This window comes from Kushneria indalinina DSM 14324, assembly GCF_003385845.1.
Lineage (GTDB): Bacteria > Pseudomonadota > Gammaproteobacteria > Pseudomonadales > Halomonadaceae > Kushneria > Kushneria indalinina.
Map to the genome: position 1 here is coordinate 571951 of NZ_QRDJ01000006.1, position 57671 is coordinate 629621.

At 59.3% G+C, this 57671-nt stretch carries 52 protein-coding genes and 1 tRNA gene (2 of these 53 only partly in view); 23 read left to right on the forward strand and 30 right to left on the reverse strand.

All coding sequences use genetic code 11. From position 1 onward, the window contains the following. The 7 genes from C8D72_RS02640 to C8D72_RS02670 all read right to left on the reverse strand — a co-directional run. On the reverse strand, positions 1-574 hold the beginning of the coding sequence (locus tag C8D72_RS02640) for a Gfo/Idh/MocA family protein (protein WP_115852843.1). The gene continues 581 nt to the left of window position 1, outside the view; 574 of the gene's 1155 nt are visible here — the first part of the coding sequence; its start codon is at positions 572-574; its stop codon lies off the left edge, out of view. A gap of 40 nt (positions 575-614) precedes the next feature. Then, positions 615-1697, reverse strand: coding sequence for an ABC transporter ATP-binding protein (locus C8D72_RS02645; protein ID WP_115852844.1), 1083 nt, complete (start codon positions 1695-1697; stop codon positions 615-617). Further along, on the reverse strand, positions 1694-2512 hold the full coding sequence (locus tag C8D72_RS02650; protein ID WP_115852845.1) for a carbohydrate ABC transporter permease: 819 nt from the start codon (positions 2510-2512) through the stop codon (positions 1694-1696). Before C8D72_RS02650 ends, C8D72_RS02645 begins: the two co-directional genes overlap by 4 nt. 10 nt (positions 2513-2522) lie before the next feature. Beyond that, positions 2523-3437 carry a carbohydrate ABC transporter permease gene (locus C8D72_RS02655; RefSeq protein WP_115852846.1) on the reverse strand — a complete coding sequence of 305 codons (915 nt, stop codon included), beginning with the start codon at positions 3435-3437 and terminating at the stop codon, positions 2523-2525. A gap of 64 nt (positions 3438-3501) precedes the next feature. After that, on the reverse strand, positions 3502-4713 hold the full coding sequence (locus C8D72_RS02660) for an ABC transporter substrate-binding protein (RefSeq protein WP_211308749.1): 1212 nt from the start codon (positions 4711-4713) through the stop codon (positions 3502-3504). A 36-nt stretch (positions 4714-4749) separates the two neighbouring features. Continuing rightward, entirely contained in the window at positions 4750-5682 is a 933-nt protein-coding gene (locus C8D72_RS02665) for a sugar phosphate isomerase/epimerase family protein (RefSeq protein ID WP_115852847.1), read from the reverse strand. After that, on the reverse strand, positions 5679-6722 hold the full coding sequence (locus tag C8D72_RS02670) for a Gfo/Idh/MocA family protein (protein ID WP_115852848.1): 1044 nt from the start codon (positions 6720-6722) through the stop codon (positions 5679-5681). Before C8D72_RS02670 ends, C8D72_RS02665 begins: the two co-directional genes overlap by 4 nt. A gap of 124 nt (positions 6723-6846) precedes the next feature. Here C8D72_RS02670 and C8D72_RS02675 point away from each other — a divergent pair, with 124 nt between their 5' ends. Next, the gene (locus C8D72_RS02675; protein ID WP_115852849.1) at positions 6847-7866 is read left to right on the forward strand and encodes a substrate-binding domain-containing protein; all 1020 of its coding nucleotides are present in this window, start codon (positions 6847-6849) and stop codon (positions 7864-7866) included. Between the two features lie 37 nt (positions 7867-7903). Here the strand turns inward: C8D72_RS02675 and C8D72_RS02680 are convergent, their stop codons facing one another. Further along, positions 7904-8992 (reverse strand): YcjF family protein, encoded by a 1089-nt coding sequence (locus C8D72_RS02680; RefSeq protein WP_115852850.1) that lies wholly within the window; start codon positions 8990-8992, stop codon positions 7904-7906. Beyond that, entirely contained in the window at positions 8989-10389 is a 1401-nt protein-coding gene (locus C8D72_RS02685; RefSeq protein WP_115852851.1) for a YcjX family GTP-binding protein, read from the reverse strand. Before C8D72_RS02685 ends, C8D72_RS02680 begins: the two co-directional genes overlap by 4 nt. Positions 10390-10586: 197 nt before the next feature. On the opposite strand from C8D72_RS02685, the gene C8D72_RS02690 reads away from it, so the two are divergent. The 8 genes from C8D72_RS02690 (at position 10587) to C8D72_RS02725 (ending at position 21490) form a co-directional block, all read left to right on the forward strand. Next, positions 10587-10847 (forward strand): GlsB/YeaQ/YmgE family stress response membrane protein, encoded by a 261-nt coding sequence (locus C8D72_RS02690; protein ID WP_115852852.1) that lies wholly within the window; start codon positions 10587-10589, stop codon positions 10845-10847. A gap of 249 nt (positions 10848-11096) precedes the next feature. Further along, positions 11097-12572 (forward strand): catalase, encoded by a 1476-nt coding sequence (locus tag C8D72_RS02695; protein WP_115852853.1) that lies wholly within the window; start codon positions 11097-11099, stop codon positions 12570-12572. Positions 12573-12903: 331 nt separating this feature from the next. Continuing rightward, positions 12904-15048, forward strand: a complete 2145-nt coding sequence (katE, locus tag C8D72_RS02700) for a catalase HPII (protein ID WP_115852854.1) — start codon at positions 12904-12906, stop codon at positions 15046-15048. 212 nt (positions 15049-15260) lie between these two features. Further along, complete coding sequence (locus C8D72_RS02705) at positions 15261-16553, forward strand: acyltransferase family protein (protein WP_115853586.1); 1293 nt, start codon at positions 15261-15263, stop codon at positions 16551-16553. Positions 16554-16637: 84 nt separating this feature from the next. Next, positions 16638-18908, forward strand: a complete 2271-nt coding sequence (locus tag C8D72_RS02710) for a DUF1266 domain-containing protein (RefSeq protein ID WP_170140478.1) — start codon at positions 16638-16640, stop codon at positions 18906-18908. A gap of 317 nt (positions 18909-19225) precedes the next feature. Beyond that, positions 19226-19726, forward strand: a complete 501-nt coding sequence (locus tag C8D72_RS02715) for an NlpC/P60 family protein (RefSeq protein WP_115853587.1) — start codon at positions 19226-19228, stop codon at positions 19724-19726. A 429-nt stretch (positions 19727-20155) separates the two neighbouring features. Then, a complete protein-coding gene (locus tag C8D72_RS02720) occupies positions 20156-20734 on the forward strand; it encodes a class I SAM-dependent methyltransferase (protein WP_170140480.1) in 579 nt (192 codons plus the stop codon). A gap of 93 nt (positions 20735-20827) precedes the next feature. Then, complete coding sequence (locus C8D72_RS02725; protein ID WP_115852857.1) at positions 20828-21490, forward strand: hypothetical protein; 663 nt, start codon at positions 20828-20830, stop codon at positions 21488-21490. A 65-nt stretch (positions 21491-21555) separates the two neighbouring features. On the opposite strand, the gene C8D72_RS02730 is transcribed toward C8D72_RS02725, so the two are convergent. After that, positions 21556-22038, reverse strand: coding sequence for an FKBP-type peptidyl-prolyl cis-trans isomerase (locus tag C8D72_RS02730; protein ID WP_115852858.1), 483 nt, complete (start codon positions 22036-22038; stop codon positions 21556-21558). A 272-nt stretch (positions 22039-22310) separates the two neighbouring features. On the opposite strand from C8D72_RS02730, the gene C8D72_RS02735 reads away from it, so the two are divergent. After that, on the forward strand, positions 22311-22595 hold the full coding sequence (locus C8D72_RS02735) for a hypothetical protein (protein ID WP_115852859.1): 285 nt from the start codon (positions 22311-22313) through the stop codon (positions 22593-22595). Between the two features lie 129 nt (positions 22596-22724). Here C8D72_RS02735 and putP read toward each other — a convergent pair whose 3' ends face one another. The 5 genes from putP to C8D72_RS02760 form a co-directional block, all read right to left on the reverse strand. After that, complete coding sequence (putP, locus tag C8D72_RS02740; RefSeq protein ID WP_115852860.1) at positions 22725-24215, reverse strand: sodium/proline symporter PutP; 1491 nt, start codon at positions 24213-24215, stop codon at positions 22725-22727. Between the two features lie 144 nt (positions 24216-24359). Next, on the reverse strand, positions 24360-27551 hold the full coding sequence (gene putA, locus C8D72_RS02745) for a bifunctional proline dehydrogenase/L-glutamate gamma-semialdehyde dehydrogenase PutA (RefSeq protein WP_115852861.1): 3192 nt from the start codon (positions 27549-27551) through the stop codon (positions 24360-24362). Positions 27552-27814: 263 nt separating this feature from the next. Next, on the reverse strand, positions 27815-28588 hold the full coding sequence (locus tag C8D72_RS02750; RefSeq protein ID WP_115852862.1) for an AraC family transcriptional regulator: 774 nt from the start codon (positions 28586-28588) through the stop codon (positions 27815-27817). A gap of 40 nt (positions 28589-28628) precedes the next feature. Continuing rightward, complete coding sequence (locus C8D72_RS02755) at positions 28629-28997, reverse strand: hypothetical protein (RefSeq protein ID WP_115852863.1); 369 nt, start codon at positions 28995-28997, stop codon at positions 28629-28631. A 63-nt stretch (positions 28998-29060) separates the two neighbouring features. Continuing rightward, positions 29061-30113, reverse strand: a complete 1053-nt coding sequence (locus tag C8D72_RS02760; RefSeq protein ID WP_115852864.1) for a CNNM domain-containing protein — start codon at positions 30111-30113, stop codon at positions 29061-29063. Between the two features lie 336 nt (positions 30114-30449). On the opposite strand from C8D72_RS02760, the gene C8D72_RS17305 reads away from it, so the two are divergent. Next, on the forward strand, positions 30450-30725 hold the full coding sequence (locus C8D72_RS17305) for a hypothetical protein (RefSeq protein WP_147301490.1): 276 nt from the start codon (positions 30450-30452) through the stop codon (positions 30723-30725). Between the two features lie 267 nt (positions 30726-30992). Continuing rightward, a tRNA-Gly gene (locus C8D72_RS02770) sits at positions 30993-31068 on the forward strand. A 191-nt stretch (positions 31069-31259) separates the two neighbouring features. On the opposite strand, the gene C8D72_RS02775 is transcribed toward C8D72_RS02770, so the two are convergent. From C8D72_RS02775 to C8D72_RS02790, 4 genes are all read right to left on the reverse strand, one after another. Continuing rightward, positions 31260-31532 (reverse strand): hypothetical protein, encoded by a 273-nt coding sequence (locus C8D72_RS02775; protein ID WP_115852866.1) that lies wholly within the window; start codon positions 31530-31532, stop codon positions 31260-31262. 145 nt (positions 31533-31677) lie between these two features. After that, positions 31678-33138 carry a dihydrolipoyl dehydrogenase gene (locus tag C8D72_RS02780; RefSeq protein ID WP_115852867.1) on the reverse strand — a complete coding sequence of 487 codons (1461 nt, stop codon included), beginning with the start codon at positions 33136-33138 and terminating at the stop codon, positions 31678-31680. Positions 33139-33234: 96 nt separating this feature from the next. After that, positions 33235-33984 carry a glutathione peroxidase gene (locus C8D72_RS02785; protein ID WP_115852868.1) on the reverse strand — a complete coding sequence of 250 codons (750 nt, stop codon included), beginning with the start codon at positions 33982-33984 and terminating at the stop codon, positions 33235-33237. A 172-nt stretch (positions 33985-34156) separates the two neighbouring features. After that, positions 34157-34552 (reverse strand): DUF6314 family protein, encoded by a 396-nt coding sequence (locus C8D72_RS02790; RefSeq protein ID WP_115852869.1) that lies wholly within the window; start codon positions 34550-34552, stop codon positions 34157-34159. Positions 34553-34639: 87 nt separating this feature from the next. Between C8D72_RS02790 and C8D72_RS02795 the strand changes: the two genes are divergently transcribed. From C8D72_RS02795 to C8D72_RS02820, 6 genes are all read left to right on the forward strand, one after another. Next, complete coding sequence (locus C8D72_RS02795) at positions 34640-35527, forward strand: carboxylate/amino acid/amine transporter (protein WP_115852870.1); 888 nt, start codon at positions 34640-34642, stop codon at positions 35525-35527. Between the two features lie 68 nt (positions 35528-35595). Next, positions 35596-36477 carry an NAD(+) kinase gene (locus C8D72_RS02800; RefSeq protein ID WP_115852871.1) on the forward strand — a complete coding sequence of 294 codons (882 nt, stop codon included), beginning with the start codon at positions 35596-35598 and terminating at the stop codon, positions 36475-36477. Next, complete coding sequence (locus tag C8D72_RS02805) at positions 36467-37450, forward strand: metallophosphoesterase (protein WP_342768055.1); 984 nt, start codon at positions 36467-36469, stop codon at positions 37448-37450. The genes C8D72_RS02800 and C8D72_RS02805 overlap by 11 nt, the downstream gene beginning before the upstream one ends. A gap of 214 nt (positions 37451-37664) precedes the next feature. Next, the gene (locus tag C8D72_RS02810; protein ID WP_115852873.1) at positions 37665-38549 is read left to right on the forward strand and encodes a rhomboid family intramembrane serine protease; all 885 of its coding nucleotides are present in this window, start codon (positions 37665-37667) and stop codon (positions 38547-38549) included. 3 nt (positions 38550-38552) lie between these two features. Continuing rightward, entirely contained in the window at positions 38553-38819 is a 267-nt protein-coding gene (locus C8D72_RS02815; RefSeq protein ID WP_115852874.1) for a YeaC family protein, read from the forward strand. Then, a complete protein-coding gene (locus C8D72_RS02820; RefSeq protein WP_245955120.1) occupies positions 38807-39703 on the forward strand; it encodes a DUF2797 domain-containing protein in 897 nt (298 codons plus the stop codon). Before C8D72_RS02815 ends, C8D72_RS02820 begins: the two co-directional genes overlap by 13 nt. Here C8D72_RS02820 and C8D72_RS02825 read toward each other — a convergent pair. Together C8D72_RS02825 and C8D72_RS02830 are read right to left on the reverse strand one after the other, a co-directional pair. After that, positions 39698-41209: a RimK family protein gene (locus tag C8D72_RS02825; protein ID WP_115852876.1), complete on the reverse strand. Its 1512-nt coding sequence runs from the start codon at positions 41207-41209 to the stop codon at positions 39698-39700. The genes C8D72_RS02820 and C8D72_RS02825 overlap by 6 nt on opposite strands. 73 nt (positions 41210-41282) lie before the next feature. Then, positions 41283-42590 (reverse strand): cation:proton antiporter domain-containing protein, encoded by a 1308-nt coding sequence (locus tag C8D72_RS02830; RefSeq protein ID WP_115852877.1) that lies wholly within the window; start codon positions 42588-42590, stop codon positions 41283-41285. Positions 42591-42685: 95 nt separating this feature from the next. Between C8D72_RS02830 and C8D72_RS02835 the strand changes: the two genes are divergently transcribed. The 4 genes from C8D72_RS02835 to pepN all read left to right on the forward strand — a co-directional run bounded on the left by C8D72_RS02835 (position 42686) and on the right by pepN (position 46891). After that, positions 42686-43165: a GNAT family N-acetyltransferase gene (locus tag C8D72_RS02835; protein WP_115852878.1), complete on the forward strand. Its 480-nt coding sequence runs from the start codon at positions 42686-42688 to the stop codon at positions 43163-43165. A 92-nt stretch (positions 43166-43257) separates the two neighbouring features. Further along, positions 43258-43692: a YbaN family protein gene (locus C8D72_RS02840; RefSeq protein WP_115852879.1), complete on the forward strand. Its 435-nt coding sequence runs from the start codon at positions 43258-43260 to the stop codon at positions 43690-43692. A 108-nt stretch (positions 43693-43800) separates the two neighbouring features. Then, positions 43801-44172 carry a YbaN family protein gene (locus C8D72_RS02845; RefSeq protein ID WP_115852880.1) on the forward strand — a complete coding sequence of 124 codons (372 nt, stop codon included), beginning with the start codon at positions 43801-43803 and terminating at the stop codon, positions 44170-44172. An 88-nt stretch (positions 44173-44260) separates the two neighbouring features. After that, the gene (gene pepN, locus C8D72_RS02850; protein ID WP_115852881.1) at positions 44261-46891 is read left to right on the forward strand and encodes an aminopeptidase N; all 2631 of its coding nucleotides are present in this window, start codon (positions 44261-44263) and stop codon (positions 46889-46891) included. Positions 46892-46980: 89 nt separating this feature from the next. On the opposite strand, the gene C8D72_RS02855 is transcribed toward pepN, so the two are convergent. From C8D72_RS02855 to C8D72_RS02870, 4 genes are all read right to left on the reverse strand, one after another. Further along, on the reverse strand, positions 46981-47511 hold the full coding sequence (locus tag C8D72_RS02855) for an invasion associated locus B family protein (RefSeq protein ID WP_211308750.1): 531 nt from the start codon (positions 47509-47511) through the stop codon (positions 46981-46983). A gap of 310 nt (positions 47512-47821) precedes the next feature. Next, positions 47822-48304: a helical membrane plugin domain-containing protein gene (locus C8D72_RS02860; RefSeq protein WP_115852883.1), complete on the reverse strand. Its 483-nt coding sequence runs from the start codon at positions 48302-48304 to the stop codon at positions 47822-47824. Continuing rightward, complete coding sequence (gene fdhF / locus C8D72_RS02865) at positions 48304-51282, reverse strand: formate dehydrogenase subunit alpha (RefSeq protein WP_115852884.1); 2979 nt, start codon at positions 51280-51282, stop codon at positions 48304-48306. Before fdhF ends, C8D72_RS02860 begins: the two co-directional genes overlap by 1 nt. A 241-nt stretch (positions 51283-51523) precedes the next feature. Beyond that, positions 51524-52015, reverse strand: a complete 492-nt coding sequence (locus C8D72_RS02870; RefSeq protein WP_115852885.1) for an Lrp/AsnC family transcriptional regulator — start codon at positions 52013-52015, stop codon at positions 51524-51526. A 227-nt stretch (positions 52016-52242) separates the two neighbouring features. On the opposite strand from C8D72_RS02870, the gene C8D72_RS02875 reads away from it, so the two are divergent. After that, positions 52243-53940 carry a 2-isopropylmalate synthase gene (locus C8D72_RS02875; protein ID WP_115852886.1) on the forward strand — a complete coding sequence of 566 codons (1698 nt, stop codon included), beginning with the start codon at positions 52243-52245 and terminating at the stop codon, positions 53938-53940. A 74-nt stretch (positions 53941-54014) separates the two neighbouring features. On the opposite strand, the gene C8D72_RS02880 is transcribed toward C8D72_RS02875, so the two are convergent. The 5 genes from C8D72_RS02880 to C8D72_RS02900 form a co-directional block, all read right to left on the reverse strand. Next, positions 54015-54569: a FlgO family outer membrane protein gene (locus tag C8D72_RS02880; protein ID WP_115852887.1), complete on the reverse strand. Its 555-nt coding sequence runs from the start codon at positions 54567-54569 to the stop codon at positions 54015-54017. Next, positions 54563-55219 (reverse strand): hypothetical protein, encoded by a 657-nt coding sequence (locus C8D72_RS02885; protein ID WP_115853588.1) that lies wholly within the window; start codon positions 55217-55219, stop codon positions 54563-54565. The genes C8D72_RS02880 and C8D72_RS02885 overlap by 7 nt, the downstream gene beginning before the upstream one ends. Positions 55220-55401: 182 nt before the next feature. Further along, positions 55402-55695, reverse strand: a complete 294-nt coding sequence (locus tag C8D72_RS02890) for a hypothetical protein (RefSeq protein WP_115852888.1) — start codon at positions 55693-55695, stop codon at positions 55402-55404. A gap of 29 nt (positions 55696-55724) precedes the next feature. After that, positions 55725-56570, reverse strand: coding sequence for a deoxyribonuclease IV (gene nfo, locus C8D72_RS02895; protein ID WP_115852889.1), 846 nt, complete (start codon positions 56568-56570; stop codon positions 55725-55727). Between the two features lie 160 nt (positions 56571-56730). Next, on the reverse strand, positions 56731-57671 hold the 3' portion of the coding sequence (locus C8D72_RS02900; protein ID WP_115852890.1) for a formate/nitrite transporter family protein. It continues 40 nt past the right edge of the window; the window shows 941 of its 981 coding nt (coding positions 41-981); its start codon lies off the right edge, out of view; it ends in the stop codon at positions 56731-56733.

Below are 57671 nucleotides of genomic sequence, written 5' to 3' on the forward strand. Positions count from 1 at the left end.
CTACGCAGCCTGCTGCGCCTGATTTTGCAGGGTCAGTACGCCAGTCGGCCTGCTTGTTGGAGACTTCAGATGCCAGCCAGTCCTGCGCATATTCTACCTGCGCCACCCGGATCCGGCCCAGCTGGCCATCGGCGACCATGGCACGTGCCGAGCGGATCAGCGGGTAGGCGGTATAGTTGTAGGTCTGAAAGAACATCGCTGTGCTGTCGCCTGCCGCTGCGGCAATCTCATGCGCCTGCTCAGGTGTGGCAGCAAGCGGCTTATCGCAGATCACGTGTATGCCGGCGCGTAGAAAAGCCACCACAGGGCCTGCATGCATGTGATTAGGGGTGACAATTGCCACCGCATCAATGCCATCAGGATGCCTGGCCTCGGCACGCGCCATTTCCGAGTAGTCGGTGTAGCTACGGGCAAGGCCCAGTTCTCCGGCCGACTCAGTAGCGCGTTCGGGATCGGAGCTCAGCGCACCCGCCACAAGATGCCAATGCCCGTCGATGCGGGCTGCGATGCGATGAACGCCGCCGATAAAGGCGCCTTGTCCGCCACCGACCATTCCGAGTTTGAGTGGTACCATGAAATGCTCCTTTTTGAATGCTGTTTGCAGAGGGTACGTTTCAGGCGGCATTCAACAGTGCTGTTCCAGAGGCGTCACGCGAGAAGAGATGAACGTGTTCGGGAGCAATTGTAACGCCAATCTGCTTGATATCTTCTTCCACACGACTGGGTACGGCGACAACGATCTCGGGATCTGTGTTGGTCATGACATAACAGGCTGAACCGGTACGCTCGACCAGATTAACCGGAAGACTCAGCCTGTTTTCGTCGATGCCTTCTTCCGGCATGAGATGCTCAGGTCGAAGTCCCAGCATAACGGCCTCTCCGGCCGGGCGCCGGCCAATGAACTGCAGCACCGGAGCGCCGGGCAGTTCAAGGCGCACGGAAACGCCATCCTCGGCTACAGTGGCAGGCAAAAAATTCATGGCCGGCGAGCCTATAAAACCTGCCACGAAGCGATTAGTCGGGCGGTCGTATAGAGTAAGCGGTGCGCCCTGTTGCTCAATTCGGCCGTTACGCATGACCACTACATGATCGGCCATAGTCATTGCCTCGATCTGATCATGCGTGACATAGACTGAAGTGGCGCCAAGGCGTTGATGCAGTTTGCGTATTTCGGCACGCATATGTACGCGAAGCGCCGCATCGAGGTTTGACAGAGGTTCATCAAACAAGAATGCGCTAGGGTTCCGGATAATCGCACGTCCCATTGCTACCCGCTGTCGCTGTCCACCGGACAGCTCGCGCGGGAAACGATCAAGCAGCTCTTCAAGGCCGGTTATCTGAGAAATTTCCTTGACCGCATGGTCGATCACTTCTTTAGGCTGGCGCTTGAGTCGCAGCGCATAGGTGAGATTTTTGCGCACCGTCATGTGTGGATAGAGCGCGTAGGACTGGAAAACCATCGCAAGATCTCGTTCTCGCGGCGCCTTGCCGGTCACTTCCGCGCCTTCAATAAAAATTTTTCCGGCGCCTGCTGTCTCAAGCCCTGCAATGGTTCGCAGCAAGGTGGACTTGCCGCAGCCCGAAGGTCCAACGAGAGCTACAAACTGGCCCTTGGGAATCTGCATGCAGATGTCGCGCAGAACGTGGTTGGTGCTGTAGTACTTGTTTAGCTGATCGATTTCGATCTGGAAGGTCATTTGAGGGCTCCCGAGGTCAGGCCGCTAACGATCTGGCGTTGTAGAAGGACGAACACGATGAGGATCGGGGTGACATAAATTGCGGCATAGGTCATTACCCCGGACCAGTCCGAGGAGTTGGGGCCCATAAAGGACTGAAGCCCTACCGTGGCTGGTTGCAATGCCCGTTCCGAAATGAGCGAGCGAGAGTAGACATATTCACCAAATGACTGCAAAAAGATCAGGACGCTGCTGACCAGTATGCCGTTGCGTGCTAGTGGCACCATGATCCGCAAAAAGGCACCGAGGCGAGAGTTACCATCGATCAGCGCCGCCTGCTCCAGCTCTCGCGGTACCTGCAAAAAGGTAGCGCGTACCAATACGATGAACAGCGGCAGCATTTTGGCCGCCTGCGCCAGAATCACCGCTGTCCGCGGATAGTCCGTCAGTCCGACCTGCTCGAAAGATACAAAAAGCGGCGTAATCATCAATGAGGAGGGGAGCACCTGCATCATCAAGACGGCGAACAGCACTACATCCATCCAGCGGTTGCGAAGGCGCGATAGCACATAGGCGCAACCGCTGCCCATTACCGTAACGATCAGCGTAGTGCCACCTGCGATCAGCAGGGAGTTGAACAGATAGCGCCCCATGTCATGGCGTTGCCACACCTCGATTATCGCCAGCTGAGGATGTTCGGGCCAGAAGCTGGGCGGGTAGGCGAAGATCCCGGTACTCCCTTTCATGGCGGTGATGTACATCCAGTAAAGCGGGAAAAGGTAGATACTGACGAAGACGAGAGCGAGAGCTAGAAGAATGATGCGTTTAATGCTCATGATGGCTTCCTCAGCTTGCTTGTTCGTGACGAGTGGAGCGGACGTAGACGACGGCCACCAGAATCACAAACAGGATCATCAGCATCGATATTACCGAGCCCTGGCCGATTTCATAGTTTTCAAACGAAAGTTGCCACGACCAGTACTGGAATACGTTGGAAGCGTTAGCTGGTCCTCCCTGTGTCAGCGCGGCAAATAGATCGAACTGCTGTAGTGTGAAAATGGTTCCAAGCGAGATAACGGCCCCAAGCTGGGCTCGCATCATTGGCAGGGTGATGGTCGTAAAGCGCTGCAGGCAGGTAGCGCCGTCCATTTTGGCGGCTTCATAAAGATCGTCGGGAATGCCGGCAAGGCCCACTGACAATAGAATCATGTTGAATGGGATGCCCAGCCAGACGTTGGCAATGATGACGGCGTAGAGGGTCCAGGCCGGATCTGAAAGCCAGAAGATCTTGTCACGCACCAGCCCCAGCGACTGAAGGCCGTAGTTCAATACACCGTAGTCGCCGGCCAGCACCCAGCTCCAGACTGCCCCTACCACCAGCGCCGGCATAATCCAGCCCGCAAGGAAAAGGCCGCGCAGGAAGGTGGCACCGGGAAACGACTGTTGAAAAAAAAGCGCCAGTGCGAAACCGACAGAAACCTGAGCCAACAAGGAAATACCAACGAATTTGACCGTATTGAGAAAGATCGGCCAACTTTCGGGTCGAGTCAGCACGTCCCGGTAGTTATCCCACCCTACGAAGGGGCGCACAAGCTGTGCCAGCGAGAATAGATCAACCTGCTGGAATGACATGATCAGGTTAAAAATCAAGGGAAAGGCCGAGAAAACCAACAGATAGCCGAGTGAGAGCAGCACAAGAGTCGTGTCGAACCCTTTTCCATCTATCAGCCCGTTCATCAGGCCGGTTTTGAATCTGGGCATTGTTGTTCCCCATGTATGCTGGACATGAATACGAGGGCGGCATCTACCGCCTTCGTCTGTAACCTCAGTCGAGGATACGGTCGATCTTCAACTGAGCGTTTTCCAGTGCTACAGCCGGTTCAACTTGTCCTGTCAGCGCTGACTGAACAGCCTGCTGAATCGTTTGGGAAATTTTTTGCCATTCTGGGGTGGGGCCACGGGTGCGGGCATACTTCATGCTCTCATCAAACACTGCGTAGGCCTGTGGAAAGTTCGGATCTTTTACTTCGACTCTAGAGGCCGGCAGCATGCCGAACTCATTCCAGACCCTGTCCATATTGGCGTGCATGAATTCGAGAAACTCGAAAGCTTCTTTTGGATATCTGGTGTTGGCCAGGATTGTATTAACGCCTTCTCCCAGCGCCGAGGCTCGCTTGGCCTTCTTTTCCGGCACCGGTAGCATGGCGACACGATAGTTGAAATCGGCTTCCTCGCTCATTCTTGGCAGTTCCCATGGGCCGGAGATGGCCATGGCGGCGTTGCCCGCATTAAAGGTGCCGGTACTTTCGTACTGGCTTCGAATCAATGTATCGCGCGAGGCTAGCCCCTCTTCAATGAGTCGGGTCCAGAGAGTCAAAGCCCGCTTGGCACCCGGTGTGGCGATATTGTTGTAGTCGCCGCCGCCCATTTGCACCCATGGCAGAAACTGGAATGTACCCTCTTCGCTGTTGATGGCCGAAAAAGCAAGGCCATAAACGTTTTCCGACGAATCAGTAAGCGCTTTCGCGTACTGGTAAAGCTGTTCCCAGGTCGTGGGCGGCTGATCGGGATCCAAGCCTGCCGCCTCGAACATGTCGGCGTTATAGTAGAGTGCAAGCGTATTTGACCCCCGCGGTAGACCGTAAAGGCTGTCGTCAAACCTGACCGAGGCTAGTGGTCCGGGAAAGATCCTGTCGATGTCAACGATATCGGATTTTCGGACATAAGGAGCAAGATCCAGCAGCAAATGGCGCGGGGCAAACAATGCCATATCCGGATTGTCGATATAGGTGACATCCGGTCCATTGCCGGTTGCCACTGCGCGTGCGAGGTCGTTGACTACGTCGCGAAACTGTACCGTGCGTACATTGATGGTGATATCGGCATGCTGTTGGTCGAATTCCCGAGCCATGACATAGTGATATTCACCCGGTTGATCAATTGTCCAAAGGTCAAGTTCAACAGGCGCCGAATGGGCCATGGTCCAGCTGCCGGACAGTCCGAGAGCGGAGAGAAACATTATTTTCAGCGGATTCATGGGAACTTCTCCCTGATTCAGGTTTCTGCATCGTTCTCAGAGCAGTGATGGATCGCCGCCCTCATACCGACCGGTTCCGGGCACAAAGTCGCCGCCGCGGCAGGTCTTGAGATAGTTGAGCGCCTGTACCTGACCTGTCATCTCCAGATCGTCGCGATAGACAGGGTCATGCCATCCTTCGATGTCGATAGCGCCTTCGTAGCCTGCGAGCCTCAACTCGGTGATGATGTCACTCCAGTTGCTGTCACCGAATCCGGGCGTTCGCATAAAGACATGCGGCAGTCTGCCGAAAATGCCGTGCTCGCGAATGACATCCCAGCGTATGGTGGCGTCCTTGCCATGGACGTGAAAAATCCTGTCGCCCCACTTGCGAATCTGAGGCAGTGGATCGATGAGATAAACCTGTTGGTGACATGGTTCCCATTCCAGGCCGATGTTGTCGTCGGGTGTTTCGTTGAACATCATTTCCCACGCGTCGGGCGTATGAGCGATGTTCCAGTCGCCTGACTGCCAGTTGCCATCCATGGCGCAGTTTTCAAAGGCGATGCGTACGCCTTTGTCGGCGGCACGTTTGGCAAGATCCGACCATATCTCCCGATATCGCGGCAGACTGTCGGGAATCGATCTGCCGCGCAGGCGACCCGTAAAGCCTGCTACACAGGTGGCGCCAAAATGGTGGGCATTGTCGATGCAGTCCTTCCAGCCCTGCAGGGTGTCGCGGTCGAGCGGCTTGTCTTCCAACGGGTTGCCGAACATGCCAAGAGTCGACAGGGTAATGTCGCGATCGCCAATGGCATCGCGGCAGCGTCTTCCCAGTTCGGCCAGATCCTGACCATTGGTTGTTTGCCAGAAAAATGGCTCAAAGCTTTCAAAACCCAGATCGGCGATCTCGTCGATACGAGTGGCCGCTTCACCGCCCGAGGCGGCAATCATGGTGCCGATGCGAATACGCTTGGCAGGGTTGCTCATGGTGTGTCTCCCTGAATGCTGATTGGAATGATCCGGCCGGTTTCGGCGCTTTCGATGGCAGCGACGGTCATGGCCAGGCTGTGAATGTTGTCGGATGCGCAGGTGAGCGGTGCTCGTCCCTCAAGGCGTGCGGCAAGGAAGTCGGCGATGACTCCGGCATGGCCTTCAGGCACATTCGCTCTAATAGAGGGTGGTACGGTTACCTCGCGCATCGGGCGCAGTAGTCCCTCGCCCTGTTCTGGTATCTCTGCCAGAAAACCGTGGTTACCATTCCATACAAGCGTGCCGCCGGTGCCCACAATGCGCCACTGCGCTTCCCAGCTGGTGGATGCGCCCTCGGCGCACCATGAGCCGCGGTAGGTAAAAATCACATTGTTTTCGCAGTCAAAAAGGGCGCTGGCACTGGCGCCATGGCGGTACCACGAGCCGGGTGGATTGGTTTCACGGCAAAAGACATTGCGCGGTATGATATTGGCGAGGTAGCGAGCGGCGTCGAAAGTGTGAATCGCCATGTCATGCAGCAACACATGCGCCATCTCCTCACGGAACCCACCAAAATGCGGTGCGAGAAAGAAGTCCGCATGCACTTCAGTCACCTGGCCAATGGCGCCCGAGGCTAAAAAGTCGCGCGCACGCTGTATGCCCGGCAGGTAGCGGCGGTTCTGGATGACGGCATGTACCCGGCCGCTGCTTTCAGCTTCAGCGAGTAGTGCGCGAGCGTCGGTCAGGTCCCGGGCCAGCGGTTTTTCCGACAGCACGTCGCAACCATGAGCGAATGCAATCTCTACTACTTCTCGCCGGGCGTCAGGTATCACGATGTCAAACACCATATCGGGCTGCAGCTGGTCGAGCATTGCTGCCAGATCATCTCCATAGGCAGCCTGTGAGCCATAAACTGCTGCCTTGGCTGCAGCCAGTGTCGGATCAAGATCGACAAAACCGACAATTTGCAGCGATTCAGCGATCTCGGGAGTTTGACTTATAGTGTGCAGCCAGCCGTCGGCCATGGCGCCGCAACCCACCAGAACTGCCGTTTGCATGGCTGTTCTCCTTTGTGAAGCTTCTCGCACTTTTGCGATGCAGCGTGCCGTAAACGTTTACGGAAACAGTTATAACTTAAATAGAATGTAAGGGTAATAATCTAAAGGTATAACGGAGTAGGTAATGACCAGTATTCGTGAACTTGCCATGCACCTTCAGATTTCGATCGGAACTGTTTCGCGAGCGTTGAATGGCAAGCCGGATGTAAATCCTGTGACTCGTGAGCGTGTGATAGCAGCAGCACATGAGCTGGGCTATGCGCCAAACCAGACCGGTCGTGCCCTGCGCCGTGGTGCTACTCAGACCATCGGCATCATGATCGAGACCAGTAGTGCTGTTGAACGCAACGGTGACGACTTTTTCCTACCGGTCGTCGATGCAGCTCAGACTCAACTGGCACGTCACGCCTACGATCTAGTGATCTTGCCCTGTAGTTCGAGCGACGATGTCTGCAGCTTTCTATCACGTGTGGTAGGGCGTGGTATTGTGGATGCAATCATCCTTGCTGATATTCGTCGACAGGATCCACGTATCGAGCTGCTAAGCAAAAAGGGGATTCCTTTCTTGACGCTTGGAAGGTCCGGAGTCTCCAGTAACCATGCCTGGATCGATCTTGACTTCGAAGGTTTTGTCGAGCACTCGTTGGCGGAGCTGGTGGCCTTGGGGCATCGACGCATCGCCATTACCCTGCCGCAGAGTGATGTCAATCTCGGTGAGATGCTATATGCGACCTACCAATCGTTTTTAACGCGTCACCAGCTGAGCTATGACCCTGCCCTGGTCATGCGAGTGGAGCAAAACGAAAATGGTGGCAGCCAAGCGGTTGCTGCACTGATGGCGCTGGATGACCGGCCAACGGCGCTATTGCTGAGCTATGAAGCGATCGCCATGGGTGTTTATTCCGAATTGCGCGAGGCTGGGCTAGTCGTAGGGCAGGACTTATCAGTAATCGGGTTTCGTCACAATCCGCAGCTGCGCTTTCTGTCCCCCGGATTAACAGCCTATGAGATCCCTCTGGCAGCGCTCGGGCAGGCCCTGGCCGATGGCATACTGGCCGTGCTCAGAGGCGAGCCCGGTCCGACTCTGATCTGGCCCGGGACGCTGCATGCCACCGCCAGCATTGGCCCGCCGCCGAAGCCATGACGCAATAGGTCCCCATGACTGGTTTGGCATCTTTGTCCTACGACTTTTGCCTTTTGCCATCATCGACCCGTTTCATCTGCTGCCAGAGCTGGCGGCGCAGATCGGAAAGCTTCGGGGCGCGGTCATCCTCGAAGGGCAGCGGGCGCAGCATCCTGAGGGTGCGAATGCCCAGCCGTGCCGTCAGCAGTCCGCTGGCCATGCCCTGACCGGCGCGGCTGGAGAGTCGGCTGGCCAGATTCATCGACAGAAGATCCATGCTCACCTCGGTGGCCAGTTCACTGGCACCGGCAAATGCCATGTTGGCAAGCACGGCGCGAAACAGACGCAGGCGACTGGCATAGCCCAGCTCCAGACCATACAGCGCGGCCAGGCGATCGATCATGCGCAGGTTGCGCCAGGCCATCAGGCCCATGTCGATCAGCGTCACGGGGCTGATCGCCACCAGCAGGGCCGTTTCGCTCGACATGCGGGTAATCAGCTGGCGGGCGCTGGCATCCCGCGGCGCCAGCACGTAGTGGCTGAAAAGATCCCGGGTCTCGCGGGCATTGTGATGGTCCTGACGGGCCCGCTGAAAGTCCTGCCAGTGCGGGTCGCGATCGCTCAGGCCCATCTGGTGACGCAGGCGATTGCACATGTCCTGCATGCGATCACCGTCCATCTGCGTGTCCGTAATGTGGGCATCGATGTCCTCGCGCAGACGCGCGTGTCGGCGTAGCCGCTTGAGGCGCACAAGCTCCCGGGTCAGAGAGGTGCCGGCCAGCGTGACCACACCCAGCCCCAGCACGCTCCAGGCGCCGCTGACCCAGTCACCGCCAAACCAGGCATTCTGGAAGGTCTCGACGGCCTGAACGCCGCCCATGACCAGCGTGCCCGCCAGAACACTCAAAAGCCCCCAGCGACGCTTTCTGGGCCTGGCCAGCGCGTGGTCCAGGGCACTGTCGATCTGCTCGGGCGGGGCTTCCTCCTCGAGGGGATGATGCACGCTGTCGAGCTGATAGCGCGCGCCGGGCGCCGGGTCCACCGGGATAAAGTGCTGTTCGAAGGTGGGCGCTTCGGGCGAGGGCGCCGTTTTGGCGGTGGCCTCGTCCTTTACATCAAAGCGTCTGCCGGGGCGTGGATCGTTCATCGCAGCTTGTCTCCCAGTAGCCAGTCCAGCGCGCTGTCCATGCGAATGTGGGGCAGGGCTTCGCCCGAGCCCTGAGGCGCCGGCCTGAAGGCCGTAAATTCAAAGCCCTGACGTTGCCAGAACTCGGCATCCGGCAGGCGCGGGGGCACTTCGCCGGGAAACATCAGCACTTCTTCGCCCGATTCGGTCGTGCCCTTGAGGGCGGGGTGACGCTTGCCGTCCTGCTCCACCGTGCGGGCCTGAGTGGCACGTATGGCGGCCAGCGACAGGGACTTGACCGGGACATCCGCATAGCGCAGGTCCCGCAGCGGCTCGGACATCAGCGCCTGTACCAGCGACAGCAGGTTGTCGTGCTGCTCGGGCGTGACGTGATCGGCCTTGGTGGCGGCAATCGCCAGGCGGTCGATGCGCGGATTGAAAAGGCGCGACAGCAGGCTGCGGCTGCCGTAGTCAAAGCTCTGCATCAGTGTGGCGATGGCGTGGCGCAGATCGTCGAAGACATCGGGCCCGGCATTGAGCGCCGAGAGCACATCCACCAGCACGATCTGGCGATCAAAGCGGCGAAAGTGCTGGCGATAAAAGGGGCCGATCACGGTGCGCTTGTAGTGCTCAAAGCGTCGCGCCAGTGTCTGGTAGTTGCTGTCGGCCGGCAGCTCGGCAAGCCGCGCCGGGTCACCGAGCTGCTCCAGTGGCCACGGAAAGAACTGCAGCACCGGGGCGCCATCGAGTTCGCCGGGCAGCAGGAAGCGTCCCGGCTGCACCCAGGTATAGCCGCCTTCATTGCGCGCGCGGTTGAGCGAGCGGGCGTACTCGGCGCTGATATCGGCCAGCTCCTGTTCGTCGGCCGTGGCGGCCGGATCCAGCTCGCTGACCCGATTCAGAAAGCTTTCGGCGAAGCGGCGTCGGCGGCCCGTGAGTTGTGCTCCGAGGGCTTCGCACCACTGCTGATAGCTCTGGCGCAGCATGGGCAGATCCAGCAGCCACTCACCGGGGTAGTCGATCAGGTCCAGCGTCAGGGTGCGCTGCTCGCCCAGGAAATGACGGCTATTGGTGCGACTCTTGTAGCGGATGAGCAGACGAAGCTCGCTGATACCGCGGGTCGCCGGGGGCCATTCGGGCGGCGTTCCCTCGAGGGCGGCAAGCGCGCCATCATAGGGAAAGCGGGGCACGGACAGATCCGGCTGGGTCTGGCGCTGGGCGCCCAGCAGTCTGCCTTCGCGGGTACAGCTCATCATGTCCAGCCGGGCATCAAGGCCTGCATGGCGCAGCTGATTGACCAGCGAGGTCAGAAAGGCGGTCTTGCCGGCGCGTGACAGGCCCGTAACCGCCAGGCGCACCTGTCGGTCAAGGCTGCGTTCAAGCCAGTCACTGGCATAACCGGGCAGCGATAGCGGCATGGGCGTCCTTGTTGTCGGTCATTGCAGGTCGGTGGCCCCGATTGTAGCGAATTGCATGTCAGACCGCCTGAAAGCAATCGGATTGGTAACATGGCACACAACGTCTATAGTCTATGCAGCGCTGTACATTGCATACAGGCTCCCCGGCCGGGGCAAGGGCAAAACATTCAAGCAGGGTGGTTATCAGGGAGAAGACCATGGGCAGCGTAATTTTTTGGCTGATTATTGGCGGTGTGGCTGGCTGGATTGCCGGCAAGATCATGCGTGGCGGCGGCTTCGGCATCGTCGGCAACATCATTGTCGGTATTGTGGGGGCAGTACTGGGTGGCGCCATCTTCAGCATGTTGGGTGCTGGTTCTGGCGGCACTATATGGTCACTTATCGTAGCAACTATTGGCTCAGTGATTCTTTTGTGGCTGGTCTCTCTGATCAAGGGCAAGGGTAACGGCAAGGTCTGAACCTGCTCCGTTATTCTTCCTGACGACGCCCGGTACTGCCGGGCGTCGTTGCGTTTGGCCCGCTATCTGGTCCCTTTCCCTTATCTTCCATCTTTCAGGCGACGCCATTTTCCGCGTTGAATTACCCTTTTTTGTCATGGTCGTCCATACAGTGTTGGCAATCGTGCAAATTGGAAAAGCCCATTAACATCCCGTTACTTGATTGTGTAAATTTATCGCCTGTTAGAGACCCATACAGGAAAGCAATCAGTGACCGATTCAGCTCCCATCCGCTATACCACGGCCAACGGCGCGCCCGTACCCAATGATGACGTCAGCATCACCGCTGGCCGTAATGGGCCGCTGACCTTTGATAACTGGCGTCTGTTTGAAAAGCTCGCCCACTTTAATCGTGAACAGATTCCCGAGCGCGTCGTGCATGCGCGCGGCAGTGCGGCCTTTGGTACCTTTAGCCTTACGCGCGATCTCTCTGACCTGACCATCGCTGATTTCCTGCGTGGCGTGGATACGCAAACGCCGGTGGCGCTGCGTTTTTCAACCGTGGCCGGCGGCCAGGATTCGGCCGATAACATTCGCGACGTCCGCGGTTTCGCGGTCAAGTTCTATACCCGTGAAGGCAACCTTGATCTGGTCGGCAATAACACCCCGGTCTTTTTTATTCGCGAGCCGAGCAAGTTCCCCGATTTCATTCATACCCAGAAAAAGGACCCGCGCACCAATCTGCCCAGCCAGCAGAATCAGTGGGAATTCTGGGCCAATCATCCGCAGTCCTTCCATCAGGTCACGATCCTCAAGTCGGACCGCGGCATGCCCTACAGCTATCGCACCATGCACGGCTTTGGCTCGCATACGCTGAGCCTTTACAACGATGCCGGTCAGCGCGTCTGGGTGAAGTGGCACTTCAAGACCAACCAGGGCATTCGCAACATGACGCCCGAGGAAGCGCAGGCGCTGCCGGTCAATCATCATCAGGCGGATCTTTTCAGTCACATCGAGCAGGGCGATTTCCCCGGCTGGACGGTCAAGCTGCAGGTGATGACCGAGGAAGAGGCGCGCCACTATCACATCAATCCGTTCGATCTGACCAAGGTCTGGCCGCACACTGACTTCCCGCTGATGGAGATCGGACAGCTCGAGCTCAACCGCAACCCGGACAACTATTTTGCCGAGGTGGAACAGCTGGCATTCAGTCCGTCGAACTTCGTGCCGGGCGTGAGCGCCTCGCCCGATCGCGTACTGCAGTCGCGTCTGTGGTCGTATGCCGATGCGCACCGCTACCGCCTGACGGTCAACTATCAGCAGATTCCGGTGAACCAGCCGCGCTGCCCGGTCAACAACTACCAGCGCGATGGCTTCATGGCCGGCACCCTGCGAGATGATGGCCTGGGCGGACAGTACTCGACGACCAACTTCTATCCCAATAACCGCGTGGCCCAGGGCGCACCGGCACCGGATGCCCGCGTGGGCGAGCCTCCGATGCCGCTGGAAGCGGATGCGTGGGTGGGATATTACGACAACACCGATGAAGACAACTTCTCTCAGGCCGGCAACCTGTATCGCCTCTTTGATGAAGGAGAGCGCGATCGTCTGACCAGCACGATCGCTGCCGATCTGACCGAGGTCGATCAGAGTGTCCGTGATTGCATCGTTGCGCAGTGTCACGCCGCCGATCGCGACTACGGTGAGCGTGTCGAAGCTCGTCTCAAGGCATTGCTGGGAGGATAACTGCCATTCATCAGGGAAGATGACAAGGCTGTCGGACACTGTCCGGCAGCCTTTTTTGCTGTCAGGAACCGGCAGATGCAGGCGTTATATATCAGTAAGCCCTTTTTTATCAGTGGTTTGAGAGAAAATGGCTATCAGGGTGATCACGGATTCTCTTTTGGCATGGTGGCGCAAAGGCACCTACGCTGATTAGCTGCAAGGTGCCCTGTATTGATTGATCAGTGTCCTGACATGCTGAGCAAATGGTAATTCGAGCGCTTTTCTAAGGCGCCGCCGATGGATAGGCAGACCGGCAGTGGTTCATTGCCGAATTCGATGAGGAGACTATACCGTGGCAAATAATCCCTATAGCGCGTCCAACAATGACGGTCCGCATGACACTGATTTCAAGACCAGTGATCAGAGCAAGAATGAAAGCCTTGAGCAGTTTCGCAATGATGCTGAAGGCCACGACCTGCGTACCAACAACGGCGTACGCATTGCCGACAACCACAACTCCCTGAAGGCAGGTGAGCGTGGTCCAACGCTGATGGAGGACTTCATCTTCCGCGAGAAGATGAACCATTTCGATCACGAGCGTATCCCTGAGCGTATTGTGCACGCCCGCGGCGCCGCCGCGCACGGCGTGTTCGAGGCCTACCCGGAGGCCGAGCAGTATTCCAAGGCAGCGGTATTCAAGGCCGGCAAGCAGACACCGACCTTTGTACGCTTTTCCACCGTGCAGGGCTCGCGCGGCTCCAACGATACCGTGCGTGATGTGCGTGGCTTTGCGACCAAGTTTTATACCGAAGAGGGCAACTGGGATCTGGTTGGCAACGACATGCCGATCTTTTTCATCCAGGACGCCATCAAATTTCCCGACTTCGTGCACGCTGTAAAGCCCGAACCGCACAACGAGATTCCGCAGGGGCAGTCGGCGCACGATACCTTCTGGGATTTTGTCTCCCTGATGCCGGAGTCGGCGGCCATGGTGCTGTGGACCATGTCTGATCGCGCTTTTCCGCGCAGCTATCGTTCCATGGAAGGTTTCGGGATTCATACCTTCCGACTGGTCGACAAGCAGGGCAAGTCGCGCTTTGTGAAGTTTCACTGGAAGCCGCTGGCAGGCACCTGGTCATTTATCTGGGATGAGGCGCAGCTGCTGTGGGGTCGCGACCCGGATTTCAACCGTCGCGAGATGGCCACCGATATCAGCAACGGTGACTATCTTGAGTGGGAACTGTGCGCCCAGATCATCGAGGAAGAAGACGAGCACAAGTTCGACTTCGACATTCTGGATGCGACCAAACTGATTCCCGAAGAGATCGTGCCGGTTACACCGCTGGGCAAGCTGACGCTCAACCGTAACCCGGACAACTACTTCGCCGAGACCGAGCAGGTCGCGTTTAATCCGGGACACATCGTGCCGGGGATCGACTTCACCAACGATCCGCTGCTGCAGGGTCGTCTGTTCTCCTATCTCGATACCCAGATGCTGCGTCTGGGCGGGCCGAACTTCAAGGAGATCCCGATCAACCGTCCGGTCACGCCGGTGCATAACAATCAGCGTGACAGCTTCCATCGCATGACGATCAACAAGGGTCAGGCCTCCTACGAGCCCAACTCGATTGACGACGGCTGGCCGCGTGAAACGCCGCCGGCAGCGGAAAATGGCGGGTTTGAATCGGTCAACGAGCGCGTTGATGCGCACAAGGTTCGCGGTCGCAGTGCTTCCTTTGCCGATCACTACTCGCAGGCGACGCTGTTCTGGAACAGCCAGACAGACGTGGAAAAGGAGCACATCGTTCAGGCCTACGCGTTTGAGCTTTCCAAGGTCGAACGCCCGTGGATTCGTGAGCGCGTGATCCAGCAGATCCTGCCCAACATCGATCTGGACCTGGCGCGTCGTGTCGGTGAGATTCACGGCATCGAGGCACCGACAGAAAAGCCGGCCTCGGCAGAAGAGCTGGGCAAGAGCACGCTGACCGAGTCGCCCTCGCTGAGTCTGATGGCGCGTCTGCCCGGCAATATCAAATACCGCAAGGTGGCCATTCTGGTTGCCGACGGGGTTGATCTTGACCAGGTCACGGCGCTGCAGTCGAAGCTCAAGGCCGAAGGCGCGCAGGGCATGATCATTGCGCCGACCATGGCACCGGTCAAGGCAAGCAATGGCAACACCATCACGCCGGACGCCATGCTCAACGGTTTGCCGTCGGTCACCATGGATGCGGTACTGATCGCCGGTGGCGCGCAGAGCATCGAAACGCTCAAGGCCAGCGGTCAGGGACGCTACTATCCGCAGGAGGCCTGGAAGCATCTGAAGGTGATCGGCGCCGTAGGTGAGGGCAAGGATCTTCTTGAGGCGGCCAATATCAGGATGGATGAAGGTGTGCTGACGGGTGACACCGTTGATGCCATCTTTGATGATTTTAAAAAGCTGCTCGGCCAGCATCGCGTGTGGAGCCGCAATCCGGAGGCCAACACTCAGCCGGCCTGATTCCGCGGATCAAGCTCCGTTATCCGATGACTGATAACCCCGGCTTGGCCGGGGTTTTTAGTGTCCGCCTGTGGATTAACATATTATGACCATCCGGAGTGGACGTTCGCACAAGAGCTGCGTATGTTGCTTGCCAAACCGGCATCTGTCAGTCATCTGCCAAAAGGCATGGCGGATTTGCCCCGCTTACGTCAGTGCTTTGAGTGGATATCATGGCCTCTTCCAAAGAGCGATTTATTGGACTTGAGTGGCTGAGATTTTTTCTCGGTCTCTACATCGTCATCTTTCATACCCTGCATAACTACCCGTCCATCAGAAGCTGGTCGGGCTATGTCACGGATCTGGGATTTTTTTCGACCAGTACCTTTTTTATCCTGTCAGGTTTTTTGCTGGCTCATGTCTATCTCAATGATCAGCACGAGATGCGTGAGCCGGCCAAAAGCTTCATGACCAAGCGGTTTGCCAACCTGTATCCGATCCATATCGGCTCGTGTCTGCTGGCCATGGCGGTGTCCGCCGGGGTGGGATATCTGGCCCTGACGGCGCAGGATGCCGGCACCTCGCTGCGCTTTGTACTCTATGACGTCAACAACGACACCGGCATCGTCAACCCTGAGGCCCTGCGCCACACCATGGGTGATGTTGAGCTCTGGTTTAATGTCGTGCTCAACGTATTCATGCTGCACGCATGGAACCCCTATTATCTGACGTTCAATCCGCCGTCCTGGTCGATCTCGGCCCTGTTTTTCTTTTATCTGACCTTTCCCTTCATTGCGCCCCGGCTCATGAAGGTCAAAAGGACACGGCTGGCCATCCTGGTCACCAATCTGGTCTATCTGGTGCCGCCCTTGCTGGTGGTAGCCTTTACGCCCTATGACATGCCGGAAACAGGCATCCTGCATCGCAACCCCATCATTCGTTTGCCCGAGTTCATTGCCGGTATCCTGCTGTGCGCCTTTTACATGCAGCAGAAAAACGCCGGCAGTCTGCTCAAGGCACGCGGCAAACTGATGTTGACGCTGTATATCGTGGTGTGTTGTCTGGTGGCCACCTGGCTGCTTGAGCACGGGCGCGCCTGGTACTACCTGCTGCATAACGGCTTGTTGCTGACGGCTGAAATGGCACTGATCTATCTGTGCGTGCACATCCCCACGCCTGACAGCAAGCGGTTGACCAAGTTTGCCGGGCGTCTGGGTGGGGCATCGCTGCCCATGTTTGCCCTGCATGTGCCGCTTTATGTGATCTTTACTCGCAGTGAGCAGATTTTAAAGGGCGAGCCGTCCCTGTGTGCCGACAACCTGCGCCTGTGTCTGGCGGCGGCCGGTGATAGTTCCATATGGCTCTATCCGGTCTATCTGTTGATGACCGTGGTTCTTTGCGTTCTCTTTCAGGAGCAGTTTGTCGTACGTATTCGCCGCTGGATCCTGGGCTGGATGCTGCCCTCGGCCCCTGCGCGTAACAAGACACATGCCGAGCGCATGGCGGACCCGCGCGAACCCCGCTGAGACAAGGGGGCGGTTCAGGTTACAATAACGACAACGACCGCCCCCGCAATGGCGTGACCGAACATCTGTCCCATGAGGTATTTTTTGAAAGAGAGCCTGCAGACCTGGTGCGCCCAGCGTCTGGCCAGCCATGGCTGGCATCGTGAGGTGCCGCCCGAGCGTGCCATGAACGTTTCTCGTGCCCTTGCCCGTCTGCGCAGCATGGACATCGAGGAGCCTGGTGCTCTGGGGTGGCAGATGGTAGGGCGCCTTGATCAGGCGCAGCGTGATGAAGCCGTCACCATGCTGGTGCTGGCCTTCAATGCCCAGTGGCTGGATGAGCAGGCGCTCGCGCAGTGGCTGACCTGGCTTCAGGAGGAGACCACGCAGCCCCCGTGGCCCGATCAGGGCGACAGTGCGATATGGCGTGCCCGCGCCCCCTTTGCCCCCATCATGATCGACAGCATGGAAGCGGCCGGCCTTGAGCGCGAACGCACCGGGCATTTCCTGCGCGAGGTCTGGTCCATTCATGAACGTGATGAGCTGATACGCATGCTGCTCTGGTTGGCCGGGCAGGGGCATCGTCACGGCTGGGAGCTGGATCATCTGCGCTTTGAAGCCATGACCCGGCCGCAACGGTTGCAGTGGCACGCGCGCATGGCGCCCCAGGCGACCTATGCCGCCACGCTCGAGGCGCTGGTGGTACAGGGGCAGCCCCGAGATGTGGCCGCGTGGGACTGGTTGCGTCTGGTGGATCTGGCCTGGGCCGGCATGACCATGGGCTGGCTTGATCAGGACGAAGCCAGAGGCTTTGCCGCGCACGGGGTGGATCTTCTGACGCGTCGTTATGACAGCTGGCATGACGTGGCACTGGCCTGGCAGCGTGGCCGCAGTCTGCATGAAGGGCTCGATCTACTGGAGAACTTCACGGTGGAATGGCAGCTGCTGCTTGAAGCGCCCGATAGTCCCTGGCAACGGCCGCTCCATGAGCTGCTTGACGATGATCTTCGTGAACGTTCGCGAGCGATGATCCGCAGGCTGCGCAGCAGTGCGCGTCACTGGGCACTGGCAGTGGCCTCCATTAGGGAGTCGGATCTGCTGTATCGTCAGTACGCGGCGCCCGGTGTGAGCGATGATCAGCGCCGGCTGAGTCGGGAATACCTCAACGAGATTCTGGACTGGCGACCGGAAGAGGGCGTGGCAGGGCTGTCACGCTTCTGGATGCCGGGGCAGGTACACCATCTCAATCAGCTGGCCTCCGATGCCCTGCATGGCAGGCTGCCGGACACGGCAACCCCCTTTGGTACCCCATCACCCGAGCTTTTGGCCTACCGTCAGCAGTTGGCAGGCTGCGCGTCGGTCTCTGCCACGATCATCATGGCGGAAAAATATGCCTTTCATCTTCAGATGTTTGAAAGTGCCGACCATGGTGAAGCCGAGCTGCTGGAGCGCTATTACACCCGGCTTGCTGCCACGCTGAGCCGTCACTACCTCAGTGTGGATGCCATGCTGGAGGCCTGGGTGTGGTGGGAGCAGACCCTGCCTGAAGACAGCACGCAGGAGTCGCTGGTCGAGGATATTGAATGGCATCGCCATGACCCCGGCAGCCCCTTTCACTGGCTGACCGCGCCTGCCGGCTTTCATCAGGAGCCGGGTAAACGGCCGTCGTTGTCACGCTTCACGGCGCTCTCGCTCTCGGGGCCGCTCAATGCCGCGCTCTGGGGCGAGCCTGAAAGACAGTATGGTGTACAGGCCACCGAAATCCGTGAATGGCTGGACAGTCACTATGGCCTTGGGGGTACGGCGCAGCTGATTCGTTTTCTCGATTTTCTGGTCGAGGCGGGCGATCGTCAGGAGTATCTGATCAACTACGGTCCCTATACGCTCAATCAGCGACGCCTGCAGCAGGAAATTGCCGTGCTTGAGTCTGCCAATTGCAGTGAAGATGAAAGGGTGCATCTGGAAAGGTTGCGCCGCGTGCTGAAAAACGATCATCAATGCAACGATATCGATATGGCCGCATGGGACATCGCGCAGCTGGTGGATCTTGCTGCTGCCGGGCGGCAGCTGGGCTGGTTAAGTGCAGAAAGGCTTCACCACTATCTGGATCAGGCGCTGGCGCTGGCCTCCCGCCATTACAGTGACTGGTGGGCCTACGGCAAGGGGATGCTGGCAGGCTACAGCTTTTTCATGGTCGACACCCCCGAGCGTGAACACTTTCTGGCGGAATTCAATCAGGCCATGATGGCCTGGCAGACAGGGCTGCCGCCGCTGGCCGGCAGCTGGGCCAGCCTTGATTTTCCCGGTGCTCAGCCGCGACGCTGGCCACCATTGCACGCCGATACGCTACCGGGAGATGCGCGTGTTCTGCATTAACGCAGTCATGAGTAATCATTAATGTCCTTTTGTTACCTTTGACTGGCTTTCGATTAATGCTTTGGTCATAACAAGGGTGGTTTGATTAATTTTAAATACTCGCCACCCTTGATCAAATTCCTTACCATCCTGAAGGCGTCGTTTTTGACGCCTTATTTCCTCTCTGTACACGAGAATTTCAGGATGCTTCCAGTGCGCCATCAACAAAAAGGGCCGTATGAATGCGGCGAATAATCATGGGTAGTCTGGTGTGTCTTGCTTTAGGTGGGTGTGCTGCTTCTCAGCCCGGTTCTCAGGATGGTGCAAAGGATATGGCCATGCTTTCGCTTTCGACGGCCAAGGCGTCGAAAGCGAAAGCAGGAAAGAATGCCCGTCAGACGTCCCGGTATGACTATACCTCGCCTGAGGATGCCTATCCGGTCGATATAGAGGCCGCGTTGATGGCTGAATATGATACCTGGCAGGGCACACCCTACAAGTTCGGGGGCGAGAGCAGCAGCGGTATCGACTGTTCGGCACTGGTACAACAGGTCTTTCGTGACAGCTTCAACTTTGACCTGCCGCGAACTACCGCCGGACAGGTACTGACCGGTCGGCGCATTGAAAAAACGGCACTCAAGGCCGGTGACCTGGTCTTTTTCAGGCCATGGCGCGGTGACCGGCATGTCGGCATCTACGTCGGTGAGGGCCGCTTCATGCATGCTTCAAGCTCCAGAGGCGTCAAGATTTCCCGACTGGACAATCCCTACTGGAGCCGACATTACTGGCAGTCCCGCCGCACGCTGGATACCAATGCGCTTGCCATGCGCACTCCCTGAACACCTGAAGCATCAAAACGGGCCGATATTGTGAAATATCGGCCCGTTTTGTTTTCCCACCCTGTTGACCATCCGGATGTGACTGCGATGGCAGGCCACTATTCCTCCACAGCGTTTTTTATACCGTTACCTTCTGTCCCACCAGTTTGAAGCCACCTGATCCTGTTCTGCCTCGATACGCCATGACTTCTCATTTCTTGTACAAGATATATAAACATATTGTACAATCGCAAAGGCGTACGGCTGGCAGGATGCCGGCCTGAATATTGACTTCAGGACTTTTCAGGTATGGATACCCAACGCTCAAGCTCTTCGGCATGCCCCGCTGAAGCGATACCTCTCTCTTTGGCAGCCTCCTCACTCGACCGCGGATCGCCGTCTCGATCGGCATGCGAGCTGTTGAACGGTCATGGTATATCGCTGCTGAATATGGCCCCCCATCATCGTGTCCTGGACATGTACGGCTCGGGTCAGCAGCGCATGCATCTGATCTCCGGTGCGCTGGATGAACGAGGCGAGCTGGTCGCCAACATCATGGGGGCACTGTCACTGGAAAGCGTTGCGCTTCGCCAGACGCCCCATAATGTCACCATGACACGTCTTGATGATGATCGACTGTCTCCGGAGGACGTGGGCTCCTTTGATCGCGTGCTGCTCGATATTCCTGCACTGATCGGGCGGCATCTGTCGGCGCGGGAACGCTCCGAGCGGCTGGTGTCACTGCTTCTTCGCGCCATCAGGCTGTGCCGTGATGGCGGCCGCGTGGTGTATATGACGCATGGTCATCTGGTGCAGGACAACGAAATGGTGATCGATCAGGTGATTAATGATGCCCACAAGGGCATTGCCCTGGGCCGCATTGATCTACCCGGGGTTAGCGGTCGTCCCGGCAATACCTGCTGTGGGGGGCAACAGCTTGATCCCAGGATTGCCAGAGCCCTGCATGTGACGGACAGCACGGGCAGCGAGGACCGTTTTCTGGCCGTGTTCGAGTGTAGGCATTCGTAAACCGGACGCCATCCGAACAGGCCGGCATCGACGCCGGTACGGCCCATCTCTACAATGATGCCTCTTTTGCCTCCGGTACCGAGGATGTCTCACTTGACCCTTCGTCTGCGTCGTTCATGCCAGACCAGCATGGCATGGATGGCGCATCAGCTTGTCACCTGGCGTATCTCGCCGGCAGGACTCGCACTTACCGCCATCGTGCTTGCCGTTGCCACTGCGCCGTTGCTATATGCACAACAGTGTCTGATGGCGGCGCTGGCTGTACTGTTGTACCGCCTGATGAGCGTGCTGTCGGGCTGGGTATCAAGGGCCCTGGGCCACCTTGACGCCAGGCAGCGCTACCTGCGTCCCTTCATGGAAATCGTTCTGATCGTGTCGGTCATGGCTGGGCTTTCGCTCTACTCGCCCGAGCGGCTTTTCTGGCCTGCGCTGACCCTGGTCATTGTCCTGCTCGTCTTTGATCTGGAAAGACGGCTGGTGGTGCTGCTTCAGGAAGTGCAAAGCATTGTCACCCGGACAGGGGCGCCCGAGCGTATCATCAATATTGTCACGGGAAGTGTAGGGCGCACTCTGCTATTGATGGCCGCCTGCTACTGGCCACAGAGCTTTTTCTGGAGCGGGTTCGCCTTTGCTGGCCTTTGTCTGGGGATACTGGCCTGGCGGCTGGTGACCAACTATCGACAGCTGGGCATGGCCCCGGAAATGAGTGCGTCAGGGGCGCCTACCGAGCAAACCGACCCGGATAGCAGCATCTGACCTGCAGAAAAGACATAAAAAAAGGCAGCCTGCTGGCTGCCTTTTTAAACACTGACCATTGGTGATCAGTGCTCATGACCGCCTTCACCGTGTACATGGCCGTGCTCGAGTTCTTCGGCACTGGCTTCGCGTACGGATTCGACGCTGACGTCAAAGTTCAGGGTTTCGCCGGCCAGCGGATGGTTGCCGTCAACGGTAACCGTATCACCTTCGAGCTTGGTGACGGTGACCAGCAGCGGGCCGCCTTCGGTCTGCGCCTGAAACTGCATGCCGGGCTGGATGTCTTCTACGCCCTGGAAGGCATCGCGCGGTACTTCCTGCACCAGAGAGGGCTGGACTTCGCCGTAGCCTTCGCCGGGTTCAACGCGCGCCTGAAGGGTGTCACCTGTCGTCTTGCCTGACAGTTCCTTCTCCAGTCCGGGAATGATGTTGCCGGAACCGTGCAGATAGGAAAGCGGATCACGACCTTCAGAGCTGTCGAGTACTTCACCGGAATCGTTTTTCAGAGTGTAGTGAAACGATACGACTGTGTTCTCTGCGATCTGCATGATAAGGGTCCTTTGCGTCGGTACGTGTTGGTTGCTCTCAAACTGTCGGGGCATCGTCTCCATTAATGCGTGCCGACGTGCTGACTCATGAAGATGGCGACGGCCATATATTTTTCAACCCCGGCCAGGCCATCAATCGCGCTTTTTTTACGATATCATGCCAGCATGATGCTGACCCGTGTTCAGGCCGGTGTCATGAAGGCCCGGTAGCACAGGCGTTGTGCCCGAGGTCATACTGGATTATAGACACTTAAATTCGCGCAGGAGAGCTTATGACCATTGCTGTCATCTGGATTGTTATCTTTGCCATCGCAACGGCGCTGGCCTGGAAGAGCTGGGAAAGCGGCTTTGCTAAAATGATCAAGCGGTGGGTGCCGGCCATACTGCTGATTGACGATGATCAGGCCAATCGCATTACTTGGTGTGTTGTAGCGGGCGTACTGTTTGCAACACTGATGACCAATCCTGCTTCCATGTTGCTGACCCTGATAATGATTGCCCTGATCGCTCTGATTGCACGAGCGGTGATTCGCTTTGCGCTGAGCAAGGTGCACTGAAAGCGTTTGAGCCTTTGGGCGATCGTTCGAATCAATGAGGCGCTTTCAAATGAATGCCATCAAAAAGGGCTCTCGAGGGAGCCCTTTTTGACGTTCAATGCTCTGATTCCTGCATCGCCATAAAGACGCTCAGCGAGAGATCTGCTGGTACTCTCCGGCATCGCTGGTGGCACGGCTGACCAGAACAATGGCAATAAACGAGGCGATAAAGCCGGGAATGATTTCATAGATCCCGTCGCCGCCCAGAAACGCTGCGTTCCAGCCCAGTGCAATCCAGATCATGACGGTGACCGCGCCCACGACCATGCCGGCAATGGCGCCGGTACCGTTGGTGCGCGACCACATCAATGACAGCAGAATCACCGGACCGAATGCGGCACCAAAGCCTGCCCAGGCGTTGCTCACCAGACCCAGCACCTGAGAGTTCGGATCAGAGGCGATGATTGCGGCCACTATTCCTACCAGCAGGACACTGACGCGACCGACCGTGACGACTTCCTTCTCCGTGGCTTCCTTGCGCAGGAACAGGCGATAGAAGTCCTCGGTCAGCGAAGAAGACGCCACCAGCAGCTGGCTGGAAATGGTGCTCATGATCGCCGCCAGCAGTGCCGCATAAAGAAAGCCCGTGACCAGCGGATGGAACAAAAGGTTGGCCAGAATAATGAAGATCGTTTCAGGGTCCTGAATGTCCATGCCGTTGCGAACCGCGTAGGCGCGCCCGAACAGACCCAGCGAGACGGCCCCGATCATGGAGATCAGCATCCAGCTCATGCCGATATTGCGAGCGGTGGGCACATCCTTGAGCGAGCGTATGGCCATGAAGCGCACGATGATGTGCGGCTGTCCGAAATAGCCAAGCCCCCACGTGACCGCGGAAAGCCACCCGATAAACGTCAGTCCGTCCGTCCAGGACAGCAGGGTGGGATCGACCTCATTGAGCGTCTGCGAGGCCTGGGCAAAACCGCCACCGCCTTCGCCGAAGAGCACCACGGCCGGCATGATCACCAGCGCCAGCATCATGATGCAGCCCTGCACGAAGTCCGTCAGGCTCACCGCCAGAAAGCCCCCGACCACGGTATAGACCAGTACCACGCCCAGTGTAATGATCACACCCGAGGCGTAATCGCTCGCCCCGCCAATGCTGACCAGACCCGAAAAGGCGCTCTGGAACAGCTTGCCGCCGGCCACCAGCCCGGACGCCGTGTAGATGGCAAAAAAGACCACGATGACGATGGCGGAGACCACCCTCAGCGACATGGCGCGGGTCGGGAAGCGATTGGCCAGAAAGGCGGGGATGGTAATGGCGTTGCCATAGTGGACCGTTTGTTCACGAAGACGCGGTGCGACCAGAAGCCAGTTGAAAAAGGCCCCCAGCAGCAATCCAACGCCGATCCAGGCCGACCCCAGACCGGAGGCAAACATCGCCCCGGGCAGGCCCAGCAGCAGCCAGCCGCTCATGTCCGAGGCGCCGGCTGACAGCGCCGCCACCTTCGGGCTGAGCGTGCGACCGCCCAGCATGTAGTCCTCGGAGGTCGAGGTCGCGGTGCGCATGGCATACAGGCCGATACCGACCATGAGCGCGAAATAAGCAAAAAGGCTGATCCAGACACCGATAGCCATAAATTTCTCCTGTGTTCTGATTATTGGGTCGGAAGGTTTCCTGCAGCTGTCATGAGCAGGGCGCGAGCGAATGGGAAACCTTTTTTGACGTTGTTTTCAACCACAAATGGCCTCCCATTGCTCGTTGTCGTCATGATGTGTGGATCAACCGTCTCCCATGGCCAGCAGGGACGCATTGCCCCCCAGGGCGGCCGTGTTGATCGTGCGCGTTTTCTCGTTGGCAAAGCGCAGCAGATAGTGGGGGCCGCCGGCCTTGGGCCCGGTACCGGAAAAGCCCTGGCCGCCAAAGGGCTGTACGCCCACCACGGCCCCTATGATATTACGATTGACGTAGACATTGCCGACCCGGATGCGACGGGCCACCCGATTGGCAAAGGTCTCGTTGCGGCTGTGGACACCAAAGGTCAGCCCGTAGCCGCGCTCATTGATGGTGTCGATCACCGCATCGATGTCGGCCGCCCTGAAGGTTGCGACATGCAAAATGGGACCAAACTGCTCGGTCTCCAGCGCATCAATGCCATCGATCCGAAACGCCGTCGGGGCAATGAAGGTGCCATTGGCAGCAATGGCCGGATCAATCGCGGTCTCGGCGATCAGGCGGCCTTCACCCTTGAGTCGGTCGATATGGGCCTGGAGCCCCTGTCGAGCCTCATCATCGATGACCGGGCCGACATCGGTGGCCAGTTTTGTCGGGTCACCGATATTGAGCTCGGCCATTGCCCCCTTGAGGGTGTCGATGACGCGCTCGGCGATATCTTCCTGAACGTAGAGCACGCGCAGCGCCGAACAGCGCTGGCCGGCACTCTGATAGCTCGAGACCACCACATCCTTGACCACCTGCTCGGGCAGGGCAGTGGAGTCCACGATCATGGCGTTGAGCCCCCCGGTTTCGGCCACCAGCGTTGGCAGCGGCGCGTTGTCGCGTGCGGCCAGCGAGCGGTTGATCAGCTGCGCCGTCCCGGTCGAGCCGGTGAAGGCAATCCCGGTGATCCGGCGATCGCTCGAGAGCACGGCGCCGACCGTGGCGCCATCGCCAGGCAGCAGCTGTACCACCCCGCGCGGCATGCCGGCCTCATGCAGCAGTTCGACAACGCGATGCGCGACCAGCGAGGTTTGCTCTGCCGGCTTGGCCAGCACGGTGTTGCCGGTCACGGCCGCTGCCACGGTCTGGCCACAGAAGATGGCGATCGGGAAGTTCCACGGACTGATGGTGGCAAAAACGCCCTTGCCCTGCATGATGAGTTCGTTGGACTCGCCGGTCGGCCCAGGCAGTACCGTAGGCGCTTCAAAGATGTCCCGGGCGCGGGCGGCGTAGTAGCGACAGAAATCCACCGCTTCGCGCACTTCGGCCACGCCATCGGGCAGCAGCTTGCCCCCTTCCATGCAGCACAGGGCCATCAGTTCGGGCGTGTGCTTTTCCATCAGATCGGCAAAGCGCTCCAGAATGGCGGCGCGCTGCTCGACCGGCGTATCGTTCCAGTCGGGAAAGGCCTTCCAGGCCACATCGATGGCACGTGAGGTCTCATCAGCGCTGGTCCAGCGCACCTGGCCAACGGTGCGCTGATGATCCCACGGGCAGACGACGTCGCGAAGTTCGCCGTCATTGCGGTCCAGATCGTACCCGACCAGCGGCCCGGCGCGGTAATCACGCTCTAGAAAGGGCGTCATGGCATCGATCAACGGCCTGAACTGACTTTCGACGTTGAGGTTGATGCCCCGCGAGTTGCGCCGACCGTCGGGATAGATGTCGGCCGGCATGGGAATATTGGAATTAAAATACTGCCCCACACCGATCAGGTTCTCGACCGGGTGAACGCAAAGCGATTCCACTGGCACGCGCGGGTCGACCAGCTGATGGACAAACGAGGAGTTGGCACCGTTTTCCAGCAGGCGACGCACCAGGTAGGGCAGCAGGTCCTTGTGGGCGCCCACCGGGGCATAGATGCGACACCAGGTGCCCTTCGGGGCCTGCTTGAGGGCGGCCTCGTAAAGGGCCTCACCCATGCCGTGCAGACGCTGGAATTCGAAAGCGCGATCGCCCTGATGGGCCAGGTCGATAATGGTCGCGATGGTATGGGCATTGTGGGTGGCAAACTGCGGGAAGAGGCGGCCGCGCGTGTTGTCGGAGAGCAGATAGGTCGCGCAGGCCAGATAGGAGACATCCGTGCAGGCCTTGCGGGTAAAGACCGGGTAGCCGTCCACACCCAGCTGCTGCGACTCCTTGATCTCGCTGTCCCAGTAGGCGCCCTTGACCAGACGTACCGGGATTTCATCATTTTGATCATCGGCGATGCGCGTCAGCCACTGAAGCGCCGGCAGGGCACGCTTGGAGTAGGCCTGAATGACCAGGCCGAATCTGCCCCAGCCCTGACAGACATCGGCGTTGTACACCGCCTTGAAGACCTCGAGTGACAGCTCGAGTCGGTCGACTTCTTCGGCATCGATGGTCAGCGCGACATCCAGACCGCGCGCCAGCTCAACGAGCTGTTTGACGGTGGCGACCAGCTCTTCGAGAACCTGCTCGCGCCGCCCGGACTCATAGCGCGGGTGCAAAGCCGAGAGTTTGATGGAAATCGAGGGGGCCGGCGTACTGGATGCCAGCTTCTGGCTGGTTTTGCCCACGGCGCGAATGGCGCTGGTGTAGTCGTCAAAATAGCGCTCGGCATCGTTTCGGGTCAGCGCCGCTTCGCCCAGCATGTCGTAGGAATAGGTGTAGCCCTTGTCGAACAGCGGCCTTGAGCGCTTGAGCGCCTCATCGATATCGCGGCCCAGCACGAACTGGCGACCCATGACCTTCATCGCCTGACGCATCGCCTGGCGAATGACCGGCTCTCCCATGCGGTTGACCATGCGATTGATAAAGCCCGCCGGGCGGCCGTCCTGCGGCTGATCCAGCTTGATCACGCGCCCGGTGGTCAAAAGCCCCCAGGTCGAGGCGTTGACGAACCAGGACTCGCTCTGGCCGGCGTATTTCTCCCACTCCCCGACGCTCAGGCGGTCCTCGATCAGGGCATCGGTTGTGGCGCTGTCGGGCACACGCAGCAACGCCTCCGCCAGACACATCAGCATCAGACCTTCCTGGGTGCCCAGGCTGTACTGCTGCAAAAGCTCATCGATGGAATCCACCGCGGTATCCATGGCGCGCACTTCCCGCACCAGCGCTGCGGTCGTGTCGGCGATCCGCTTGAAATCCCCTTCATCGGTTTGCAAAAGCTCGATAAATTCCCGCATCAGATCGTTTTCATCGACGATGTAGTGATCGCTGAGGCGGGTGAAAAGGGTAGCGGGGGGCTGCTGCCAGGTGCCGGCATCCAGTATCTGTTGGCTGTTGAGCATAGTGAAGTTCCTTGCCGCAAAGGACGGCCAGCGCAGGATCAAACCGCGTGGACAAATGAGGCGTCGATGGCTGGCGGTGACAAAAAAGGATAGTGGCTTTTTTGACTTTAGGCTGTGACGCGCAGCGTCGTCTTGTCGATTTGCCGGGAAGGGTTGTCAGATTGGCGGGAGTTTGACGGGCAGTTTGGTCGTGCAAAAAGCGGGAGTTTCGGCAATACGTCTTTGGTCTTAGGGGCGGGCAGCCGGACCAATGCCGGTGATGCTCAGCCTGCGCGGGTCTGGCGCAATGCTCTGGGGGAGTGACCGAAGTGGCGTCTAAAGGCATGCGACAGGGCACTTTGATTGGCAAAGCCCGAGCGCTCGGCGATATCGATCAGGGGCAGGCTGGATTCCAGCAGCAGTTTGCGTGCCGCATTGAGACGCTTGCGCAGGATGTACTGATAGGGCGGCAGCCCCGTGCGTATACGAAAGAGCTCGGTAAAGTGGGCACTGGACAGATGAACCAGACCGGCCAGGTCTTCCACGCGGATGGCCCGGGCCAGATGGCGATCGATGTAGTGATCCAGCATGCCCAGATCGAGCCGCGACTGCGGGGTCGCCTGCCGATCGAGCAGGCGATGGGAGAGAATCGACAGCAGGGTCGTGATCAACAGGTCGCGATCGACGTCCGGCTGATGGGTGATCTCCTCGACCATAAAGGTGAGATAGGCACGCGCGGCACTGTCGAGTTCAAAGTGCAACGGGTGAGAAAACAGCTGAAAGTGATGACGGTAGGCGCCCGACAGGCCTGGTGCATCGTCAAAGAGATCCAGCAGCAGCTGGGAGTTGTCACCGATGCCGCGGTAGCAGTGCTCCCGATCACCCGGAATGGTGCAGCCGTGAAAGGGCGCAATGTGCAGCGGCTGTCCGTCGATGATGATTTCGGCCTCGCCTGCCAGGCCGATCACGATCTGATGGAAGGGGTGTGAGTGCGCCTGGGAAATCTCTTCCAGCGGCGCCCGACGGATGACGTTGGTACTGGTCAGCGCGATGGTCATGGCAGTTCAATCATTAACGAAGAGCAGTCATCGGCCTGACTCAAAAGGCGCGCCGGTCATCGAGCGACAGGCGTGCCGTCAGGTGCTGGCGCAGCGCGCGGATCTCCTCGATCCCGGTGCCTGAAAACAGATTGCCGCCCTGTTGAAGCCGCCAGGGCTGGCCGTACTCATCCATGATGACCTGACAGCGCCGACGCACGTTTTCCAGATAGGGGTCATGACGGATCGGGTAACCGATGATGGTGTGCCAGCGAGCCTCCGAAACGCGATTTTCCAGCGCCTCGTCAAGCAGAGACAGCAGGTCGTCGGCGCTGGTGCGATAGCGCGGTGTTCGCGACAGGATCAGCGCCGTAACCATGAAACCGCAGATCAGCAGACAGACAACAAAGGTCAGCGCAAAAATAGCCATGGGAGTCATCGCTTGCCGGGTCGGAGCATCATTCTAGCATGTTCCGATCCGGCACCGAGAGTCTCAGCGTCTGGGCAGCATGTCGTCGGTGGCCGCTTCGCGACTGCGGCGAACGCGCTTGAGCCACAGCTGTCGGGCGTGATGTCGCAGGTTGGAAACATCGTCGGTTTCATCCACGATGTCCTGGCCCAGAATGGTTTCAAGAATGTCTTCCATCGTCAGCACGCCCACCCAGTTGCCATGGTCGTCATATACCACACACATGTGATGGTGATCGTTAAGCATGCGGATAAAGACCTGCTCAACGCTGTCCTTGCTATCCACCGATTCGATGGGATGCATGATCGCCTCGAGAGTGGCGTCATCGGCGGCGTGATAGGCGTCCATTTTGTGCACATAGCCGACGGTCTGCTCCGGTGGCGTCATGACGGGATAGCGTGTAAAGGGCAGGTCGCTATAGCCGGCGTCGAATTCGGCAACGGTCATTTCGGGCGCCACGGTCTTGCACACCGTGCGAGGGGTCATGACCTCATGGACACGGATATTGTGCAGATTGAGGATGTTGACGATGGTTCGGCTCTCGTCGGTATCCACCACGCCGCGCTCCTGACCCAGGCGCGCCAGTGCCTTGATCTCTTCACGAACATCGACGTCATCTTCCCCGCCGCCACCAATGCGACGCGTGATCTGTTCCGACAGCCATATAAAGGGCAGCAGCAGCCAGATCAAAGTCTTGAGTGTCGGTGCCAGAATTGGTGCGAGCTGACGCCAGTAACGGGCGCCGATGGTCTTGGGCAGAATTTCTGACAGCACAAGGATCAGCAGCGTCATGATGGCCGAGGCCACACCGATCCATGTCTCGCCGAAAACGGCAGAGACCTGCGCGCCCACGCCTGTCGCTCCGGCCGTATGAGCGATGGTGTTGAGCGTGAGAATGGCGGCCAGCGGCCGGTCGACATTGTCCTTGAGCTGGCTCAGGGAGTGATGCAGCGCCGGGCGATCTTCCTTCAGGCGTGCGATGTGGCTGGGGGTCAGCGACAGCAGTGCAGCCTCGAGTACCGAACAGATAAAAGAGATGGCAATGGCGGCAACGGCGAAGACGATCAGAAGGACCATGGAGGCTCAAACGTAATGGCAAGGCAGCCATTAATGACACTTTCAGCAAGCGAGTGAATTAAAAAACGATTAACCCGGCAGGAAAAGTGTAAAAATATGTAAGAATTCAGGCAGGGCTATGGGAGGGCTTTCGCGTCGATAAGACCGACATTGTCTGCAAGATGTCGCCATTTTGCGACATTACTTAAGTAAGTTTAATACAGGTCTTTCGAAATTAAATAAAATGATCACGAAATCTGCCTCTTTTAATACTTTAGCCTCTAAAGCTGATGGGTATAATCCGCGACGATAGCAAACGATTAACCCATGTAATGGTAAAAGGCTTGCGCGTTCGGCATGCAATCCCTGGACTCACTCGAGCTGGCCATCCTGACTCGCCTGCTCAATACAGGCCGATACCAACGTGTATATGTCAAGGCAATGGAATTTGGCGTCACGGATGCAGAGTTTGCCCGTGCCGTACGCTATCTCACTCAAAAGGGGTTGATCGATGCAGTCTGGGAAGAGCACGCGTCCCGCCATCTGATGCAACGTCTGTTTCGAAAACCCTGTTTCGAGCAGTGCTGCGGACGTATTACCGAGCATGGCCTGAATGTGGTCATGGCCGGCTAGAGAGACTGCGGTCGCAGCGGTGGTGGCGCCGGATGATCGGACATAAAAAAACCGCCACAACGAGGTGGCGGCCATGCAAGGAACAGTTAAACCAAAACGCATTCCTCAGCGACTGAAGAAGAACGTCTTGCTTACTATGACCGTCGTGTTTCTGGTTTGATCCCCAAAATTGGAAATTTTTTTATTTGATGCCTTTTTGCCACAAAAACAGCGCTTTGTGGCGTGCAGCTTGTGTTTGTTGGCGGTGGCTTTTATGATGAGCGCCATGCGGGTATAGCTCAGTTGGTAGAGCGTCAGCTTCCCAAGCTGAATGTCGTGGGTTCGAGTCCCATTGCCCGCTCCATTTCCTTCCCTCGCATTTCCTCTCGTGTATTTAGACCCCCTGCAGGGCCACGTATCAGCGCCCTTTATGGTTTCTTGAGTCTTATAGCCTTTAACGTTATCCGATATCTCTGTGAACAGTGCATCGTATGCACCCACTGGTAGTTCGCTGTTGGGTATACAGACTTCATTAATGCACGTTTGGTTGGCCGCTCAGGCCTGACTGAAAAAGTGCAGTACCCGATCCACGCCCAGACTGTCGGACCAGGCGGCCGGCGTTTGAATCGTGGCAATGAGCATCTGATCTTCCCTGTCTACATATTGCTCAAGATCAGCAAGGATGTGATCGGGCGTGGCCGTTGTTCTGACCAGCCAGGTCGTCTCGAGCACGTGCAGGCTGTCGGGATAAAGGGCCAGTGCCCGGATCAGATGGTTATACTCCTGCCCCGGGCGTTTGAGATCACAGGTAATCATGTAGTCAGCCATGCAGTGCTCCATTGGCCCGTTCAGTCAGGATGCTGCCGGAAGGTCACTCCGGCAGCAGAATGTGGTGTGGCAGCCCGTTTGTTCGGCGCCTCACCCGACAGCGTGGGGCAGGGCCCTCAGCCGGTGAACACGAGCAGGAAGGGGCTCAGCTGCCCGGTCCGTTTTCCATATAATGTCGAGCCATGGCCGGGCCCATCCGAAGGGCTGCATTAAGGTCGCGCAGGGCGGTGCGCAGCCCCTCTTCAAGGCAGGGATGATAGAAGGGCATCTCCAGCATCTGTGCCACCGTCATGCGCTGCTGATGACACCAGGCCAGCAGGTGAGCGAGGTGCTCTGCCTGTGGGCCAAACATTTCAGCGCCAAGAAAAAGTCCCGACCCCTGCTCGCCATAAACGCGCAGTAGCCCATGGTTCTGGCGCATAACGCGTGCGCGCCCCTGCTCCTTGAAATCGACTTCACCAATGGCGTAGCTGTCGCTGTCGCGCTGTTCGATTTCGGCCCATGTCTGTCCGGTCGTCGCAATCTGCGGATCGGTGAAAACCACGGTCAGCATTGAGCGGCGATGGCCAGCGCGAATATCCGGATAGCGCCCGGCATTGTCACCGGCCAGGTGGCCTTCATCGGAAGCTTCATGCAGCAGCGGCAGCTCGGTATTGGCATCACCTGCAATGAAGATGGAGGCAGGGGTGCCATCCCGACGCTGACACTGCAGGGTGTAACGATCAAATACCGGCAGGTCCTCATGCATGCGCAGACAGGCACGATCGATATCCAGACCCTTGATGTTGGGAGGACGTCCCGTGGTGGCCAGCAGATAATCGAAGCGTTCGGTCACTTCACGCTGACTGTCGCGCTCGACAAAGGTCACCTCAACCCGGTCGTCGACGTGGGCCACGTTGCGCGTATCGGCCTCGGGGTCGAGATAGAACTCTTCGTTGAAATATCGATCGGCGTAATCACGAATGTCGGGGTCACTGATCGGGCCGATAGTGCCATTAACACCGAACATGCGCACCCGGACCCCGAGTCGTGACAGCGCCTGTGCCAGCTCCAGGCCGACCACGCCCGGGCCAAAGACGGCGATCGATTCGGGCAGATCATCCCAGTAAAAGATATCGTCGTTGGTCACCAGACGTTCACCGGCAGCCTTGAGAAAGCCCGGGTAGTCGGGGCTTGAGCCGGTGGCGATGACAATCCGCTCGGCATGAATGCGGGTGTGGTCATCAATGAGCAGGGTGTCGGGGCTTTCAAAGGTGGCATGGCCGCGAATGCGCTGTTCGGCATCGATGTTGTCTACCGAGTCGATGACGCCCTCGACAAAGTGATCGCGTTCGCGTTTGACGCGCGCCATGACGTCGCGGCCATTGACGTTAATGTCGCCATCGATATGGACCCCATAGGCACTGGCATCTCGGACATGATGGGCCGTCTCGGCGGCTGCGATCAGAAGCTTGCTGGGCATGCACCCCACCCGCGCGCAGGTCGTGCCATAGGGGCCGCCCTCGATCAGGATCACACTGTCGGTGTGGGCACGGGCCGCACTATAGGCGCCAAGACCGGCGCTTCCGGCGCCAATGATGGCAACGTCTACACGTCGTTCCTGCATGTTGGGACTCCAGTATCAGGGCGTACGGTTTGGTCATGCACACACAAAAACGGCCACCCGTAGGTGGCCGTTGTGATCCAGCAGGCGATCGATTGATCAGGCAGCAGCAGCCTGTTCAAGATGCGCCTTGAGATCTTCGGCACCGCCGATGTGCTGGCCATCAATCCAGACCTGCGGCACGGTCGCATGTCCGGTCATGGCGCGCAAGGAGCGGCTGGTGATATCGCGGTTGCCGATGGCGATGTCTTCATAGGCAATGCGATTATCGGCCAGCGCCTGCTTGGCGCGGGCACAGTGTGGGCAGCCAGGCTTGGTGATAATGGTAGCAAAGCTGGGGCGATCTGCTTCGGGATTGAGATGATCGAGCATGGTGTCGGCATCGGAGACCTCGAAGGGGTCGCCCGGCTTTTCCGGCTCGATGAACATCTTCTCGATCTTGCCGTCGCGAACGATCATGGAATAGCGCCAGCTGCGCTTGCCAAAGCCCAGGTCGGTCTTGTCGACCAGCATGCCCATGCCGTCGGTGAATTCGCCGTTGCCGTCGGCCAGCAGGGTCAGATGCTCGGCTTCCTGATGCTCGCCCCAGGCTTCCATGACGAAAGCGTCGTTGACGGACAGGCAGATGATTTCATCGACACCGCTGGCAAAAAGCTGTTCTGCCAGCTCGTTGTAGCGCGGCAGATGCGTGGAGGAGCAGGTCGGCGTGTAAGCACCCGGCAGCGAGAAAACGGCAACAGTACGGTTGGCGAAAATGTCCTTGGTCTGGACATCGATCAGGTCGCCACCCTTGCGCTGTTTAAGGGTCACTTCCGGGACATGCTGTCCTTCACGATTTTGCAATTCCATCGTTTGCTCCATGTATTATTGAAATACTGCGGCGACGAGCACCGCTGCCAGAAAACACCCTTCAGTCTATTGGACTGAGCCACATCATGGTATTTGAATAAGACAAAGGTAGTAATAGGAAGGGATAATTGGCAAGCGCCGCTCGATATGCGGCGCCGGGCAAATCATCGAATCACTGGCGGTAACAGTAGTGGATATGTTCCTGCTTGCGCGGCCCTTCAACCGTCCAGGTCAGATCAAATCCATCGTCTGTCATGATCAACTCGCCACTATACAGATCTCTCACACAAAGATGCGGGGAGAGACTCATCAGACGGTGATCGTCGACCACCACCAGTGGGAACAAAAAGACGGCGTCTTCCGGTCCCCGGCGCTCGTGATAAAGCTCCACGCGGTCCTCCATTACCTCAAAACGATAGACGTTGCTAAAGGCCATCCTGCGCCCGTTGGCGTGGGTAAAATGCCCCTTTTCGTGAAAGCGCACGATGGGGTAATCATCGCTGACAAGGACCTCTCCGACGCCGTGGCCTGCCCAGTCGCTGGAAGATTGTGGCCCGGGGGTGGCCATAAAGGTGAGCTGCCGGGTTGCCTTGAGGCACTCGGTCAGGCGTATAATCGTTGTTAACCTTGAAAATCTATCTGGTTGACGAAGCATATGGGCTATCTACTCGGGGTCACGCTCTTGTGGTCCTTCTCGTTCAGTCTGATCGGTGTGTATCTGGCCGGTCAGGTGGACAGCTATTTTGCCGTATTAACGCGTGTCTCGCTCGCCTGTCTGGTATTTCTGCCCTGGCTTCGACCACGCCTTCTGGACCGGCGCCGAACGCTGGGGCTGATGGGGGTGGGCGCCATACAGCTGGGACTGATGTATGTGTGCTATTACCAGTCCTTTGTCCTGCTCAGCGTGCCGGAGATACTGCTCTTCACCATTTTCACGCCCATCTATATTGCACTGCTGGATAATCTTCTCTGCCGTCGTCTGGATGTGTTCCAGCTGGCCATGGCGGGACTTGCCGTGCTGGGGGCGGCACTGATTCGTTATCAGGCAGTGGGTGATGCCTTCTGGACCGGCTTTCTCATGGTGCAGAGCGCCAACCTGTGTTTTGCCATCGGCCAGGTGGGCTACCGACATCTCATGCGCGGCGTTGAGGGCTCCTTTCCAGCACTCAACGTCTTTGGCTGGTTCTACATCGGCGCTCTGCTGGTGGCTGTGCCGGCCTGGTGGTGGCTGGGAGATGCCACCCGGCTGCCTACCACCTCGGTACAGTGGGGGGTGCTGGCCTGGCTGGGCATGGTGGCCTCGGGCGCCGGCTATTTCTTCTGGAATCAGGGTGCTCGGCGCGTGGATGCCGCCACGCTTGCGGTCATGAACAATCTGCTGATTCCGGCAGGGCTGCTGGTCAACCTGGTGATCTGGAATCGCGAGGCAGACCTTTCCCGGATCGCGCTGGGCGGTGCCGTCATGCTGCTGGCGCTTGTGGGCAGCGAATGGTGGCGTCGACGCTCGATGTTGCCATCGTCGGCCTCGGCTGAATTTTCCTGATGGCGTGGTTTACCCCCTTGCGCGGCTGAACGCATAATGCCGTCTCGATGAAACAGTCTGGACGGGGCATGACACAGTTCAACCGGGTAGGGTTGGTGGGGCGGCCTGATAGTGACAAGGTCGTCGAAACGCTTGAGCGTCTGACGGTATTTCTGGAGTCGCGCGGGCTCGAAGTGCATCTCGAGACAGAAACGGCCAGAACCTGTTCGATTCGACAGGGCAGAGGGATGTCGCTCGAGGAGATCGGCCGGCAGTGTGATCTGGCGATCGTGGTCGGCGGTGACGGTAGCCTGCTGGGTGCCGGACGCATGCTGTGCCGCTTCAATACGCCGATCCTGGGGGTCAATCGCGGTCGGCTGGGGTTTTTGACCGACATTAATCCCGACGAGGTCGAGCATCGCGTCGATGAGGTGCTCAACGGGCAGTATGAAGTGGAAAGGCGCTTTCTGCTCGACACCGAGGTCAGGCGCGATGGCGTCGTCATCGGTACGGCCTGCAGCCTCAATGATGTCGTGCTTCATCCGGCGGCGGCGGTGCGCATGATCGAGTTTGAGCTCTATATCGATCGTCAGTTTGTTTATCGCCAGCGCTCCGACGGCCTGATTGTGGCGACGCCGACCGGCTCTACGGCCTACGCACTTTCCGGGGGTGGCCCCATTTTGCATCCGCGGCTCGAGGCCATTGTGCTGGTGCCGATGTTTCCCCATACCCTGTCGAGTCGGCCGATCGTGATCGATGCCGCCAGCGAGATTCTGCTGGAGGTCGTGGACAGCCATGATGCTGAGCTGCAGGTCAGCTGCGACGGGCAGATGAAAGTGGTCGTACAGCCCGGCGACATGATCTCCATTCGGCGCAAGCCCGAATATCTGAAATTGCTCCATCCGCCGGGATACAGCTATTTCGAAGCCTGTCGCAGCAAGCTGGGCTGGAGCAGTGGTCTTGTTGGTTGATCCCATGGCGGACGCATCTGCACCCGATAGCGCCGAAGAAGGGGTCGACCTGATCGGCGATGTCCATGGCTGCGGCGACATGCTCGAATGCCTGCTGGAGAAGATGGGGTATCAAAAGCGGGGCGGGGTCTACGCGCACGATTCCCGCCGCGCCATATTTCTGGGCGACCTGATCGATCGTGGTCCTCATGTCCAGAAGGCACTCGAGATCGTGCGCTCCATGGTGGATGCCGGCACCGCGCTGGTGGTGATGGGCAATCACGAAGCCCATGCGCTGAAGCAGTGTCTGGGGCAAGGGGGCCGCGGTTTTACCATGCCGCGCGTTGGCGGACGCAGCGAGCGGGTGATGTCCGAGACGCTGGCACAGTTCGAGCGCTCACCGACGCTGTGGGCGTCGTATCTCGAATGGTTTCTCGAGATGCCCCTGTGTCTTGAGTTCGAGCATTTTCGCGTGGCGCATGCCTGCTGGGATGAATCGCTGCTGCGTCCCTTTCTGAACGATCATCCGGATGGCCGGATTGATCGGCATTTTCTGGCAGCGGCCAGCGTTCAGGGCAGCCCTGAACACCGCGTGCTCGATCGCACGACGCGCGGTACACAGCTTCGCCTGCCTCAGGGGCAGGTCATTCATTCGCTGGATGGCACCCGGCGAAGCGTCTTTCGCACGCATTTCTGGGCACGTTCGCCACAAACCCATGGTGATGTGGTCTTTCAACCTGACCCGCTGCCACCCGAGTTCGAAGACCAGCCGCTTCGCGACGAGGAGCGCCGCCGACTGGTACATTATCCGCTGTCACAGCGTCCGCTGTTTGTCGGCCACTACTGGTGCGAGGGCATCCCGAGCCTGCCGGCTGCCAATATTGCCTGTCTGGATTATAGTGCTGTCAGGGGCGGACGACTGGTCGCCTATCGCTTTGATGGTGAAACGACGCTGGATGCAGGGCGGTTTTGCTGGATCAGTGCCGATACGTGAAGACGCGAAAGCCGTCATGAAATAAAATTCGGATTTTTTGGAATGCGCCCGGAACTTTTGAGTCACACTGTCGTCAGAGTAAGTGTTCCCTTGAATGATCCCTTGCTCTTGTCCGGCGGACCCTCTCCGCCGGACTTCTTTTTGTGTGCGGCATTCAACGTCCGATCCCATGAGCATGACCGGCTGGCAGGTTCCAGCCTCAAATGGAGTCAGCATGCCTCAGGCGCTGCGTTTTCCTCTTGATGCCGATATCGACGGGCTGCGTCACGCACTCTGGAAACATCGCATTGGCCATCACTACTCGCGCGACCAGGACGGGCAGGTGATCTGGCTGATCGAGGATGTTCAGCTTGAAAAGGCACGCGAGCTGATCGAAAGATGGCGCCAGGGGGAGTCCATGGCACTGGACGAGGCGCACGAGCCGGTGGCGCGCGCCGGGTCAATCTCGGGCGCGCTGCGCTCGGCCCCGGTGACGACGCTGGTGATCGTGATGTGTCTGGCCGTATTTGCGTGGCAGGGCATCGACGATATTCAGGCCCTGACGGCGCTGGCCATTGCCCCTATTGCCATCGAGGGGCAACAGCTCTACGCCTCCACGCTGGGGTATGCCCTGTCACAGGCGGAAGTCTGGCGGCTGTTCTCACCGGCCTTTTTACATTTCAGCCTGATGCATCTGGTCTTCAACCTGCTCTGGCTCTGGTATTTTGGCCGTCAGGTTGAAGTCCTGCAGGGCCGCTGGCGGCTGCTGGCGCTTTTGACCTCGGCCATGCTGGTCTCCAATCTGGCGCAGTACGCCACCGGTACGGTGCTTTTTGGCGGCATGTCCGGTGTCGTCTATGCGCTGGTCGGGTTTGTCTGGCTCTATTCGCGCCTGGTGCCGGCCAGTGGCTTTCAGTTCCCCACCATGCTGATGGTGTTCATGGTGGGATGGCTGGTGCTGTGCATGACCCCGGCTGCCGGCTGGATCGGCTTTGGCAACGTCGCCAATGAGGCTCATCTGGGCGGGCTGCTGCTGGGGCTGGCGGCGGGACTTCTGGGCTCGCGCTTTCATCCGCGTCAGACAGGGCCCGAGAACAGACACGAGGATATCGACGGGTAAAGCATGAGCGACATGAACTTTGAGCGCATGATCGAGCAGATGACACCGCAGATGTATGAAGGCCTCAAGCGCGGTGTGGAACTGGGAAAATGGCCTGACGGCCGATCACTGAGCAGTGAACAGCGCGAGCTGTGTCTTGAGGCCATCCTGCGTTTTGAGGCCAGACACGATGTGGCCCCCGAGCAGCGCACGGGGCATATCGATCGCCATGGCTGCGGCAGCGACCAGCATGGCGAGGCCCGGGGCGACAGCATCAAATGGGTCAATTAGACCTCGAACGTCTCTGGTGCATGGAAACGGCGCCAGATGCGACGCTGACCCGCGCCGGAGGGCTTTCCCGAATGGCCATCACGGCCGATGCTTCGGGCAGCGCGCACTACCACCTGCGTCTCGGTGAGCACAGCGAACCGCTCAATGCCTGGCTGGGCCATGATATTGCGCTGGAATTCACCGGCAGTATTGTCTGCGTGAACTGCCAGCGCCCCACCCGCAAGAGCTTCGGTCAGGGACATTGCTACGGCTGCTTTCGGCGTCTGGCGCGCTGCGATACCTGCATGATGGCGCCCGAGCGCTGCCACTATTTTCAGGGCACCTGTCGCGAGCCCGAGTGGGGCGAACGACACTGCTTTGCACCTCATGTGGTGTATCTGTCCAACGCCTCCGGTGCCAAGGTCGGCATTACCAAACCCTCACAGATGCCCACGCGCTGGCTTGATCAGGGCGCGGTCCAGGCGCTGCCGATCCTGTCGGTGGCATCGCGCCGGCAGTCAGGGCTGGTCGAGGCACTCTTTCGCAGCGAGATCAGCGATCGCACCCACTGGCAGCGCATGCTCAAGGGCGAGGTGGCTGATATCGATCTCCCCGCACTGCGCGATGATCTGATGGAAAGACTGGCCCCGGGGCTTGCCTCCCTCAGGGCGCAGTTCGGAGAAGACGCCATTCACCCCCACGCTGAACAGCGCCTCGCCCGGTTTGACTACCCGGTGCTGACCTGGCCCGAGCGCGTCAAGGCTTTTAATCTGGATCGCGTCCCACGGGTCGAGGGACGCCTGATGGGGCTGAAAGGGCAGTATCTGATCCTGGACAGCGGCGTGCTCAACCTGCGCAAATACACCGGCTATCAGGTCAGCGTCACGCTGTCGGCGCGCTCATGATGACAGGCTCTGGCGCCCCGGCTGCTGCCGGGGCTGGCGCTTGCGCTCCATCTGCGCCAGAAACCACGCCATGATGCGTCGATAAAGTTCCGGCCCCAGCACGACATCTTCCACGCCCACATCCAGGTTGGGATTGTCGTTGACCTCGATGACCACCACCCGATCACCGCTCTGCTTGAGATCCACCCCATAAAGGCCGTTACCGATCAGACGCGTCGCCTTGAGCGCGGTTCTGATCACCTTCTCGGGCGCATTGGCCGGGTCCATTGTCTCGAATCCGCCGCTGCGCACCCGCCCACCGCTGTGATCATAGATCTGCCAGTGGCCGCGGGCCATGTAGTAGCGGCTGGCAAACAGCACCTGACCATCCAGAATGCCGATGCGCCAGTCATACTCGGTGGGCATCCACTCCTGTAACAGCAAAAGCGCCGAATCCTTGAACAGCCGTCTTGCCTCCTCGATCAGCTGCGCGCTGGAGCTGATCTTGACGATCCCGCGTGAAAAGGCGCCGTCCGGTATTTTCAGTACCTGCGGAAAGGTCAGGGTGTCGGCCAGCGCCCCCAGACGGTCGAGATCGCCGCGGTTGAGCAGATGGCCTTCGGGCGCCGGAATGCCGCGGGCGCGCAGCAGGGCATGCAGATACACCTTGTTGGTGCAGCGCAGAATCGACTGCGGGTCATCGATGACGACCAGCCCCTCGAGCTCGGCGCGGCGCGCCATGCGCCAGGTGTGGTGATCAAGCCGGGTGGTTTCGCGAATGAACAGGGCGTCGAATTCGGCCAGTCGCCCCTCATCGCGTCGGGTGATCAGACTCACGTCGATGCCCATCGAACGTCCGGCGCGGATGAACTGCTTGATCGCGCTCTTGTTACTGGGGGGCATCGCCTCGGCGGGGTCGACCAGAATGGCCAGATCAAAGCGGTAGCGTCGTCGGGCGGCCGGGGTGCGCCACACCTGGCGAGAGTGGCCGTTAAGGGCGCGGGCAAAACGCTCCTCTTCTTCCGGGGCGACGTCCTTGAGCGAGAGCGCTTTTAGTCGGGTCAGCCGCCAGTCGCCGTGGCGTTTGATAAATCGGGCCTCCATGATCGGGCAGGGCAGATGGGAAAATAGCCGGCGCCCGAGCCGTGCCAGCGCCTCGCTGGCGGTGTCGCCGAAGAAAAGTCGCAGATCCAGCCGCTCGCCCTGCAGGGCGCCGCGACGGTCCAGCTCGGCCATCATGGCGTTGAGCCCATCAAGCTGCAGATCGATCAGCGCCTTGCGCCCCAGCTGATTGAGCGTTTCCACATCCGGCTGTACGCGCTGGCCGCGGGCCTGGGCCAGCAGCGACACGTAATAGCCGGTTTCGAGATAATCGAGGCCACTGCACAGATTGATGACGTGAGTCGCCCGATCCTGGTCGGTATTGTCTTCCAGGGCCAGAAAGTCATCGGCGCTGACGATATCATCGCTGGGATAATAGGGGCGCCAGTCGCTGGGGTGATCCACAACAATACGCAAACGTGACATGACGCTCTCCGCAGCTCAGGGAAACATGCGCATCATAGGACGGCGCCGTGCATCGTGGAATAGGCTCGATCACTCATGAGCGGTTGTCGGGATCAGTGTGGCGGGCGTAGGCCCGTGCCGACACGATGCTGGAGCTGCCGTGGATCACCACCGAGGCCACCACCACCAGCGTGACCAGTGGCCAGGCCAGCTCAAGATCGGCCTTTTCGCGCACTTCCAGGGCATACAGCAGGGCCGCCACACCCAGTGGGCCGATCCATCCCAGCCAGGCGGCGGTTCTGATGCCCTTCAGCGGGCCCAGCAGCGGCGACAGCAGCAAAAGCGCCGGCAGGCGACGCAGGAACACGATCAAAACGGTGGCCAGCAGGGCCAGCCAGCCCAGCGACAGCCACCCCTGCCAGGGCAGGACAATCCCTAGCAGGAAAAACACCGGAATGGTGAAAAGGCGCTCCAGCGTCGACTGCATCTCCTCCTGCTGGAGATCCTCGTTTTCGGTCACCGTATGGGACAGGCCCAGATTGCCGATAAAGACGCCGATAATGGCGTTCATGCCGATCATGTGTAGACCGAAGAGCAGCAGCAGGGTAAAGGCCAGCGCAAAGGGCAGCAGGGTGCTTTGTGACATCCAGCCGGCGGCGTGGGCCTTTTGCAGTGCCTTGCCGGCGATTAATCCGAGCGCGTACGCCGCCCCGATACACGCAAGGTTTTCATAGCCGACCGTCATTAAAAGCCAGTGCATGCCTTCCAGCGGCGCGCCCTGGGTGATGCTCAGCCAGAGCGCCATGGCCAGCATGACCATGGGAGACGCCAGCCCATCGTTGATACCGGATTCGTAGGTAATGGCGTGACGCATGGGGGCGGGGATCAACTGTTTTGCCTGATCGCCCTGAACGACGGTGGCCGTCACGACCGGATCGGTGGGGGTGAGGATCCAGCCCAGCAGAAAGGCCAGCGCCCAGCCGGTGGCCATGGTGATCTGTATCAGCACGGTCGTGAACGCGGCCATCAACACCATGCCGCCAATGACAATGACGGCGAGCGGGCGGCTGTAATCCTCCAGAAAGCGCCGCTCCATCTGCAGGGCCGCCGAACTCAGGGCCATGGCCATCGTGATTCGGCAGGCCCACTCCATCAGCGTTGTCACATCGCCCAGCGAGTCGATCGGCACCAGGTGGGTGACAGGGCCGACGATGACACCGGCCAGCAGGGCGAACTGGACCTCCGTGGCATACCACTGGCGGATCTTCTGGATCATCAGACCATTGATGAGCCACAGACAGGAGATGCAAACGGCGAGGATCAAAACGGTGTGAGTCATGCGGGCGGTACTGGGCTGGTTCATGGATGGAATAAAAAGGCGCTTCCAGTGTAGCTGCAACATGATATTCCTGCGGTAGATGCGCTACATGGCAGGGTTCCGGCGGCGGGAAAATGATAGGATTGCGGCCTTTTGGACCCTGACCTGGAGAAGATCGCATGGCTTTCACGCTGCGTGCAGCGGGGGGTAGGGATGCGGCGGCACTCAACGCCCTGGAGCGCACCTGTTTCGGTGACAACGAAGACAGTTTCAGCCCTTCGCAGCTGAAGTATCTGGTAACGAAGGCCAATGCGCAGACGCGTCTGGTCGTGGATGATGACGGTGCCCTGATGGGGTATGGCACGCTGCTGTTTCGCCGCAACGAGAAACGGGCGCGCCTTTACTCCTTTTGCCTGCATCCGGAGGTGCGCGGACAGGGACTGGGGCAGCGGCTGCTACTGGCGCTGGAGGCCGTGGCCCTGGCGCGTGGCTGCGACAGCATCTATCTGGAGGTGCGGGCCGATAACCGTTCGGCCATATCGCTGTATCGGCGCATGGGGTACGAGGTGCTGCACTGGATGGAGGATTATTACCATGACGGCTGCGCGGCCTGGAAAATGATCCGCTCGCTGGGGGAGAGTGCCAGCACGGCGCCATAGTCGTTCATCGGCCTGAAGGCCTGTCGCTCAGGGTTGGTGGCAGGCGTCTCGGACGCTATGATCGGCAGTTCACGTTTTCGCGGGAGTGTGGCATGTCGAGTCTTCCTCCGGATCCTGCCACGGATGATCGCGTGCGCTCTCCGGTCAAGCGTGCCTTCTGGATCGTACTGGCAGCGCTTTGTTTCGGGATCGGGATCGTGGGTATTTTCCTGCCCCTGCTGCCGGCCACCGATTTCATGCTGCTGGCGGTCATTTGTGCGTCAAGGGGCTCAAAGCGCTTTGAACGCTGGATTCGGCGTAACCGCTTCGCGGGGCCGTTGATTCGGGCCTGGGAAGAGGAGCGCGCCATTCCTCTGCCGGCCAAGATCATTTCGATCGGCATGATGTTTTTCAGTGCCTGGGTGATCTGGGTGCATACCGGCTTTAACTGGATCTTCTGGGCGCTTTTGATGGTGTTGATCATCGTGGGCACCTTTGTGGCCACGCGTCCGCTGCCTTCCGGCAAGTCCCGCCTATCAAATGACTGATCCTCTGGATTTCCCGTTTTCCTTCGTGGCCATCGGCTGTCGTATCAAGCCCGTGTTTTGGAATGACGCCATCATGCTGACTGGAAAAAAATACTCGGGGAAGGCGTCATGCGCTATATCTGGATAGGCCTTGCCGGGCTCTGCTTTGTGCTGGGCGCCATCGGCGTCATCGTACCGCTGCTGCCGACCACGCCCTTCATGCTGGCTGCGGTGGCGCTGGCCTCAAAGGGGTCGCCACGCTTTGCGCACTGGATTCGCCAGCACCGGCTGGCAGGGCCCGCCATACGCCACTGGGAGCATGAGCGCGCCATCTCGTCACGCGCCAAGGGGGTGGCGGTGGCGACCCTGATCTTCAGCGCCGTGGTGATCTGGCTGACCATTCCGTCTCTGGCCGTGCGTATCGGGGTGACCGTGCTGCTGACGGGCATCGGTACCTGGCTTGTCACACGCGCCACGCCCTCGCCGCGCCAGAAGTCATAACCCTGCCCGTTCATGCGCGCGTGCTTTGAGCCGCCGATGACTTGCGGCGTACACTAGGCACACGATCGATCAATTTCAGGAGCCCTCCATGGCCGAGCCGCAAGCCATTCATCTCAGCGATTACCGTCCCCCGGCCTACCGCGTCGAAAAAACCGAGCTGACCTTTGATCTTGACCCCAGTACCACGCGGGTCAGGACACGTCTTCACCTGCAGCGCCACCCCGAATACGGTGAAGACGCTGCATTGACGCTGCACGGCCATGGGCTTACTACCGAGCGCGTTGCCATTGATGGTCAGGCGCTGCTGGAAAGCGAATATCGCATTGAAGATGATCAACTGGTGATCGATCGGGTGCCGGCCGAGTTTGTGCTGGATACCGAGGTGGTCATCGACCCGGCCAACAATACCGCGCTGGAAGGGCTTTATGTCTCGGGGCCGATGTTTTGCACCCAGTGCGAGCCCGAAGGCTTTCGTCGCATTACCTGGTACCCGGACCGCCCGGACGTAATGTCCGTGTTTACCACGACGGTTATCGGCGACCGGCAGCGTCAGCCGGTGCTGCTCTCCAACGGTAACCCCATCGAGCGCGGCGAGCTGCCCAACGACCGTCACTTTGTCACCTGGGAAGACCCGCACCCCAAGCCCTCTTATCTGTTTGCGCTGGTGGCCGGCTCGCTTGAGTGCGTGCGGGACAGCTTCACCACCATGAGCGGGCGCGAGGTGGCGCTCGAGCTGTGGGTCGAGGCGCCCAATCTGGAAAAGACCGACTGGGCGATGGCCTCGCTCAAGCGCGCCATGACGTGGGACGAAGAGGCCTACGGGCGCGAGTACGATCTGGATCTGTTCATGATCGTGGCCGTGGATGATTTCAACATGGGCGCCATGGAGAACAAGGGGCTCAACATCTTCAACAGTGCGGCGGTGCTGGCCAACCCGCAGACCACCACGGACGCGGCCTTTCAGCGCATTGAAGGGATCGTGGCGCACGAATACTTCCATAACTGGTCGGGCAATCGTGTCACCTGCCGCGACTGGTTCCAGCTGGCGCTCAAGGAAGGCTTTACCGTCTTCCGCGATCAGAGCTTTTCATCAGATATCAACTCGGCGCCGGTCAAGCGCATCGAGGACGCCGCACTGCTGCGCACCCTGCAGTTTGCCGAAGACGCCGGGCCTACCGCGCACCCGGTGCGCCCCGATCATTTCATCGAGATCTCGAACTTCTACACCCTGACCATCTATGAAAAGGGTGCCGAGATCGTGCGCATGCTCAGTAACCTGCTGGGAGAAGAGACGTTCCGCCGCGGCAGCGATCTCTATTTTGAGCGCTTTGACGGTCAGGCGGTGCGGGTCGAGGACTTTGTCGATGTGATGGCCGAGGTATCAGGTGAAGACCTGACCCAGTTCATGCGCTGGTACGCCCAGGCGGGCACGCCGCAGCTGACCGCGCGCAGCGACTATAACGCCGAACAGCGCCAGCTCACTCTGACCATCCGTCAGCAGACGCCGCCCACGCCGGGTCAGGAGGACAAGCAGGCGCTGCATGTGCCGGTACGCATGGGCCTTCTGGGGGCTGATGGCGAGCCGATCAAGCTGGTGATCAACGGCGAATCAAACGGCACCGACACCGTGCTGCATCTGCGTGAGGCCGAGCAGCGCTGGGTATTCGATGACGTTGATGAAGGCGCGGTGCCGTCGCTGCTGCGCGGCTTCTCGGCGCCGGTGCGGCTGGATTACCCCTGGTCGCGCGATGAACTTTCGCACCTGATGCGCTTTGACGAGGACGGCTTTAACCGCTGGGACGCCACCCAGCGACTGGCGCTGATCGCGATCGAAGAGATGATGGTGGCCCATCAGCGCGGTGAGCTCATGGCCCTTGATGCCCGCCTGATTGAAGCCTTTCGTCACCTGTTGCGCGAGCCCACGGATGACAAGGCGGTGCTGGCCGAAATGCTGCGCCTGCCCAGCGAGGCGTGGATTGCCGAGCAGCAGACCCGGGTGGATATCGACGCCATTCACGGGGCCCGCCGCGCCGCGATTGAGCAGCTGGCGGATAACCTGTTTGCCGAGTTTGAAAGCGTCTATCACGCCAATCAGCAGACGGATGCGTATGCCCCGACGCCCGACCAGATCGCCTCGCGCAGTCTCAGGAACGTGGCGCTCTCCTATCTGGTCGCCAACGGTGAGCCCGAGGCGCTTAACATGGCCCGTGCCCAGTATGAGGCCGATCACAACATGACGGACGTGCGCGCAGCACTCACATTGCTGGCGCATTCGGACCGTGCCGATCTGGGGGATCCGGCGATTCGCGCCTTCGGCGAGCGCTGGGCCCATGATTCACTGGTGATGGATCAGTGGTTTGCCACCCAGGTCACACGCCCGCAGGCGGATGCGCTGGAGCGTGTGCGCTTTCTGATGAAGCATCCGGCCTTTTCGATCAAGAACCCCAACCGGGTGCGCGCGCTGATTGGTGCCTTTACCCAGCAGAACCGGGTCAATTTCCATCGTCTCGATGGTCAGGGCTATCAGCTGCTGGCGGATGTGGTGATCGAGCTCAACCGGCTCAATCCGGAAATTGCCGCCCGCATGATCGTACCGCTCACGCGCTATCATCGCCTGGATGAGCAGCGCCAGAAGTTGATGCGCGGTGAGCTTGAGCGTATTCGAAAAGAGGAGCTTTCACGCAACGTCTACGAGGTGGTAGAGAAAGCGCTCGCCTGAGCCTGGTCTGACCCCACAAAAACGGCGCCCACCCGGGCGCCGTTTTTTTGATGCCGCCGGCCGGGCCGGGGCATGCCCTGCAAGCTGTATCAGGGGGCGATGGCGCGGGTGGCGTCGGTAAAGCCCAGCAGCGAAATACTGGTATCCAGGCGCTCACCGTTGGGGTCGAAGAGACTCACCGTGGCTCTCGTGCCGCCACGCAGCTGGTTGAGCAGCTGACCCTGCAGGGGCAGGTCGGCGCGACAGGCATCATCCATGCAGACCTGATAAGGGAAGGGGATCTCTTCGCCATTGTCGACCTGCAGCTGCAGACCCGGTGCCAGGCGCACGCCCAGCGGCAGCAAAAAGACCATGACCGGATCACTGCTTTGCGGCGGGTAGGCTACCACCACTCGCATGACAGGACGGTCGCTCCCGGGGCTGTTGACCAGCTGTGTCATGGTGCAGCGTGCGTCATTGCCGCCGCCCTTCGGGCAGCGCACTTCCCAGTCCCTGAACTGTTGAATATCGGCATCGGGTGCGTTTTGTGGCTGCGCCTGGGCAGTGGGCACCATATAAAGGGAAAATAGCATCGTCAGCAGGGCCAGAATCCCTGAAGCCGACATACGGCGTAACGGCATGTGCAGTCTCTCCTGTCAAAAATGGACGCAGATTGTCGATGGCAAACCCAGGTAATGCCACGCAAGCAGTACCCGAAGCGCTACACACTAAGCCCTGAGACCTGCTTTATAAAGCGCTATTCGCCTTGTGGCACATGGCCTCGAAATAGCCGGCCGCTGAAACGAGAGAAGAGCAGGGTAGAGTAGAGGCGCCGGCACTTCCGGCTCCGACATGGCAGAGGCTCTGAATCGACAGGCGATACCGCATGGGCAAAAAGGGAGCAAGGCCCGGTATGTCGGGCCTTGCGTTCAGGGTCTGTTCCCGAAGCATTCAGGCGCTGGTCGATTTGCCGGTAAAGTGGGATACCGGTTTGTCGATGTCACGATCCATGCCGCGGCCAAAGGCCTTGAGTGCTTCCATCAGAGGGGTGATGGCTCGCCAGAGCTCGTCATCGTGCAAAAGCTTCCAGGTCCCTGACATGCCCGGGGCTTCTCCTTCCTCGGTATGCTCACGTTTCTGGCCGGCGGCCTCTACGGCGTCCTTCAAGGAGAACGCCACCTTGTAGAACTGGCCCGGTTCGATGCGTGACAGCACCATCGCCAGCACCGACAGGTTCTGGATGACGTTGAGCGAGCCCTCCTTGTTCAACCCCTTGATCAGCACTTCTGCCACATCGTTATTGGCCGCCACGAGATCGTTGGCAAAGCGCAGCACGCCATGTTCGTGCAGTGTTTGCAAAAGCCGGTCGAGCTCTTCATGGGCATCCGGCCCGATCTTTGGCGGTGTGACGTCGTGCGAAATACGCTCGGCCATTACATTTGCTCCGGATGCTGGATGTGTTCAGGGGGCTCGACATAGTCCTGGCGCGCCCATTTGACGGCAGGGTTCGGCCCTTCATTGGGCGTGGGGTGGCCGTAGCGGAAGTTAGTGTGCGGCAGCGGTGGCGCGCCCTTGTCGCGAGGCAGCACTTCAAGGCGCACCGCGGTTTCCTTGTAGGCCGGGGTATCGACCACCGGGTCATGATGCTCGCCGGTCAGGGCGTTGACGCCGGGCTTGCCCTGGTGGATGGGCAGAAACAGAGTGTTGCCGCGAACGCGGTCGGTGACCAGAGCGCGGATCTCCTCGATTTCGCCACGACGCGAGACGAGGCGCACCCAGGTGCCGTCCTCAATGCCTCTTTTGCTTGCGAGCTCAGGGCTGACTTCCACAAACCAGCTGGGCACCTGACTCCAGAAGCGCGGACCGCGGCCGGTCTGGTTGTTGGCCTGAAAGTGCTCCAGAAGCCGGCCGTTATCGAGCATCAGGTCAAACTCGTTATCCTCGGCTTCCTGCGGTGGCTGCCACTTCAGCGGGAAGAGTACCGCGCGCTTGTCCTCGAAGTTGAAGCCCTCGGTATACAGCAGCGGTGTGCTGGTGCCATCGGCCTTCACCGGCCAGAGCTGTGAGTTCCAGCCCTCCAGGCGCTCGTAGCTGACGCCGGCAAACAGGGGGGCAATGCTGGCGCACTCGGCCATGATCTCGCTGGGATGGGTATAGCCCCAGTCATGGCCCATGCGCGCGGCCAGGTCGGTCAGAATGCGCCAGTCCGGGCGGCTGTCGCCCAGTGGTGGCATTACTTCATAAAAGCGCTGAATGCGGCGCTCGGTATTCACGAAGGTGCCTTCCTTTTCCACGCTGGGGCAGGCGGGCAGTACGACATCGGCAAACTCGGCGGTCCGGCTTAAGAAGATGTCCTGCACCACCATGAAATCGAGTCTGGTAAAGGCATCGTGGACGTGATGCGTATCGGCATCTGCAAAAGCGGTTTCTTCACCGATGATGAACATGGCCTTGAGATCTCCGCGTTCGGCGGACTGCACCATCCTGAAGTTGCCTTCGCCCACCTGATCGGAAAGCCGCTCCTTGTCGATACCCCAGCCCTTTGCCCAGCGCCTGCGCGCGGCATCATCGGTGACCGATTCATAGCCCGGGTAGAAGTCGCGAAGACAGCCAAAATCGCTTGCGCCCTGCACGTTGTTATGTCCGCGCATGGGATAGCCGCCGGTGCCCGGTTTGCCGTAGTTGCCCGTCACCAGCAGCAGGTTGGAGAGCGCCGTGCTGGTGTCCGAGCCGTGCGTGTGTTGGGTGATGCCCATGGCCCAGAGCAGACAGACGCTCTCGGCGCGGCCGATCATTTCGGCGGCCTCAATGAGCTGCTGGCAGGGAATGCCGGTCATTTCCTCGGCATATTCCAGCGTGAAGGGGGCAAGCGAGCGACGATACTCCTCGACCTGGTTGACGTGCTGATCGAGAAATTCGGTATCGGCCAGATCATGATCGAACATGTAGCGCGACAGCGCCGAGGCCCAGATCAGATCGGTGCTGATGCGGCCCTGCAAAAAGATATCGGCGCGGTCGGCCATCTCGTGCTTGCGGGGGTCCGCCACGATCAGCTTCTGTCCATGCAGCTTTTGGGCGGCCTTGATTTTCGAGGCAATCACCGGATGGCACTCGGCGGTGTTGCTGCCCACGATCACCACCACCTCGGCCTTCTGAATATCCTCGATCGTGCCGGCATCGCCACCGTAGCCCACGGTGCGCATGAGCCCCTTGGTCGCCGGGTTCTGACAGTAGCGTGAGGAGTTGTCGACGCTGTTGGTGCCGATGATGGCGCGTGCAATCTTCTGGGTCAGGTAGGCCTCTTCATTACTGGCCTTGCTGGAGCCGATAAAGCCGATGCTCTGTGGCCCGTGGGTGTCGCGAATCTCCAGCAGCCGCCGGGCGACCAGATCCAGCGCCTCATCCCAGCCGGCCTCGCGGAATTTACCGTTCTCACGAATCAGCGGCATGGTCAGACGATGCCTGTCGTTGACGAAATCCCAGCCAAACCTGCCCTTGATACAGGTCGAGATGCCGTTGGCGGGGGCGTCGACGACCGGCTGTACCTTGAGGATGTGTCGGTCCCGGGTCCACATCTCAAAGGAGCAACCCACGCCGCAGTAGGTGCAGACCGTCTTGGTACGCTTGATTTCGGGCTGACGCCAGGCCATGTCCATCATCGAAATACCGGTGATGGGCCGGGCGCCAATGGTCTCTTCGACTGTCTTGATCATGTCGATCAGCGGGCGCTTGATTTTCTCCGGCATGGCCGTCAGGGGACCGGCATCGGGCTGCATGGTCTTTTCCAGCAGCGCGTTACAGGGACAAACGGTGACACAGTGGCCGCAGTGTACGCAGCTTGAGTCATCGATCTCGCGACCGCCGTCCCAGAGCACGCGTGGGTGCTCCATCGAATAGTCGATCGAGAGCGTCTCGTTGACCTCTACATTCTGACAGGCCTCGACGCAGCGTCCGCAGAGAATGCACTGATCGGGATCATAGGTATAAAAGGGGCCGGAGGTATCCTTGTCGTGGGGCTTGCGCGTGAAGGCGTAGCGCTGGATGGGAATGTCCATGTCCGCCACGGTATTGTGCAGCGTGCAGTCACCGGTATTGTGCTCACAGACCGTGCAGTAGAGCTCATGCTTGCCGAGAAGCCGATCCATGCCTTCTTCGCGTGCAGCGCGGGCTCGGTCGGTGTCGCTTCTGAGCTCAAGGCCTTCCTCACTTCTCAGGGTACAGCCTCGCACCAGTTCACCATGGTGCTCCACCCAGCAGGTGTCACAGGTTTCAAGCGGACCCAGTGAGGAGTGATAACAGACGTGGGGCAGGTCGATACCCTGTCCGGTCAGGAAATCGATCAATGGTGCATCCCGAGGGCCGGTCAGATGCTTTTGATCGTATGAAATCGTACAGTCCGTTGCCTGTTTCATGGTGGCGTGCGTCCCCGGTCCTTGAGGAAGGTGATCAAATGCGCAGCAGGGTGGGACCATGAAGGGAATCTGTCGGCTCAGGCCCGCGTCGGTGTGCGCATGAAGGGAGCAGGTGTCAGGCCTGCCTTGTTTCAGATTAGCCACGTTCCGAGGGGGCGGCAAAAGCAGGTTGATAACCTGGTTTAAGTATTTCGGGTTTCGAAGAGCGCACCGATATCGGCCGGCAGTGCTCCTGCGACACTCAGGCTTCCGGAATGGGCGTGCCTCGATCACCAAATACCGGGCGCAGCACGAAATTGGAGTGTACGCCCGTCACGCCTTCAATCGGGGTGATGTGCTCCAGCAGCAGTCGCTGGTAGTCATCCATGTCCTCAACGCGAATCTTGAGCTGGTAGTCGACCTCCTGACCCGTAATCATCAAACACTCGATCACTTCGGGCAGGGCGGCAACGCGCTGCTCAAAATTGGCAAAGCGCTCGGGCGTGTGGCGATCCATGGAGATGTGGACCAGCGCCATCAGGCGATACCCCAGCCTTCGGGCATCGACCTGGGCCTGATAGCCGGTAATCAATCCACTCTCTTCAAGGGCGCGTACCCGCCTTAGACAGGGGGACGGCGACAGACCCACGCGATCGGCCAGTGCCTGATTACTGATGCGACCCTCCGTCTGCAGTATTTCAAGGATATGCCGGTCGTAGCGATCAATCGCAATACCGGGTTGTCTTTCGGACATTTGTTGGCACCTTGTTCTACAAAAATATTAAATATTGGCACTATATTGCGCAGTTGGCACAGTTTAGCATGATAATCGCAAGGACCTGTCAGGTCGGCAGCGCTATACTTTATTGACTGCCAAAAGCAGTGCCGATTCGGCTCATGGGTCCGCTTCACAAGAGAAGACATCCATGGCGCCCCTGTCCGGGCATGAAACATTCCTTCAGCGCTTAATCAGAGGTCAACATGACTGCTTTCAATCATCGCAAGTACAGCCCGGCGCCGCGTGTGCCCGCCTTCAATCGCCAGTGGCCGGATCGTGATCTTGAGTCCGCGCCGATCTGGGTCAGTGAAGACCTTCGCGATGGCAACCAGGCGCTACTGGAACCGATGAGCGTGGAGCAGAAAAAGCGTTTCTGGAAACAGATCATCCGGGTGGGCATCAAGGAAGTCATGGTCGGGTTCCCGTCCGCCAGTCAGCCCGATTATGACTTCGTGCGCTGGCTGATCGAGGAAGACCAGATCCCCGAGGATGTCACCATTGCGGTACTGGTGCAGTGTCGTGAGCACCTGATCGAGAAGACCTTTGAGGCACTGGTGGGCGCCAAACGCGCCATTATCCACCTCTATAATTCGACCTCGACCACACAGCGCGAGCGTGTGTTCGAGATGGACCGCGACGGCATTATCAATATTGCGGTCAGCGGCGCGCAGTGGGTGAAACAGCATGCCGATCGCTACCCGCAGGTGGACTGGCGCTTTCAGTACTCGCCGGAGAGTTTCTCCAGCACCGAGATCGATTTCTCGCTGGCCATCTGCGAAGCCGTCATGGAGGTGTGGCAGCCCACGCCGGAGAACAAGTGCATTCTGAATCTTCCCAATACGGTGGAAGTGGCAGGCCCGCATCATCATGCCGACCAGATCGAATATTTCTGCCAGAACATCAGCCGACGCGACAGCGTGATTATCTCGGTGCATACCCATAATGACCGCGGCGGTGCCGTGGCAGCCGCCGAACTGGCACTGCTGGCGGGGGCCGAACGTGTTGAAGGGACGCTGCTGGGCAACGGCGAGCGCACCGGTAACATGGATATCGTCACGCTGGCGATGAATCTTTACAGCCAGGGCATCGACCCGGCGCTTGATCTGTCGCGCCCGGATGAAATCATTCAGGTGGTGACCGAGTGCACCGGCATTACCATGCACCCGCGTCACCCGTGGGTGGGCGAGATGGTCTATACCGCCTTTTCCGGCAGCCATCAGGACGCGATTCGCAAGTCGCTCAAAAAGCAGGGTAATGATGAGCCCTGGCAGGTGGCCTATCTGCCGATCGACCCGCGCGATATCGGCCGCGACTATCAGGCCGTGATCCGTGTCAACAGTCAGTCGGGCAAGGGCGGCATGGCCTTTTTGCTGGAGCGCGATTACGGCATCAGTCTGCCGCGCTGGATGATGCTGGCGCTGGCGCCTTACGTGCAAAAGGAGAGCGAGCGCCTCAGCGGTGAGCTTTCAAGTGAGTCCATTCGCCGACTGCTGTTTGCCACCTTCATGTGCGAAGGGCCGCTGTCGCTGGTGGACTATCGCCTGTCACGGGCCAGCGAAGAGGGACTGTCGATCACGCTGGAACAAAACGGCGAACGCCTGACGCTGGAAGGCAGCGGCAACGGCGCGATGTCGGCCTTCATGAATGCCTGGCAGCGCCATAGCGGTCAGCAGATCGGCATTCTCGATTACAACGAGCACTCGCTGGGTGAAGACAGCGACGCCAACGCCATTGCCTTCGTGCAGCTCAATGTGGATGGCCAGCGTTTGTGCGCGGTGGCCGAGGACAGCGATACCGTCAGTGCTTCGCTCAAGGCCGTGATCGCAGGGATCAATCTGTGTAATGAAACGGTCGGAAGTCGGGACGGCCTGACGGCGATCGCCGACAGCGAAAGCGCCTGACCGCTCCAGACGTCATCCATTGAAAAAGGCCTGTTGCCACTGCGGCAACAGGCCTTTTGCGTCTCGGGCCGGACTCAATAGGGCGAGGACAGCAGCATCTGAACATCGGCATCCATGGGGACCCGGAAACTGGTCGCGCCGAGCACCAGTTGATCGGCCAGACGCACGACCCGGGCGTTGACGAATACCTCGCCGCGGGCAACCGCGTAGGTGCCCAGCAACACGGCGCTGGCATTGTAGTTGTTGCCCAGCCGCTGAACGTTGCGAGACAGGATAAGCTCGCCGGTGTACTCCTCGATATAGAGGCTATCGCGCAGCTTGACCTCGATGACGTTAAGCCCGTTTTCAACCATTTTGGAGGTCAACGCTTCCGTGAGTGTACGTCCCAGCGTTGAGGAGCGGCCAAGCTGGTCCACGTCAACGAAGGTGGTGGCAATGATGGTGTCAGTGGCGGCAAGGCGGCCGTGGGTGTTCCTGACCAGTCGTTCGGCGGCGGTGTCGACCCGAGAGAGCAGCGTCGGTTGCTCAGGCACGGTGTGGTAACCCGGCAGGGCGGAACAGCCCGTGATCAGCACCGACAGCAGCAACACAATGGGTAGATACAGTCGAGACAGTCGTTTGCTTACCATTGCGATGAGACCCTCAGCCCGTCACGGGCTTCATAATGATTGCTGTCACCGGCGTTGATGTAATAGATGTTGGAGGACGAATACAGCAGCGTGTCAAATTCGTTGGCACGGGTGGTAATGATGACTTCCGTATTGCCCACCTCGGTGATGTTGCCGCTGAAGGCATCAAGCATGGCGGCACCCGGAATCAGTGCCAGAGCGGGTTCCGACCAGTGATTGAGCGGCTGGAAAGCCCATGCCACGCCCGCGGCAAGCAGGGTAAAGGTGCCCGGTGGGCGGCGGATGCTGCCCCGGTCGCGGTGTTTCACGACCTGCACCGTCGGATTGATGATGACAGCGCCTTCGGGCTGGGTGCTGACCAGCGCGCCCTGCTGGACCAGCTGGCTTTCCAGCAGCGAATGAAAGCCACGCGCGAAGGGGGTGGCCGGCTGCGGCGAGAAAACATACAGGGGGCTGCTGCGAAGGCGCTGATTGGCCATGATGCCGCGAGCTTCATTGCGGGCCAGCACCTCCCAGTGGTGGGCCGCCTGCATGCGCTGCTGATCACTCAACTCCCAGGTAGTGGCCATGGGCACCTGGGAGGTATTGACTTTGAGACAGCCACTCAGCGTGGCCGCAAGGCAGATGACTCCCAGAATCCTTAACGACATCAGTACCCTTCCCGTGACGGCGCTGGCCTTTTTGGCACGCGCCATGGTTGATCAGGAAGGTCTTATCGGCGATGTCGGATTCGGCTTGAGCCCGGCCATGTGATTGATCGCTGCGTCAAGCCATTTGGCCGCAGCCCATGAGCGGCAGGTGGTGTATATACCCGGATGTAGTGCCAGCGGTGTCAGGGGATCAGCCATGACAATACCAGAAGCCCCAGCACCAGCCAGATCAGCCCACCGATGATGCCGCCGCGCAGCATGGCGCGAATGCCGTTGATCAGAAGCAACAGGCCGATCACCAGAATGGCCAGACTGAACATGGACGGGCTGATGCCCAGCGAGCGGGTCAGCCCGTCGATGAAGCCGCCCATGGCACCGAACAGGTTAGCGAAAATGGAGGCCAGAAACTCAACGATGGCGCGAATGATATCGCCCAGCGTTTCGCCGACCCAGCTGAAAAAACCGTCTGACTGCATAGTGAAGTTTCCGCGAGAAGTGAGGGGCGTCAGGCGCTGGCCTGTGCGCGTAGCCAGGCAATTTCCTGATCCCAGATGGCCGGCTCAACGGTCTCCAGAATCATCGGAATATCATCCGTTCGCGCATCCTGCATGATCGTGACAAACCCTTCACTGCCGATATTGCCCTGACCCAGGCTGTGGTGGCGATCCACGCGGCTGTCCAGGGTGCTTTTGGCATCGTTGAGGTGCATGCCGCGCAGGTATTCAAAACCCACCACAGCCTCAAACTCATCCAGCACGGCCCGGGTGGAGGCTTGCGTGCGCAGATCATAGCCACCGGCGAAGGCGTGGCAGGTATCGATGCACACGCCCACGCGGGATTTGTCATCCACCTGCTCGATGATGTCGGCCAGCTGTTCGAATCGATAGCCCAGGTTGCTGCCCTGACCGGCGGTGTTTTCGATGACGGCCGTTACACTTTTCGTTTGTGACAGCGCCTCGTTGATCGATTCGGCAATAATCTTCAGACACTCGCTTTCGCTGATCCTGCGCAGGTGGCTGCCCGGATGGAAATTGAGCAGGGTCAGGCCCAGCTGCTCGCAGCGCTGCATCTCGTCGAGAAAGGCGGCGCGTGATTTGGCCAGTCCCTCGGCTTCCGGATGACCCAGATTGATCAGATAGCTGTCGTGGGGAAGGATCTGACCGGGCTCGAAGCCGTGGTGGGCACATGCCGTTTTAAAGGCATCGATCACCTTGTCGTCCAGCGGTTTGGCCTTCCACTGACGCTGGTTTTTGGTAAACAGGGCAAAGGCGTTGGCGCCAATATCGACGGCGCGTTTCACGGCCTGATCGACGCCGCCGGCGGCGCTGACGTGTGCTCCGATATATTTCATGACAATCCGACAGGACTCTGGTGTTGCGGGAAAGACGTCATGGTACGCAATCATGACCATGAGTGCTTGAATGGCGCTGATAGCAAGCCTTTGGAGCACCACCCCCGGTCGAGCCACGCCCGCCGGGGGAGATGTCGGTCACCGTGGCGCTGTCGCCACGTTATTTCTGAGCCTTTTTCTTCTGCTTGTGGCGACGCTGGATCAGCCCCTGTTTGTGATCCTTTTGAGCTTCAAGATCACCGCGAATCTGGGCATGGCTGATCAGGGCAAAGATGAAGGTCCCGCCGACCACGTTGCCGGCAAGCGTGGGCAGGCCGAAGTGGAACAGGAACTCGCCCCAGCTGGCGCCGCCTTCAAAGACCAGGTACAGCACCTCGCTGGCGCCCACGATGATATGGGTCAGTTCGCCAATGGCCATGACGTAGGTAATGATCAGGATGATCCAGACCTTGGCCTGATCCGCTGCCGGTATCAGCCACACCAGGGTGGCAATCATCCAGCCGGCCACCACACCCTTGGCGAACATTTCGCCCGTCGTATTCTCCATGACGTGCTCTGCCAGGGTGGTAAAGGCGCCCTGGGTCGAGGCGTCAAAGATGGGCAGGTGCAAAAAGGTCCAGGCGGAAATGGCGGCGCCGATCATGTTGCCGACCAGTACCACACCCCATATACGGCTCAAAGAGCCGAAGTTGGCCAGCGTCGGATGACTCATGACCGGCAAAACGGCCGTCACCGTGTTTTCGGTAAACAGCTGTTGGCGGGCCAGAATCACCACGATGAAGCCGATCGTGTAACCCAGACACTCGATCAAAAATCCGGTATCGCTTTCCGGCAGGTTGGCATGCAAGAGACCGCGCGCCACCATGGAAAGGCTCATCGAAATGCCGGCGGCGATGGCGGACCATAAAAGCGCCATGGAGTCCCGCGACAGCTCCTTCTGGCCATCCTTGCGAAGCCGCTGGTGTACGGCGGCCGCCTGCGAGGGCAGCTCGCGGGCCTGTTCGTTGGCAACCTCTTCGACCTCGCGACGATCTTCCGGGGTGTTCTCCGGTGTCGCATCCTGCTGTTCCTGCTCTGAAGTCTCGGCATCCAGACCGCCTT

What these genes read in the sequence shown, in the direction of transcription:
- C8D72_RS02645 (WP_115852844.1), bottom strand. Translation starts at nt 1,697, where the DNA reads ATGACCTTCCAGATCGAAATCGATCAGCTAAACAAGTACTACAGCACC.
- C8D72_RS02650 (WP_115852845.1), bottom strand. Translation starts at nt 2,512, where the DNA reads ATGAGCATTAAACGCATCATTCTTCTAGCTCTCGCTCTCGTCTTCGTC.
- C8D72_RS02655 (WP_115852846.1), bottom strand. Translation starts at nt 3,437, where the DNA reads ATGCCCAGATTCAAAACCGGCCTGATGAACGGGCTGATAGATGGAAAA.
- C8D72_RS02660 (WP_211308749.1), bottom strand. Translation starts at nt 4,713, where the DNA reads ATGAATCCGCTGAAAATAATGTTTCTCTCCGCTCTCGGACTGTCCGGC.
- C8D72_RS02665 (WP_115852847.1), bottom strand. Translation starts at nt 5,682, where the DNA reads ATGAGCAACCCTGCCAAGCGTATTCGCATCGGCACCATGATTGCCGCC.
- C8D72_RS02670 (WP_115852848.1), bottom strand. Translation starts at nt 6,722, where the DNA reads ATGCAAACGGCAGTTCTGGTGGGTTGCGGCGCCATGGCCGACGGCTGG.
- C8D72_RS02675 (WP_115852849.1), top strand. Translation starts at nt 6,847, where the DNA reads ATGACCAGTATTCGTGAACTTGCCATGCACCTTCAGATTTCGATCGGA.
- C8D72_RS02680 (WP_115852850.1), bottom strand. Translation starts at nt 8,992, where the DNA reads ATGAACGATCCACGCCCCGGCAGACGCTTTGATGTAAAGGACGAGGCC.
- C8D72_RS02685 (WP_115852851.1), bottom strand. Translation starts at nt 10,389, where the DNA reads ATGCCGCTATCGCTGCCCGGTTATGCCAGTGACTGGCTTGAACGCAGC.
- C8D72_RS02690 (WP_115852852.1), top strand. Translation starts at nt 10,587, where the DNA reads ATGGGCAGCGTAATTTTTTGGCTGATTATTGGCGGTGTGGCTGGCTGG.
- C8D72_RS02705 (WP_115853586.1), top strand. Translation starts at nt 15,261, where the DNA reads ATGGCCTCTTCCAAAGAGCGATTTATTGGACTTGAGTGGCTGAGATTT.
- C8D72_RS02715 (WP_115853587.1), top strand. Translation starts at nt 19,226, where the DNA reads ATGCTTTCGCTTTCGACGGCCAAGGCGTCGAAAGCGAAAGCAGGAAAG.
- C8D72_RS02720 (WP_170140480.1), top strand. Translation starts at nt 20,156, where the DNA reads ATGGCCCCCCATCATCGTGTCCTGGACATGTACGGCTCGGGTCAGCAG.
- C8D72_RS02730 (WP_115852858.1), bottom strand. Translation starts at nt 22,038, where the DNA reads ATGCAGATCGCAGAGAACACAGTCGTATCGTTTCACTACACTCTGAAA.
- C8D72_RS02735 (WP_115852859.1), top strand. Translation starts at nt 22,311, where the DNA reads ATGACCATTGCTGTCATCTGGATTGTTATCTTTGCCATCGCAACGGCG.
- putP (WP_115852860.1), bottom strand. Translation starts at nt 24,215, where the DNA reads ATGGCTATCGGTGTCTGGATCAGCCTTTTTGCTTATTTCGCGCTCATG.
- putA (WP_115852861.1), bottom strand. Translation starts at nt 27,551, where the DNA reads ATGCTCAACAGCCAACAGATACTGGATGCCGGCACCTGGCAGCAGCCC.
- C8D72_RS02750 (WP_115852862.1), bottom strand. Translation starts at nt 28,588, where the DNA reads ATGACCATCGCGCTGACCAGTACCAACGTCATCCGTCGGGCGCCGCTG.
- C8D72_RS02755 (WP_115852863.1), bottom strand. Translation starts at nt 28,997, where the DNA reads ATGGCTATTTTTGCGCTGACCTTTGTTGTCTGTCTGCTGATCTGCGGT.
- C8D72_RS02760 (WP_115852864.1), bottom strand. Translation starts at nt 30,113, where the DNA reads ATGGTCCTTCTGATCGTCTTCGCCGTTGCCGCCATTGCCATCTCTTTT.
- C8D72_RS17305 (WP_147301490.1), top strand. Translation starts at nt 30,450, where the DNA reads ATGCAATCCCTGGACTCACTCGAGCTGGCCATCCTGACTCGCCTGCTC.
- C8D72_RS02775 (WP_115852866.1), bottom strand. Translation starts at nt 31,532, where the DNA reads ATGGCTGACTACATGATTACCTGTGATCTCAAACGCCCGGGGCAGGAG.
- C8D72_RS02780 (WP_115852867.1), bottom strand. Translation starts at nt 33,138, where the DNA reads ATGCAGGAACGACGTGTAGACGTTGCCATCATTGGCGCCGGAAGCGCC.
- C8D72_RS02785 (WP_115852868.1), bottom strand. Translation starts at nt 33,984, where the DNA reads ATGGAATTGCAAAATCGTGAAGGACAGCATGTCCCGGAAGTGACCCTT.
- C8D72_RS02790 (WP_115852869.1), bottom strand. Translation starts at nt 34,552, where the DNA reads ATGGCCACCCCCGGGCCACAATCTTCCAGCGACTGGGCAGGCCACGGC.
- C8D72_RS02795 (WP_115852870.1), top strand. Translation starts at nt 34,640, where the DNA reads ATGGGCTATCTACTCGGGGTCACGCTCTTGTGGTCCTTCTCGTTCAGT.
- C8D72_RS02800 (WP_115852871.1), top strand. Translation starts at nt 35,596, where the DNA reads ATGACACAGTTCAACCGGGTAGGGTTGGTGGGGCGGCCTGATAGTGAC.
- C8D72_RS02810 (WP_115852873.1), top strand. Translation starts at nt 37,665, where the DNA reads ATGCCTCAGGCGCTGCGTTTTCCTCTTGATGCCGATATCGACGGGCTG.
- C8D72_RS02815 (WP_115852874.1), top strand. Translation starts at nt 38,553, where the DNA reads ATGAGCGACATGAACTTTGAGCGCATGATCGAGCAGATGACACCGCAG.
- C8D72_RS02820 (WP_245955120.1), top strand. Translation starts at nt 38,807, where the DNA reads ATGGGTCAATTAGACCTCGAACGTCTCTGGTGCATGGAAACGGCGCCA.
- C8D72_RS02825 (WP_115852876.1), bottom strand. Translation starts at nt 41,209, where the DNA reads ATGTCACGTTTGCGTATTGTTGTGGATCACCCCAGCGACTGGCGCCCC.
- C8D72_RS02830 (WP_115852877.1), bottom strand. Translation starts at nt 42,590, where the DNA reads ATGTTGCAGCTACACTGGAAGCGCCTTTTTATTCCATCCATGAACCAG.
- C8D72_RS02835 (WP_115852878.1), top strand. Translation starts at nt 42,686, where the DNA reads ATGGCTTTCACGCTGCGTGCAGCGGGGGGTAGGGATGCGGCGGCACTC.
- C8D72_RS02840 (WP_115852879.1), top strand. Translation starts at nt 43,258, where the DNA reads ATGTCGAGTCTTCCTCCGGATCCTGCCACGGATGATCGCGTGCGCTCT.
- C8D72_RS02845 (WP_115852880.1), top strand. Translation starts at nt 43,801, where the DNA reads ATGCGCTATATCTGGATAGGCCTTGCCGGGCTCTGCTTTGTGCTGGGC.
- pepN (WP_115852881.1), top strand. Translation starts at nt 44,261, where the DNA reads ATGGCCGAGCCGCAAGCCATTCATCTCAGCGATTACCGTCCCCCGGCC.
- C8D72_RS02855 (WP_211308750.1), bottom strand. Translation starts at nt 47,511, where the DNA reads ATGCCGTTACGCCGTATGTCGGCTTCAGGGATTCTGGCCCTGCTGACG.
- C8D72_RS02860 (WP_115852883.1), bottom strand. Translation starts at nt 48,304, where the DNA reads ATGGCCGAGCGTATTTCGCACGACGTCACACCGCCAAAGATCGGGCCG.
- fdhF (WP_115852884.1), bottom strand. Translation starts at nt 51,282, where the DNA reads ATGAAACAGGCAACGGACTGTACGATTTCATACGATCAAAAGCATCTG.
- C8D72_RS02870 (WP_115852885.1), bottom strand. Translation starts at nt 52,015, where the DNA reads ATGTCCGAAAGACAACCCGGTATTGCGATTGATCGCTACGACCGGCAT.
- C8D72_RS02875 (WP_115852886.1), top strand. Translation starts at nt 52,243, where the DNA reads ATGACTGCTTTCAATCATCGCAAGTACAGCCCGGCGCCGCGTGTGCCC.
- C8D72_RS02880 (WP_115852887.1), bottom strand. Translation starts at nt 54,569, where the DNA reads ATGGTAAGCAAACGACTGTCTCGACTGTATCTACCCATTGTGTTGCTG.
- C8D72_RS02885 (WP_115853588.1), bottom strand. Translation starts at nt 55,219, where the DNA reads ATGTCGTTAAGGATTCTGGGAGTCATCTGCCTTGCGGCCACGCTGAGT.
- C8D72_RS02890 (WP_115852888.1), bottom strand. Translation starts at nt 55,695, where the DNA reads ATGCAGTCAGACGGTTTTTTCAGCTGGGTCGGCGAAACGCTGGGCGAT.
- nfo (WP_115852889.1), bottom strand. Translation starts at nt 56,570, where the DNA reads ATGAAATATATCGGAGCACACGTCAGCGCCGCCGGCGGCGTCGATCAG.